We start from the raw sequence: 50635 nt of genomic DNA on the forward strand, positions 1-50635 counted from the left end.
ACCGCGACGACGACCTGCGCATCGGCATCAAGACCTCGGCCATCACGCTGGGCCGCGCCGACGTGCCGGTCGTGATGGCCTGCTACGCGGCGTTCCTCGCGATCTGGGTGGCTGCCCTCGTGGCGGAAGACCTTGGCTGGCCGTTCTACCTGGGCATCGCGGCCGCGGGTGCGCAGGCGCTGTGGCACTGGATGCTGATCCGCGATCGTTCGCGCGAAGGCTGCTTCCGTGCCTTTCGCCTGAACCACTGGGTCGGGTTCGCGGTGTTCGCCGGCATCGTGGCCGGCTACGCGCTGACCTAGCCGGCCCCGAACTCGTCGCCCAGTTCGGCGGCGCGCTTGCAGGCCGCGTGCATCGCCTGCACGAAGGCATCAGCCACGCCCGCCTCGCGCATCGAGGTGAGTGCGGCGTAGGTCGTTCCACCCTTGGACGTGACGCGTTCGCGCAGCACCTGCGGCGGTTCACCCGCCGTGCGGGCCAGCTCCGAGGCGCCCGTGAACGTGCCGATGGCCAGTTGCAGCGCCTTGTCCTGCGGCAATCCCATCTCGACGCCGGCCTGCGCCATCGCCTCGATGAAATAGAAGACATACGCCGGTCCGGAGCCGGAAAGTGCCGTCACGGCGTCGAGTTGCTGCTCCTGCTCGACCCAGAGCGTGGCGCCGGTCGGCGCCAGCACCTGCTCGACCAGCGCTCGATCGCCCGGCGACACCCCGGCGCGTGCGAACAGTGCCGTCATGCCGCGCCCGACCAGCGCCGGCGTGTTGGGCATGCTGCGCACGATGCGCTGCGCGCCGGTCCAGCGCGCGATGCTGTCGGAGCGGATGCCGGCGGCCACGCTCAGGTGCAACGCGCCGGCGGTGAATGGCGCCGCCGCAAGTGCCGCTTCCCTGAAGGTCTGCGGCTTGACCGCCCACACCACCAGGCCGGCCCGGCGCAGCGCCTCGCCGGCGGCCGGCTGCGCGACCACGCCGTGGTCCGCCGCCAGCTTCTCGCGCGCGGGCGCCCACGGCTCGACCACCTCGACCTGCGACGTGGGCAGGCCTTGGCGCAAGAGCCCACCGAGGATGGCCGTGGCCATGTTGCCGCCGCCGATGAAGGCGATCGGGTGCGGGAAGGAGCTGGCGGGGGTCGGCATGGTGTCGCGAGTCTATCGAGCGGCCCTGGCCCATCGGCGAAAATGCGGGGCAATGCAGCGCCAAGACTTGCTCGCCGCCCTGGGCCGTTCCCAGACCTACGACATCGCGATCATCGGCGGCGGTGCCACCGGGCTCGGTGTGGCGCTCGATGCGGCGGCACGCGGGTTCTCCGTGGTGCTGCTCGAATCGCACGACTTCGCCAGCGGCACGTCGTCGCGGGCGACGAAGCTGGTGCATGGGGGCGTGCGCTATCTGGCCCAGGGCAACGTGGCGCTGGTGCGCGAGGCGCTGCACGAGCGCAAGGTGCTGCTGCGCAATGCGCCGCACCTGGCGCAGCCGCTGGCCTTCGTCATGCCGTCGTACAAGATCTGGGAGACGCCGTTCTACGGCGCCGGCCTGAAGCTCTATGACGCGCTGGCGGGCGCGGCGGGCCTGGCGCCCACGCGCTTCCTCGGCCGCCAGGCGACGCTCGAGGCGTTGCCGACCGTGCAGCCGGCCGGCCTGAAGGGCGGCGTCGAATACTGGGACGGCCAGTTCGACGATGCGCGGCTGGCGGTGGCACTGGCCCGCACGGCCGCATCGCGCGGCGCCCTGCTGGTGAACCACTGCGCTGCGACCGGCCTCCTGCACGAGCAGGGGCGGGTCGTCGGCCTCGTGGGCCAGGACCGCGAGTCGGGGCAGTGCTTCGAGGTGCGGGCGCGTTGCGTGGTCAATGCGGCCGGCGTGTGGGTGGACCGGATCCGCCAGCAGGACGGACAGGCGGTGGGGCGAACGGATCGCCCGATCGTGGCGCCCAGCCAGGGCGTGCACGTGGTGGTCGATCGCGAGTTCCTGCCGGGACGCCACGCGCTGATGGTGCCCAAGACGGCCGATGGCCGCGTGCTGTTCGGCGTGCCCTGGCTGGGCAAGGTGATCCTGGGCACCACCGACACGCCGCGCACCGACCTGCCGCGCGAGCCGCGACCGTTCCGCGAGGAACTGGGGTTCATCCTGGGCGAGGCCGGGCGCTACCTGGTGCGGGCGCCGCAGGAGAAGGACATCCGCAGCATCTGGGTTGGCCTGCGTCCGCTGGTGAAGCCGCAGGACGAGGACGGCGCAGCCACCAAGTCGCTCAGTCGCGAGCACACGGTGCTGGTCAGCCGCTCGGGACTGGTCACCGTCACGGGCGGCAAGTGGACCACCTACCGGGCAATGGCAGAGGACGTGCTCGAGCGTTGCTTCCAGGACCGCTTGCTGCCGCGAGCGGCCGCAGGGGTCACCACGGACCTGCCGCTGGTAGGCGCAAAGCCGGCGGCTGGCGCAACGGTGCCGATCAGCGACGCCCCGGGCCTGCACCTGTATGGCAGCGAGGCCGCGGCCGTGCGGGCACTCCCGGGCGCGGACAGGGTGCTGGGCGGCGGCTTGACGGAAGCCATGGTCCGCTTCGCCGCCCGGCAGGAGTACGCCCGTACGGTCGAAGACGTCCTGGCCCGCCGGTCGCGGCTGCTGTTCCTGGACGCGCGGCTGGCAGGCCAGCTGGCGCCGGCCGTGGCCGCCGTGCTGCGCGAGGAGACCGGCACCGATCCGCACGCGGCCGAGTTCGCCGCCCTGGCGGCCAGCTACCTGCCCGGAACCTCGCCCGCCTGAACCCGCTTTGGACCGGGGTGGTTGACAGGACCTGTGGATAAGGTATGATCGCGGGCTCGCCTATTTTCAGGCGAGGTTCTGCCCATTCGAAGGCGCCTGCGAGCTGTTTGCGGGTGCCGACGGCGGGCCCAAGACTGCCCTGGTGCCATGCGCCGGGGACAAGTTGGGAAGACACACACAATGATCCAGACTGAATCCCGGCTCGAAGTCGCCGACAACACGGGCGCGAAGTCCGTACTTTGCATCAAGGTGCTCGGTGGCTCCAAGCGTCGCTACGCCAGCGTGGGCGACATCATCAAGGTGAGCATCAAGGAAGCCGCGCCGCGTGGCCGCGTCAAGAAGGGCGAGATCTACAGCGCCGTCGTGGTGCGTACCGCCAAGGGCATCCGCCGCGGCGACGGCTCGCTCGTGAAGTTCGACGGCAATGCCGCCGTGCTGCTGAACAACAAGCTGGAGCCGATCGGCACCCGCATCTTCGGGCCGGTGACGCGCGAGCTGCGCACCGAGCGCTTCATGAAGATCGTGTCGCTGGCGCCGGAAGTCCTGTAAGGAGACGACATGAACAAGATTCGCAAAGGCGACGAGGTCATCGTCCTCGCGGGGCGTGACAAGGGCAAGCGCGGCAAGGTGGTCCTGCGCAAGGACGACGAGCGCGTGGTGGTCGAGGGCATCAACCTGGTGAAGAAGCACACCAAGCCCAACCCGATGAAGGGCACCACCGGCGGCATCGTGGAGAAGGCCATGCCGATCCACCAGTCCAACGTGGCGATCTTCAATCCCGCCACCGGCAAGGCCGACCGCGTCGGCGTCAAGGTCCAGGGCGACAAGCGCGTGCGCGTCTTCAAGTCCAGCGGCGAAGAAATCAAGGTGGCATGAGCATGGCAACCGCACGACTGCAACAGCATTACCGCGAGAAGGTGGTCCCCGAGCTGACCACCAAGTTCGGCTACAAGTCGCCGATGGAGGTGCCGCGCCTCACCAAGATCACGCTGAACATGGGCGTGAGCGAGGCCGTGGCCGACAAGAAGGTCATGGACAACGCCGTGGGCGACCTGACCAAGATCGCCGGCCAGAAGCCGGTGGTCACCAAGGCCAAGAAGGCCATCGCCGGCTTCAAGATCCGCGAAGGCCAGGCCATCGGCTGCATGGTCACGCTGCGTGGCGTGAAGATGTACGAGTTCCTGGACCGCTTCGTCACCGTGGCCCTGCCCCGCGTGCGCGACTTCCGCGGCATCTCGGGCCGTGCGTTCGACGGCCGTGGCAACTACAACATCGGGGTCAAGGAACAGATCATCTTCCCCGAGATCGAGTACGACAAGGTGGACGCCCTGCGCGGCCTGAACATCAGCATCACCACCACGGCCAAGACCGACGACGAGTGCAAGGCACTGCTCGCCGGCTTCCGTTTCCCGTTCAAGAACTGAGAGAGCATCGTGGCCAAAACTGCTTTGATCCAACGCGAACTCAAGCGTGACAAGCTGGTTGCCCAGTACGCGAAGAAACACGCGGAACTGAAGGCGATCGCCGGCGATGCCAAGAAGAGCGATGAAGAGCGCGCCGCCGCTCGCCTGGCGCTGCAGAAGCTGCCGCGCAACGCGAACCCCACCCGCCAGCGCAACCGCTGCGAGATCACCGGCCGTCCGCGCGGAACGTTCCGCCAGTTCGGCCTGGTCCGCAACAAGATCCGCGAGATGGCCTTCACCGGCGACATCCCGGGCGTGATCAAGGCCAGCTGGTAAGCGGCGAGGAGAGACAGACATGAGCATGAGTGATCCCATCGCCGACCTGCTGACCCGCATCCGCAATGCGCAGATGGTGGCCAAGCCGTCGGTGACCGTGCCCGCTTCCAACCTCAAGGTCGCGATCGCCCAGGTCCTGAAGGACGAGGGCTACATCGACGGCTTCGAGGTCAAGAAGGACGGCAACAAGAGCGAGCTCGAGATCTCGCTGAAGTACTACGCCGGCCGCCCCGTGATCGAGCGCATCGAGCGCGTCAGCCGCCCCGGCCTGCGCGTCTACAAGGGTCGCGACGCGATCCCGCAGGTGCAGAACGGCCTCGGCGTTGCCATCGTCACCACCCCCAAGGGCGTGATGACCGACCGCAAGGCCCGCGCTACCGGCGTCGGCGGCGAAGTGCTGTGCTACGTGGCCTAAAGGGAAGGAACGAGAAATGTCCCGAGTAGGAAAGATGCCGGTCGCCGTCCCGCAGGGCGTCGACGTGCAGATCAAGGAAGACCAGATCAGCGTCAAGGGCGCGGGCGGCACGCTGTCGCTGGCCCAGAACGCCCTGGTGAAGGTCGCCAGCAAGGACGGCAAGCTGTCGTTCGTGCCGGCCGACGAGTCGCGCGAAGCCAATGCCATGAGCGGCACCATGCGCCAGCTGGTGAACAACATGGTGCAGGGCGTGACCAAGGGCTTCGAGAAGAAGCTGTCCCTGGTGGGCGTGGGCTTCAAGGCCACCGCGCAGGGTAACAAGCTGAACCTGGCGGTGGGCTTCTCGCACGCCGTCAACAAGGAGATGCCCGCCGGCATCACAGTCCAGACCCCCGGCCCGACGGAAATCGTCGTGAAGGGTGCCGACCGCCAGCGCGTCGGCCAGGTCGCCGCCGAGATTCGTGCCATCCGTCCGCCCGAGCCCTACAAGGGCAAGGGGATCCGCTACGCGGACGAGAAGATCACGATCAAGGAAACCAAGAAGAAGTAAGGAGCGAATGATGTTGAACAAGAAAGAGCAGCGTCTTCGCCGGGCCCGCCAGACCCGCATCCGCATCGCCACCCAGGGTGTCGCGCGCCTGATGGTCAACCGGACCAACCTGCACATCTACGCCTCCGTGGTCTCCGGCGACGGCAGCAAGGTGCTGGCCTCCGCTTCCACCGCGCAGGTCGACCTGCGCAAGGAACTCGGTGGCTCCGGCAAGGGCGGCAATGCCGCTGCCGCGCAGCGCGTCGGCAAGCTGATCGCCGAACGCGCCAAGGCCGCCGGCGTCGAGAAGGTCGCCTTCGACCGCTCGGGCTTCGCTTACCACGGCCGCGTCAAGGCGCTGGCCGATGCCGCCCGCGAAGCGGGCCTGCAGTTCTAACGGACACGGAAACCAAGATGGCAAGAATTCAAGCGAACCGCCAGGCGGACGGCCCGGAAGACGGTCTCAAGGAAAAGATGATCGCGGTCAACCGCGTCACCAAGGTGGTGAAGGGCGGCCGGATCCTCGGCTTCGCCGCACTGACCGTGGTTGGCGATGGCGACGGCCGCGTCGGCATGGGCAAGGGCAAGTCCAAGGAAGTGCCTGCTGCCGTGCAGAAGGCGATGGAAGAGGCCCGCCGCAACATGACCAAGGTGTCGCTGAAGAACGGCACCATCCACCACAACGTCGTCGGCCACCACGGCGCGGCCCGCGTGATGATGGCTCCGGCTCCCAAGGGCACCGGCATCATCGCCGGCGGCCCGATGCGTGCCGTGTTCGAAGTGATGGGCATCACCGACATCGTGGCCAAGAGCCACGGTTCGACCAACCCGTACAACATGGTCCGTGCAACTTTCGACGCGCTGAAGAACTCCACCACTCCTTCGGAAGTGGCGGCCAAGCGCGGCAAGTCGGTCGAAGACCTGTTCGCCGCCTGATCGGAGCAATCGACATGGCCACCCAACAAAACACGGTCAAGGTGCAGCTGGTGCGCAGCCCCATCGGCACCAAGGAATCGCACCGCGCCACCGTGCGCGGCCTCGGCCTGCGCAAGCTGAACTCGGTCTCCGAACTGCAGGACAGCCCGGCAGTGCGCGGCATGATCAACAAGATCGCCTACCTGGTGAAGGTGCTCTGAACATGGAACTCAATTCCCTCAAGTCGGCTCCCGGCGCCCGCAAGGCACGCCGCCGCGTCGGCCGTGGCATCGGCTCGGGCCTGGGCAAGACCGCGGGTCGCGGCCACAAGGGCCAGAAGTCCCGCTCGGGCGGCTACCACAAGGTCGGCTTCGAAGGCGGCCAGATGCCGCTGCAGCGTCGCCTGCCCAAGCGCGGCTTCAAGTCGCAGTCGCTGAAGTTCAACGGCGAGATCACCCTGACGCAGCTCGAGATGCTGGGCCAGGGCGAAGTGGACCTGCTGGCGCTGAAGACCGCCAAGCTGGTGCCGCAGATCGTCCAGAACGTGAAGGTCATCAAGTCGGGCGAGCTCAAGCGCGCGGTCAAGCTGACCGGCATCGGTGCCACCGCGGGTGCCAAGGCTGCCATCGAGGCGGCCGGCGGCAGCCTGGCCTGATCGCGCACGTGACGAAGGACTGAAGTGGCCACGAACGCAGCACAACTCGCGAAGACCGGCAAGTTCGGCGACCTGCGTCGCCGGCTGGTGTTCCTGCTGCTGGCGCTGGTGGTCTACCGCGTCGGCGCGCACATCCCGGTGCCCGGCATCGACCCCGGCCAGCTGCAGCAGCTGTTCAAGGGCCAGCAGGGCGGCATCCTGAGCCTGTTCAACATGTTCTCGGGCGGCGCGCTGTCGCGGTTCACCGTGTTCGCGCTGGGGATCATGCCGTACATCTCGGCCTCGATCATCATGCAGCTGCTGACCTACGTGGTGCCCACGTTCGAGCAGCTGAAGAAAGAGGGCGAGGCCGGCCGCCGCAAGATCACGCAGTACACCCGCTACGGCACGCTAGGCCTGGCGCTGTTCCAGTCGCTGGGCATTGCCATGGCGCTGGAGGCGTCGCCGGGACTGGTGCTCACTCCGGGCTTCGGCTTCCGCATGACCGCGGTGGTGAGCCTCACGGCCGGCACCATGTTCCTGATGTGGCTGGGCGAGCAGATCACCGAGCGCGGCCTGGGCAACGGCATCTCGATCCTGATCTTCGGTGGCATTGCCGCAGGCATGCCGGCGGCGATCGGTGGCCTGCTGGAGCTGGTGCGCACGGGTGCGATGAGCATCCTGGTGGCCCTGTTCATCGTCATCGTCGTCGCGGCCGTGACCTACCTGGTGGTGTTCATCGAACGCGGCCAGCGCAAGATCCTGGTGAACTACGCGCGCCGGCAGGTCGGCAACAAGGTCTACGGTGGCCAGTCGTCGCACCTGCCGCTGAAGCTGAACATGGCCGGCGTGATCCCGCCGATCTTCGCGTCGTCGATCATCCTGCTGCCCGCCACGGTGGTCAGCTGGTTCTCGACCGGCGATTCGATGCGGTGGCTGCGCGACGTGGCTTCGATGCTGCGCCCCGGCGAGCCGATCTACACGCTGCTTTATGCGGGCGCGATCGTGTTCTTCTGCTTCTTCTACACGGCGCTGGTGTTCAACAGCCGCGAGACCGCCGACAACCTGAAGAAGAGCGGTGCGTTCATCCCGGGCATCCGCCCTGGTGACCAGACGGCCCGCTACATCGACAAGATCCTGGTGCGGCTGACGCTCGCCGGCGCGGTGTACATCACCTTCGTCTGCCTGCTGCCCGAGATCCTGATCCTGAAATACAACGTCCCGTTCTACTTCGGCGGCACCTCGCTGCTGATCATCGTGGTCGTGACGATGGACTTCATGGCCCAGGTGCAGAACTACCTCATGAGCCAGCAGTACGAGTCGTTGTTGAAGAAGGCGAACTTCAAGACATCGCTCGGCGGCTGACCGGGGAGAGATGGCCAAGGACGATGCGATCCAGATGCAGGGCGAGGTGGTCGAAAACCTCTCCGATGCAACCTTCCGCGTGAAGCTGGAAAACGGGCACGTGGTGCTCGGAAGCATCGTCCAGACGATGCGGATGCAAGCGATCCGCATCCTGCCTGGTGACAGGGTCACCGTGGAATTGACGCCCAACGACTTGTCGCGGGCACGCATCGTCATCAGGGCCAGCTGAGCCCGGACAGGTTGAGAGAGATTTAGGAGAAAGACAAATGAGAGTTTCGGCTTCCGTCAAGAAGATCTGCCGCAACTGCAAGATCATCCGCCGCAAGGGCGTCGTCCGCGTGATCTGCACCGACCCGCGCCACAAGCAGCGCCAGGGTTGATCGAGATTTAGGAAAGTAGAACCATGGCACGTATCGCTGGCATCAACATTCCGCCGCACCAACACGCCGAGATCGGCCTCACGGCGATCTACGGCATCGGCCGCACCCGCGCCCGCCTGATCTGCGAGGCCTGCGGCATCGCCTATTCGAAGAAGGTCAAGGACCTCTCTGACGCCGACCTCGAGAAGATCCGCGACCAGATCGCCAAGATCACGATCGAAGGTGACCTGCGCCGCGAGACCACGATGAACATCAAGCGGCTGATGGACATCGGCTGCTACCGTGGCTTCCGCCATCGCCGTGGCCTGCCGATGCGCGGCCAGCGCACCCGCACCAACGCACGGACCCGCAAGGGTCCGCGCAAGGCTGCCCAGGCGCTCAAGAAATAACCGGGAAAGAGAACTGACATGGCCAAGGCTCCCGTCAACAACGCCGCGCAGCGTGTGCGCAAGAAGGTCCGCAAGAACGTGTCCGACGGCGTCGCGCACGTGCACGCGTCCTTCAACAACACGATCATCACGATCACCGACCGCCAGGGCAACGCCCTGAGCTGGGCGTCCTCGGGCGGCCAGGGCTTCAAGGGCTCGCGCAAGTCGACCCCGTTCGCCGCCCAGGTGGCGTCCGAAGTGGCCGGCCGCGCTGCCATCGAGCAGGGCATCAAGAACCTGGACGTCGAGATCAAGGGCCCCGGCCCGGGTCGTGAGTCGGCCGTCCGCGCGCTCGGCGCACTGGGCATCCGCATCAACTCGATCTCCGACGTGACGCCGGTGCCGCACAACGGCTGCCGTCCGCAGAAGCGTCGTCGTATTTAAACAGGCGATAACACGGCAGCCTTCGGCAGCCGTGTCCTCGTGAAGCCCACCGCTGGCAGCGCACTCGCCGCCAGCTCCCGCGGCATCAGGCCGCGGTAGTCATTTGAAGGAAAGAGAAAGTGGCACGTTATCTCGGCCCCAAGGCCAAACTCTCCCGCCGCGAAGGCACGGACCTGTTCCTGAAGAGCGCCCGCCGCTCGATCAGCGACAAGGCCAAGTTCGACTCCAAGCCCGGCCAGCATGGCCGCACCTCGGGCCAGCGCACCAGCGACTTCGGCCTGCAGCTGCGCGAGAAGCAGAAGGTCAAGCGCATGTACGGCGTGCTGGAAAAGCAGTTCCGCCGCTACTTCGAGGAAGCCAACCGCCGCAAGGGCAACTCAGGCGCCAACCTGCTGTTCCTGCTCGAGTCCCGCCTGGACAACGTGGTGTACCGCATGGGCTTCGGTTCCACCCGCGCCGAGGCGCGCCAGCTGGTGTCGCACAAGGCGATCACGGTCAATGGCCAGCCGGTGAACATCCCGTCGTACCTCGTCAAGACCGGCGACGTCATCGCCGTGCGCGAGAAGTCGAAGAAGCAGAACCGCGTGGTCGAGGCACTGCAGCTGGCCCAGCAGGTCGGCATCCCGGCCTGGGTCGAGGTCAATGCCGACAAGGCCGAGGGCACCTTCAAGAAGGTCCCGGATCGCGACGAGTTCGGTGCCGACATCAACGAATCGCTGATCGTCGAACTGTATTCGCGTTAAGCGCGGATACGGGAGGAGTGAACAAGGCTGCTGCGCAGCCTTGTCCTTCGAAGATTTTTGTTCCCCCACCGGGCACGGTGGAAGGGGCCCCAGCCTTACCGGTGTAACGAGCCGGGGGTATTGAGAGGAAGTCCTGCATGCAAACGAACCTGCTGAAACCCAAAGCCATCAACGTCGAGCAGCTCGGTCCCAACCGGGCCAAGGTGACGCTGGAGCCCTTCGAGCGCGGCTACGGCCACACGCTGGGCAACGCGCTGCGCCGCGTGCTGCTGTCGTCGATGGTCGGGTATGCGGCCACCGAAGTCACGATCGCCGGCGTCCTGCACGAGTACTCGTCCATCGACGGCGTGCAGGAAGACGTGGTCAGCATCCTGCTGAACCTCAAGGGCGTGGTGTTCAAGCTCCACAACCGCGACGAGGTCACCCTCTCGCTGCGCAAGGACGGCGAAGGCCTGGTCACGGCCGCCGACATCCAGACGCCGCACGACGTCGAGATCATCAATCCCGACCATGTCATCGCGCACCTGTCGCAGGGCGGCAAGATCGACATGCAGATCAAGGTCGAGAAGGGCCGTGGCTACGTGCCGGGCACGATGCGTCGCTACGCCGACGAGCCGACCAAGTCCATCGGCCGCATCGTCCTCGACGCATCGTTCTCGCCGGTCAAGCGCGTGAGCTACACGGTCGAGAGCGCCCGCGTCGAGCAGCGCACCGACCTGGACAAGCTGGTCGTCGAGATCGAAACCAACGGTGCGATCACCGCCGAGGACGCCGTGCGCGCCTCCGCCAAGATCCTGGTCGAGCAGCTTGCCGTGTTCGCGCAGCTGGAGGGCAGCGAACTGGCCGCCTTCGACCAGCCGGTGCAGCGCAGCTCGCAGCAGTTCGACCCGATTCTGCTGCGTCCGGTCGACGAGCTCGAACTGACGGTGCGCTCGGCCAACTGCCTGAAGGCCGAGAACATCTACTACATCGGCGACCTGATCCAGCGCACCGAGAACGAGCTGCTCAAGACCCCGAACCTGGGCCGCAAGTCGCTCAACGAGATCAAGGAAGTGCTGGCTTCGCGCGGGCTCACGCTCGGCATGAAGCTGGAGTCCTGGCCGCCCGCCGGCCTGGACAAGCGCTGAGGCGCAAAGAACGAAGAGAAGGCTTCGGCCTTCGCTTCGATGATGAACCGCCCAGTACCTGACACGGCTGGGTGACTAGAACGGAAAGGAAATCACCATGCGTCACGGCCACGGCCTCCGCAAACTCAATCGCACCAGCGAGCACCGCCTCGCGATGCTGCGCAACATGATGAATTCGCTGCTCCAGCACGAGGTGATCAAGACCACCGTGCCGAAGGCGAAGGAACTGCGCCGCGTCGTCGAGCCGATGATCACGCTGGGCAAGGAGCCCACGCTCGCCAACAAGCGCCTGGCCTTCGACCGCCTGCGCGACCGCGAGATGGTCACCAAGCTGTTCACCGAACTGGGCCCGCGCTACAAGGCGCGTCCGGGCGGCTACACCCGCATCCTGAAGATGGGATTCCGCGTCGGCGACAACGCGCCGATGGCGCTGGTCGAACTGGTCGACCGTCCGGAGCCCGTCGAAAGCGAAGCCGCTGAGTCGTCGAACAGCGCTTCTTAATCTATAATCAACATCTCTGACGCGCGGTGGAGCAGCCTGGTAGCTCGTTGGGCTCATAACCCAAAGGTCGCAAGTTCAAATCTTGCCCGCGCAACCAACTCGCAAAACGCTCACTTCGGTGAGCGTTTTTTTTGTCCGCACGGATCGCAAGGTGATGGCTGCGAGAGTGGAACGAGGCGCGCGCAGCATCGCGGCGCTGCATCCTTCGATGCATCGCTTCGCGCGGAAGGCGCGGATTTCAAGATGGGGGAAAGTGGCGCGGCTGGCGGGGATCGAACCCACGACCCTTGGCTTCGGAGGCCAATACTCTATCCACTGAGCTACAGCCGCTGCGAGAGAGGTCGCGCATTATCGCCCAAGCCGGCGGTCACGGTCGCGGCTCGTCCGGATGAAGAGTGACACAAAACCTCACAGCTATAATCGAAGGTTGTTTTGCAGCCCGCGCACGACTTGAGGACGCCATGAGCGACAACACGCAGGAAGAAGCCCACACCGGCCCGATCAAGACCCCCAAGCAACTGCTGTTGACGGTGTTCTTCGCATTCGTGGTGCCCGTTGCCATCATCATGGGCTTCGTGGCCTATGTGACGTCGGAGAACAAGCCCGCGGGCGCCACCCAGGCCGAGGCCTACAGCCTGGGCGGTGTCACCGCGCAGGACATGGAGCGCGGCGTCGCGCAGCGGATCCGCAAGGTCGGCACCGTGGAGATCCGCGATGCCAACCGCCCGCTGAAGACGGGCGAGGAAGTGTTCAAGGCCCAGTGCACCACCTGCCACTCGGCAGGCGTGGCGGGCGCGCCCAAGTTCGGCGATGCCGCGGCATGGGGCGCGCGCATCAAGACCGGCTTCGATTCCCTGGTGAACTCGGCGCTGCACGGCAAGGGTGCGATGCCGGCCCAAGGCGGCGGCGACTTCGAGGACACGGAAGTTGCGCGCGCGGTGGCCTACATGGCCAACGCCGCAGGCGCCAATTTCCCGGAGCCTAAGCAACCGGCTCCCGCGGCTGGCAAGCAGGCCGGCGCCACTGAGGCTGCCGCACCCGCTGCCGCGACGCCGACCCCCGCAGCAGCCCCCGCTGCCGCTGCGCCTGCGGCCCAGACGGTCGCCGCTGCTGCGCCTGCAGCAGCTGCCCCTGCCGCAGGGAACGGCGAAGGCCTGTACAAGCAGGTCTGCGTCGCCTGCCATGCGGCCGGCGTGGCGGGCGCACCCAAGTTCGGCGACAAGGCTGCATGGCAGCCGCGCATCGCCCAGGGCGTGGCCACGCTGTACAACTCGGCCCTCAAGGGCAAGGGCGCGATGCCGCCCAAGGGTGGCAGCTCGGCTCCCGACGCCGACGTCAAGGCCGCGGTCGACTACATGGTGGGCGCCGCGAAGTAAGCGCCTCGGCGCAGCAATGGAAGGCCGGTCGATGACCGGCTTTTCTGTTTGCGCAGCCAGCTCGGGTGCATGCCCGGGCGCCTCTCCTACATCTGGCAGCGCTGCTTGCCGGGATCACGCGGCGATCGCGTCGTGGAGAGTTCGACCATGTCAACGAACCGGACCGCAGCCCGCACCTCGGCCGTCTTGCTGGCATTCCTGCTGGCAGCGTGCGGCGGCGGCAACGACTCGGGATCGACCGGCCCCACGCCAGGTCCGGGTGGGTCCAGCCAAACCGGGATTTCAGGAGCCCAAGGATCAGGCGGTGGGCTGGCTACGGCTGCACCGACGCCGAACTATGCGCAAGGGTCCGAAGAACTCGCTGCATTCCAGTTCCTCAATGCAGAGCGTGGCCGCTGCGGCTTCGGCGTGCTGGCGCAGAACACGAAGCTCGACGCGGCAGCGCGGGCCCACGCCGACTACCAGTTGGTGAACGACCTCTTCACGCACACCGAGGACCGGGCCGTCTACCCCTCCGGGTTCACCGGCACCACGATGGTCGACCGCTTCGCGTTCCAGCAATACACGGACATGGGCGGCGCAGTCGACGAGATCACGGGCGAGACTGGACGCGATGACAAGACCGGCTTTGGCGTCGAGGGCATCCGCAACCTGTTGAATGCGCCCTACCACCTGCAGGGGCTCATGTCCGGCATGCGGGAGGCCGGCGTCGCGGTGCGCTCCTCCCGCGATACGGGGACGCTGACGCCGCGCGTGCTGCTGCAGTGGGATGGTGCGTACACGCTGCAGGCCGGGCCGCAGCTGCTGGCCTCAAATGACGTCCTCACCTATCCGTGCGAAGGCACGACGGGCGCCGACCGGCAACTGACCAACGAATCGCCAGACCCCGTCCCGGGGCGCGACCTGACGATGAACCCGCTGGGGACCAGCGTGTACATCGCCACGCGGCCCGGCAACACGTTGGCGGTGACAGCGGCGAGCATGACCAACACGCGCACGGGCGGCCGAGTCGCCTTGCGCGCGGCGATCACCGCCGCGAACGACCCGCAGCGGTCCTATGGCGCCAACGAGGCTTACGTGGCCGCCGATGCGCCGCTGGACGCGAACACCGCCTACGAGGTCACCGTCGCCGGCACCAACAACGGCGCCGCATTCACCCGCACCTTCAGGTTCACGACGGGGCCGTAGCGCGGCTCGCCTTGTGCGCTGCCGGGCTGAGCACGTGGCCGAAGCGCTGAGGCAGGTCGTCCGAGCGAACGGGCTCCGGCGTCCACAGGCCCTGCTCTACCAGGTCCGCGGCGGCGTGCATGTCGAGCGTGTGCACCAGGCCCAGCCCCCGGTCGGTGATGGCGAAGAGCCGGCCCTGCTCGTCGACCAAGGTCCCGCGCGCGGCGAGCGATTCACCGGTGTGCGTCGTCAGCTGTGGCCCCGAACCGATGCGCAGCACCAGCGGCGCCGCCTCGAGTTCCACGTACACGCGCTGCGGGCCGTTCTGGAAGAACCAGCAACCGCTGGCGTCGCGCTCGTAGTTGCGGTGGATGAACTCGATCAGCTTGTCGTGCCGCAGCAGGGATCCGCGCGACTGCGGGAAAGGACCTGCGGCCTGCGTGCGATCGTCCCGCATGAACCATTGGCCGCGCCCATCGAGCCCCAGCCATCCGTAGCAGTGCGGCACGTTCGGCCACTTGGCGATGGCCTGGCGAACGATGTCATCCATCGGCCCATTATCGAAGCGTTCCAAAAACAAAGGCGCCGGGATCGCCGGCGCCTTGGGAAGACATCGAACCGATGCCGTTGCAATCGTTGTCGTGTTCTACTTGTCTCCTCGGTCCCTCGCCCTTGCACGGACCAGGTCCGCTCGCGAGTGCCGCGACTCTAACGGATGCACCTGGCTAGTGCATTGGGGGATACCCGGCAGATCAGCCCGTGCGGCACGCCCACCACACACCCGCGTGCAGCGCCCGCCCGCTTGGACTGCTGCGCTACAGTGCCCGGCGGGCGCAGCGCCGTCCGTTCAACGAGGGAAGAGTTCCATGGCATCCAAGGTCCTGTCGATCGCTCAGCTGGAGACCCGGCCTTGATGCCCAGGACCGTGTTCGGAATTGCCACGCTCGCGGCCTGCGCGACCGTGCAGGCGCAAGGCACCGGCGTGTCTTTCGAGGCAAGCGCAGGGCTGGTGCATCGCAGGCTGGCGGAACACACCGCCGACGGCGGCACGCTGCTGACCGAACGCGGCTGGCTCGGGCAAGTCCGCGGCCAGGCCACGAGGGGTCTTCCCGGCGGAGGCGCCCTCACTGGCGCGGTGTCGCTGGCCGGCGCGCCGATCGACTACGACGGCCGCACCCAGGCCGGGGCGCCTCTTCCACCACGACGCGGCAGACCGAACTGGCCGCAGACCTGCTGTGGCGGCCCCTTGCGCCGCGCGCATGGGGCGAGGCCTGGTTGACGTCGCAGTGGCTGCTGAACCGACGCGAGATCGAGAGCACGTCCAGCGCCGGCGGCCTGGACGAAACGTCGAGCGCCGCGCTCGTTGGCCTGCGCTGGGCCAGTCCCACCTTCGCCCCGGCGAATAGTTGGCAGGCGCGGCTGGAGGCCGACGCGCGCGTGAGCGTGCGGCACCGGCTGCAGGTCGATTACCGGGGTTTGCTGGACGCGTCGTCGTTCACCGGCGCCCGCAAGCACCAGTGGGCACTGCGCCTGATCGGCCGCCGTGCGGAGTCGCCGTGGTCGTGGGAGATCGAAGCCGCGCGCCTGACGCAGGGTGCCAGCGATGCCGTGCCGGTGTACCGCGCGGGCTCGCTGTTCGGCACGGTGCGGCAGCCGGCGCTGACCATCGAGGACGTGGCGCTGCGCGTCAGCCGGCGCTTCTAGCGTCGCGCACGATCCACTCGGCCGCCTTCTCCGCCATCATCAGCGTCGGCGAGTTGGTGTTGCCGCTGGTGATGGTGGGCATCGCGCCAGCGTCCACCACCCGCAGGCCCTGCACGCCGCGCACGCGAAGCTGTGCATCCAGCACCGCCATCGGATCGTCCGCACGCCCCATCTTCGTCGTGCCCACGGGATGGAAGATGGTGGTCGCGATGTCCCCAGCCAGGCGCGCGAGCTCCTCGTCGGATTGGTACTGCAGGCCGGGTTTCCATTCCTGCGGCTGGTATTTCGCCAGCGCCGGCTGCGCCACGATTCGGCGCGTGAGGCGAAGCGAGTCGGCCGCCACCTGCCGGTCCTCGGGCGTGCTCAGGTAGCACGGCGCGATCGCCGGCGGCTCGTCGAAGCGTGGGCTGCGGATGCGCACGCTGCCGCGGCTGGTGGGATTGAGGTTGCACACGCTCGCCGTGAAGGCGTTGAACGGATGCAGCGGCTCCCCGAAGGCGTCCAGGCTCAGGGGTTGGACGTGGTACTCGACGTTGGGCCAGGGCTGGTCCGGCGTGCTGCGCGTGAACGCCCCGAGCTGCGAAGGCGCCATGCTCATCGGACCGCTGCGCGTCAGCGCGTACTGCAGGCCGATGCGCGCCTTGCCCAGCCAGCTGTTGGCCAGCGTGTTGAGCGTCTGCACGCCCTGCACCTTGAACACCGCGCGGATCTGAAGGTGGTCCTGCAGGTTGGCGCCGACCCCGGGCAGGTCCTGCACGACCGGGATGCCATGCCGCTGCAGCAGGTCGGCCGGGCCGATGCCCGAGAGCTGCAGCAATTGCGGCGAGCCGATGCTGCCAGCGCACAGCAGCACCTCGCATTCGGCATCGACTTCCACCATCTCCTTGCCGGTCCACACCTGCGCGCCGATGCACCGCCGCGTGCCATCGGCGAGCGTCTCGATGCGCAGCTGCTTGACGTGGGCATTGGTCCACATCTCGAAGTTCGGCCGGCCGTAGCAGATCGGGCGAAGGAAGGCCTTGGCGGTGTTCCAGCGCCAGCCGTTCTTCTGGTTGACCTGGAAGTAGCCGACGCCCTCGTTGCTGCCGCGATTGAAGTCCTCGGTGTGCGGGATGCCGGCCTGCTGCGCGGCCTGTGCGAAGGCGTCGAGGATGTCCCAGCGCAGCCGCTGGCGTTCCACGCGCCATTCGCCGCCAACGCCGTGCAGGTCGTCGGCGCCCTTGTAGAAGTCCTCGTGCTTCTTGAAGGACGGCAGGCAGTTGTCCCACCGCCAGCGGTCGTCGCCGGTCAGTTGCGCCCACTGGTCGTAGTCGCGCGCCTGGCCTCGCATGTAGATCATGCCGTTGATGCTGGAGCTGCCGCCCAGCGTCTTGCCGCGCGGATAACGCAGCTTGCGGCCGTTGAGGCCCTCGTCGGCCTCGGTGTGGAACAGCCAGTCGGTGCGCGGGTTGCCGATGCAGTACAGGTAGCCGACCGGGATGTGGATCCAGTGGTAGTCGTCCTTGGATCCTGCCTCGATCATCAGCACCCGCTTCGATGGGTCGGCCGAGAGGCGATTGGCGAGCAGGCACCCCGCGGTGCCCGCGCCGATGATCACGTAATCGAAGGTGGTGTCGCTCACCCCGCCAAGCTTACTTGGCCGTCGGCATCACGAACTCGGCACCTTTCCCGATGCTCTCGGGCCAGCGCTGCATGATCGACTTCTGCTTGGTGTAGAAGCGCACGCCCTCTTCGCCATAGGCGTGCATGTCGCCGAACAGACTCTTCTTCCAGCCGCCGAAGCCGTGCCACGCCATGGGCACCGGGATCGGCACGTTGATGCCCACCATGCCGACCTGCACGCGGCGCGAGAACTCGCGCGCCACGTTGCCGTCGCGCGTGAAGCACGAGACGCCGTTGCCGTAGTCGTGCGCGTTGATCAGGTCCACCGCCTCGGCCAGGTCCTTCACGCGCATGCAGCCCAGCACCGGGCCGAAGATCTCCTCCTTGTAGATCTTCATTTCGGGGGTCACGTTGTCGAACAGCGTGCCGCCGATCCAGAACCCGTTGTCGCAACCCGCGCCGGCCTTGGCGCCCTGGAACGAGCGGCCGTCCACGACCAGCTTCGCGCCCTCCTGCGCCCCCTGTCCGATGTAGCCCGTGATGCGCTGGTGTGCGACGCTGCTGACGATCGGGCCCATCTCGGCATCCAGCTCGGTACCGTTCTTGATCTTCAGCTCCTGCGTGCGCCTGGCCAGCATCGGCAGGATCTTGTCCGCCGCGCTGCCCACCAGCACGCCCACCGAGATCGCCATGCAGCGCTCGCCGGCCGAGCCGAACGCGGATCCGATCAATGCATCGACGGCCTGGTCCAGGTCGGCGTCGGGCATCACCACCATGTGGTTCTTCGCGCCGCCCAGGGCCTGTACGCGCTTGCCGTGGCGCGCGCCCGTCTCGTAGATCTTCTGCGCAATGGGCGTGGAGCCGACAAAGGACAAAGCCTTCACGTCCGGATGCTCCAGCAGCGCATCCACGGCGTCCTTGTCACCCTGCACGACGTTGAACACGCCATCGGGCAGCCCCGCCTCCTTCAGCAGGCGCGCCATCATCAGCGACGGCGTGGGGTCCAGCGGGCTGGGCTTGAGGATGAAGCTGTTGCCCGCCGCGATGGCCACCGGGTACATCCACATCGGCACCATCACCGGGAAGTTGAACGGCGTGATGCCCGCCACGACGCCCAGCGGCTGCCGCATCGTCCAGTTGTCGATGCCGGTGGACACCTGGTCGGTGTACTGGCCCTTGAGCAGCTGCGGGATGCCGCAGGCGAACTCGACGACATCGATGCCCCGCGTCACCTCGCCCTGTGCATCGGTGAACACCTTGCCGTGTTCAGCCGTGATCGCGCGAGCGAGTTCGTCGCGGTGGCGGTTCAGCAGCTCGAGGAACTTGAACATCACCCGCGCGCGCCGGATCGGCGGCGTGTCGGCCCATTTCGGGAACGCGGCCTGCGCCGACGCGACGGCCTTGGCCACTTCGGCGGCGCTGGCCAGCGCCACCTTGCCAGTGACGGAGCCGGTGGCGGGATTGAAGACGTCGGCACTGCGGCCACTCTGGCCGGGGACGATGCGGCCGTCGACCCAGTGGTCGATCGAGGCCAACGCTGCAGTACGGGTGGAGTCGGGGGCGTTCATCGAGGGGATCTTCTGGAGGAGGTGCACCAGTCTATGCCTTGCAGTTGCCACGCCAATCCGGTCGAGCCCCATGGCCCCACGGCTTGCACCTCTGCCTTTAGCATCGCAGCTTCCCCCGACCCCACATGCCCGAAACGACGACGCCCCGCCTCGAGCTGCAGACCGACGACGGCACCACGCGCGTCCGGCTGCTGGGGCACTGGACCGCAGCGCGTTTCGCGGAGCGCGGCCTGCTGGGCCAGCTGCAACGGGGCCTGGCCGGCGTGCAGCGCGATGCCGCATGGGACCTGCGCCAGGCCGACCAGCTCGACCACGTGGGCGCGCAATTGCTGTGGGACACGTGGCATCACACGGAGCCCTCCCGCCTCGAACTGCTGCCGCCACAGCGCGCGGTGCTGGACCGGGTCGCGGAGTTCACCTGCGAGCCGGCGCGGCCGCGGACGCGCCCCGGCCTGCGCACGCGCTATCTCGGGCTCGGCGAAGCGGTGCTCGACAAGCTGCATGCGCTGGGCGAGTTCGTGCGCCTCACGGGCCAGCTGGCGATCAACGCGCTGCGACTCGCGCGTGCGCCGCACGAAGGTCCGTGGCGCGACCTGTCCGGCCACCTGTACCACATCGGCGTCACGGCGCTGCCCATCACCGCCCTGGTCGGCTTCCTCATCGGCGTGGTGCTGGCCTACCTCACCGCGAAGCAGCTGCGGCAGTTCGGCGCCGACGCCTTCATCGTCAACATCCTGGGTGTCGCGCTGATCCGCGAGCTCGGGCCGATGCTGGCGGCGATCCTGGTCGCGGGCCGCTCGGGATCGTCGATCACCGCGCAGATCGGCGTGATGCGCGTGACGGACGAGCTCGATGCGATGAGCGTCATGGGCATCTCCCACAGCTTCCGCCTCGTGTTGCCGCGCGCGCTGGCGCTGGCGATCACCATGCCGCTGATCAGCATCTGGACCACCTTCAGCGCGCTGGCCGGTGGCATGCTCGCCTCCGACATCTCGCTGGGCATCACGCCCACCTTCTTCCTGCGCGCGTTGCCGCAGGCGGTGCAGATCGGCAACCTGGTGCTGGCCAGTGCCAAGTCCGTCGGGTTCGGGCTGCTGATCGCGCTGATCGGCTGCCACTACGGACTGCGCGTGCAGCCCAACACGCAGAGCCTGGGCGCGGGCACCACGTCCTCGGTGGTCACCTCGATCACGGTGGTGATCCTGGTCGACGCGCTGTTCGCCATCGCGTTCCAGAACGTGGGCTTCTGATGGATCGCGACGTCGCCCCCGTCCCCGCAGCCGGCACGCCGATGGTCGCCATCCGTGGGCTGCGCACCGTCTTCCAGTCGCCGGGCCGCGAGTTCGTCGTGCACGACAACCTGGATTTCACGGTCGAGCGGGGCGAGGTCATTTCGCTGGTCGGCGGCTCGGGGACGGGCAAGACCGTGTTGCTGCGGCAGATCCTGGGTCTGGAACGTCCGGCCGCGGGCGACATCCGCGTGCTCGGCCAGCCCGTGCACGAACTCACCGCGCGCGGCGCGTCGGCCCGCATCGGCATGCTGTTCCAGCACGGCGCGCTGTTCTCTGCCTTCAGCGTGCTGGAGAACATCGCATTCCCGCTGCGCGAACTGCGCACGCTGCCGGGGCCCCTGGTGCGCGAGGCCGCGATGGTCAAGCTGCAGATGGTGGGCCTGCGCCCCGAGGACGCGACCAAGATGCCGGCGGATCTCTCGGGCGGCATGATCAAGCGGGTGGCGCTGGCGCGCGCGCTGGTGATGGATCCGCCGCTGCTGCTGCTGGACGAGCCCACGGCCGGCCTCGACCCGGAGAGTTCCGATGGCTTCGTCACGCTGCTGCGATCGCTGCATCGCGACCTGGCGCTCACCGTGGTGATGGTCACGCACGACCTCGACACGCTCTTCGAGCTGTCCACGCGCGTGGCGGTGCTCGCCGACCGGCGCGTGATCGTCAATGCCGCACCCAAGGACGTGATCGCGTTCCAGCATCCGTTCGTGCACGACTTCTTCCTGGGCCAGCGCGGCCAGCGGGCGATGGAGCTGCTGCGCGAGTACCCGTTCGCCGTTTAGGAGGCACCCCGCATGGAAAACAAGGCCCACGCCCTCGCTGCCGGACTGTTCGTGGTGGCGCTCACCGCGCTGCTGCTGTTCCTGGGCGCTTGGCTGACGCGTGACTCCGGCGAGCGCGACCTGTTCGAGATCTCCACCCACGAGGCGGTGACGGGACTGCAGGAGCAGGCGCCCGTGCGCTACCGCGGCGTGGACGTGGGCAAGGTCACCAGCATCGGCTTCGACCCCAAGGCCCAGGGCAACGTGCTGGTGCGCCTCGAGATCGCGCACGGCGCACCGGTCAGCACCGAGACCTTCGCGACCCTGTCGTTCCAGGGCGTCACGGGCCTGGCCTTCGTGCAGCTCGACGACAGCGGCAAGCCCGCGCCGCTGCTGCAGCCCAACGATGCCGCCCCGCCGCGGATCCCGCTGCGTCCAGGCCTGCTCAGCAAGCTCACGGAGAAGGGCGAGAAGATCCTCGACCAGGTTGAGCAGATCAGCGCACGCGTGGACACGCTGCTGGACGAGAAGAACCAGAAGGGCCTCACGAGCGCCGTCGACAACGTTGCCCAGGCGGCAGCCAACATCAGCAAGCTGAGCACCAACATGGACGCCATCCTCACGGCGCAGCTGGGCCCGCACAACGTGGACATCCCGTCGCTGGTCAAGCGCATCGACGGCACCATGGCCTCGCTGCGCCACACGTCGGACGAGGCCGGCGCCGCGGTCCACCAGATCGGGCTGACGGCCCAGCGCCTGAACGAGAAGGGCGGGCCGGTCGACCGGCTCGCGGCCGGCACGCAGGCGCTGTCGCATGCGGCCGACTCCTTCAGCGCCGCCACGCTGCCGCGCATCAACCGCGCCACCGAGGACACCTCGCGCGCGGTGCGCCAGCTCAGTCGCACCGTCAACGGCATCAACGACAACCCGCAGTCGTTGATCTTCGGCACTGGCCGCATCGACCCCGGACCGGGCGAGACCGGCTTCGTCGCCCCCGCCGCAGGAGCTGCCCAATGACCCGCATGCGTCCGCTCGCCCTTGCCACCTTCGCCGCGCTGTCGCTGCTGGCCGGCTGCTCCGGTTTCATCGACAAGCCGCAGCGCCCCGTGCTGTTCGACATGGGGCCGACGCAGCGGGTCGCCGTGCAGGCGCCCCAGGCCGATCCGCGCGTGCCCCTGATCCTGCCCGACATCGAGGCTTCGGGTGCGCTCGACAGCTCCGCGGTGCTGTACCGCCTTGCCTATTCCGACGACCACGAGCTGCGTGCCTACTCGCAGTCGCGGTGGAGCGCGCCTCCGCCGCAACTGGTGCGCCAGCGCCTGCGCGAGCAGCTCGGGCGCGAGCGGCCGGTCCTCACGCTGGACGAGAGCGCCGCGCTGGACCGGCAGAACCTCGGCGCCCTGTACCTGCTGCGGCTGGAGCTGGAGGAGTTCGCCCAGGTCTTCGACAGCGCCTCCCGCAGCCGCGGCGTGGTGCGCCTGCGCGCGACGTTGCTGGCCACCACCGGCAGCGGCGAGCAGTTGCTGGGCCAGCGCAGCATCTCCGTCGAAGGCGTCGCGCCCACGGCCGATGCGTCGGGCGGCGTGCGTGCGCTCACCGCCGCGACCGATGCCGCTGCCGCGGACATCGGCCAGTGGTTGCGCCAGGTGCGGCAGCCGCGATGAGCAAACGCCCCGATACCGACGAAGCGGCACGGCTGGTCACGGCGGTGGCGCCGCGCCGCTCGGTCGAGGATGCAGTGCGTGCCTCCGGGCTGGAACTGCTCGGGCGCTGCGAGCATCTGTCGCAGGTGCCGGGGCTGCTTCGGGACTCGGCGCTGCTGCAGGACTTCGCCGCCGAGGAAGCCGACATCCTGGGTCGCGCGATGCTGCGCGTGCGCGCGCGGCAGGGGCAGGTGCTGATCGCCGAGAACGATCCCAGCGACTGGATGCTGCTGCTGCTGTCCGGCACCGTGGATGTCGGCAAGCACAAGCTCGATCCGGACACCCTGCGGCCGGTCGACGAGAACGCGCGCGTCGCGGTGCTGCGGCCGGGCGCGGTGCTCGGTGAGATGTCGATGCTCGATGGCGAGCCGCGCTATGCGAGTTGCTGGGCGCTGGGCGAAGTCGAGGCCGCGATCCTCACCCGCGCGGCCCTCGCGGGCCTGATCCGCGAGCAGCCGGCGGTGGGCGCCAAGCTGCTGGTGAAGATCACGCAGCTGCTCGCCCAGCGCCTTCGCAACACCAGCAACCAGCTGCTGCGCCGCCTGCCGCGCCCCGCCACCTAGTGGCCGGGCGCCGGGAACAGCTTCAGCAAGCCCAGCGCCATCACCTCCACGGCCAGCGCGGCCAGGATCAGCCCCATCAGACGCGTCATCACGTTGATGCCGGTGCGCCCCAGCACGCGCGCGATCAGGTCGGCGAGCGAGAAGCACGCCGCGGTGGCCAGCGCGACGACCACGCCGTAGCCCACCAGCAGCAACAGCTGCAGCGCGGTGTGGGCCTGCTCGGCGTAGATCACGACGGTGGAGATCGTGGCGGCCCCGGTCAGCAGCGGGATGGTGAGCGGCACCACCGCGATGCTGGCGCCCATCGCCGCCTTCTCCGCGCCTTCGGCCAGTTCGGCGCCATCGCGCTTGGCCTCGGCCGGTTGCGCGCTGAGCATGTTCAATGCGCTGGTCAGCAGCAGCATCCGCCGCCCACCTGGAAGCTCGCGAGCGAGATGCCGAAGAAGGCCAGGATCTGCAGCCCGAGCAGCGCGCTCGATGCGATCACCAGGAAGGCGGTGAACGAAGCCACCACCACCGTGTGGCGACGCTGCGCGCGCGAGAAGCCGTTGGTGTAGTGGATGAAGAAGGGGACGATCGCCAGCGGATTGACGATCGCAAGCAGCGTGACCAGCGGCTTGAGGTCCATGCAGGCGGTGTCGCTACGCCGGCTCGCGCCGGCGGAACATTCCGTAGCCTTCCATGTGCAGCACCTTGTCGCCGTGCTGGTTGAACATCTCCCAGCTCGCACGCACCAGGCCCAGTTCCGGCTTGCTGCGCAGCGGCCTCGACTCCAGGATGGTGTGGCGCAACGTGAGGGTGTCGCCAGGGAACACCGGGTTGAGCCAGCTGAGCTTCTCGAGGCCGGGCGAGCCCATGCTGGACGACTCGCGCAGGAAGTTGTCGACCGTCAGCCGCATCGCCATCGCGCAGGTGTGCCAGCCGCTCGCGCACAGGCCGCCGAACACCGACTGCCGCCCCGCGTCCTCGTCCAGGTGGAACGGCTGCGGGTCGAACTGCGTGGCGAACGCGCGGATCTCGTCCGCCGTCGGCGACACCGAACCAAGCTCTCGCACGCTCCCCGGCTGCAGGTCTTCCCAGTAATAGCGCACCATCAGCGACCTCCCGAGACGTCCACCAGGCTCATCGTCGTGTAGCTCGCTTCCGGCGACATGAGCCAGCAGATCGCGTGTGCCACTTCCTCGGCGCTGCCGCCACGCTGCATCGGCACCAGGTGCGCGAGCTGCTGCACGCGATCGGGAATGCCGCCGGACGCATGGATGTCGGTCTCGATCAATCCGGGCCGCACGGCGTTGACGCGGATGCCTTCGGCCGCGACCTCCTTGGCCAGGCCGAGCGTGAAGACGTCGATGGCGCCCTTGGCCGCCGCATAGTCGACGTACTGGCCCGGCGCGCCCAGGCGCGCTGCGGCACTGGAGACGTTGACGATGGCACCGCCCCCGCCGCCATGGCGCGTGCTCATGCGGCGGATGGCTTCGCGCGCGCAGACGATGCTGCCGATCACGTTGATGTCGAACATCCGCTTGAGCCGCGCGACCGACATGTCCTCCACGCGCGAGGTGAGGTCGACGACGCCGGCGTTGTTCACCAGCGCGGTGAGGCGCCCGAACCGCTCGTCCACTGCCTTGAACATCGCCAGCACCTGCGCCTCGTCGGCGACGTCGGCCTGCACCGCGAAGGCCTCGCCGCCCCGTTCACGGATCGTGCGGACCACCTCATCGGCCGCTGCGGCCTGCGCCGTGTAGTTGACCGCCACCTTCCAGCCTTGCGTCGCCGCCAGCAGCGCGGTCGCCGCGCCGATGCCGCGGCTGCCGCCCGTGATCAGGGCCACTCTGTCCATGTCGTCGTCCTTTCGGGTTCAGCGCATTACGATACCGCGCCGATCCGAATCACAAGCGCCAAGCCCATCCGGACCACGCATGCCACGCACCGTCGACTACTTCCTCGCCCCGCAAAGTCCCTGGACCTACCTCGGCCACGAGCGCTTCGTGCGCATGGCGCGCGAGGCCGGCGCCGCAGTGCGCGTGCGGCCCATCGACCTGGGCCGCATCTTCCCGATCAGCGGGGGCCTGCCACTGGCCAGGCGGGCACCGCAGCGACAGGCGTACCGGCTCGTCGAGCTGCGTCGCTTCTCGGAACACCTCGGCCTGCCGCTGAACCTGCATCCGAAGTTCTTCCCCGTCTCCGGCGATGCCGCGGCGCGGCTGATCGTCGCCGTCGACCAGCAGGATGGCAGCGACGCCGCACTGCGCATCGCGGGCGCGGTGCTCGCGGCCGTGTGGGTGCAGGAGCGCGACATTGCCAGCGACACCGTGCTGGCCGAATTGCTGCGCGAATGCGGGCTCGCCGCTGCGCGGCTGCCGCAGTCGAAGGAGCCCGGAGTCCAGCAGCAGTACGAGGCGCACACGCAGGCGGCGATCGACGCCAACGTGTTCGGCTCGCCGTCCTATGTGATCGATGGCGAACTGTTCTGGGGCCAGGACCGGCTCGACTTCGTGCAACGCAGGCTTTCTTCCGACCACTGACACAGGAGACCACCATGGGTGCATTCACCGACCTCAAGGCCGCCGACGGCTTCCCCTTCCCCGCGTACGTCGCCCAACCCACGGGCAAGGCCAAGGGCGCCGTCGTCGTGCTGCAGGAGATCTTCGGCGTCAACTCGCACATCCGCTCGGTCGCCGACGGCTATGCGGCGGAAGGCTTCCTCGCTGTCGCGCCGTCGACGTTCCACCGGGTGAAGCCAGGCGTCGAGCTGGGCTACGGCGAGAACGACATGTCGGCCGGCTTCGCGCTGAAGACCGCGGTCGAAGCGCTGCCCGCGCCGGGCGTGCTGCAGGACATCCAGGCTGCCATCCGCCATGCCGCGCAGGGTGGCAAGGTGGGCATCGTCGGCTACTGCTGGGGCGGCCTGCTGTCCTGGCGATCGGCGTGCCTGCTCGACGGCCTGTCGGCCGCCGTCACCTACTACGGAGGCGGCATGACGACGCCCGACGAGGCGGCCCGCACGCCGAAGGTGCCGGTGCTCTCGCATTTCGGCAAGCAGGACCACTGGATTCCGCTGGACTCGGTCGAGGCGTTCCGCAAGGCCCACCCCGAGGTCGAGGTGTACGTCTATCCGGCCAACCACGGCTTCAACTGCGACCAGCGCGGCTCGTACGACGCGCCTTCCGCGAAGCTGGCCCGCGAGCGCTCGCTGGCGTTCTTCACCAAGCACCTGGCCGCCTGAGGCCCGCATGCGCCACTGGCCCGGCAGGCCAGTGGCGGCCCGCTCCGACGACCCACCGCATGATCCAGCTGCATCACGCCCCCAGCACCGCCGCGATGGTGCCGCACATCCTGCTCGAGGAACTCGGTCTTGCCTACGAGCGCGTGCCCGTCGATCGGGCCGCGAATGCGCACAAGGCCGCCGCCTACCTGCGCCTGAATCCGAACGGGTTGATCCCGGTGCTGGTGGACCGTGACCTGGTCCTGTACGAGACGGCGGCGATCGCCTTGCACCTGTGCGACCAGCACCCGCAAGCCGGCTTCGCGCCCGCTGTCGGCACGCGCGACCGCAGTCACTTCTACAAGTGGCTCGCGTGGCTGACCAATACGCTGCAGGCCACGCTGATCGTCTACTTCTATCCGCACCGATGGGTGGACGAAGGCAACGCCGAAGGCGTGGCGCAGGTGCGCCGCCATGCGCATGCGAAGGTGGTCGGCCTGCTCGGGCAGCTGGAGGAGCAGCTCGGCTCGCATGCGGGGCCGTGGTTCTTCGGCGAGCAGTACACGGCGCTGGACCCGTACGTCTTCACGCTGTGCCGCTGGACGCGCAACTTCGAGAGCGGGCGCGCGCGCGACCTGCCGCGCGTGGGCGCGTACCTGCGCCGCATGCTCGATCGGCCCGCGGTGCAGCGCGTGCTGGCGCAGGACGGGCTTCAGCCGCCGTTCGTCTGAGCCACCAGCCGCTGCAGCGTCAGCGCATTGCCGGCGGCTGCCTGGCCGGCCGTGTTGTCGAAGATGCACCAGACTTCCGCACCGGATGCGGCTGCTTCGCGCAACCGCGGGGCAAGTGCTTCCAGCACCTCGGGGGCATACGACGAGTAGTAGACGCGCGGCGAGCCGTGCAGCCGCAGGTACACCAACCCCGGCCAGCCGCCGGGCGCCGCACCGGCGGCATGGCGCACCGGATCGGCGAGCACGCGGCCGATGCGCCGTTGAACAAGCCATGCATCCACCTCGGGCGTGAACCAGCTCGCATGGCGCGGCTCCAGGGCGACCGGCCCGGCGTAGCGCTCGCGCAGGGCCGCTGCGAAGGGATCGGCCACGGCGGCGTCGAAGGCGAGGCTCGGGGGCAGTTGCACCAGCAGGCACTGCAGGTGCGGCCCGAGGCCGCTGGCCTCGGCGAAGAACGCATCCAGCGCCGCATCGGGATCAACGAGCCGGGCCTCGTGCGTGATCTGCTTGGGCAGCTTGGCCGAGAAGGCGAAACCCTCGCCGACACTGCGCGCCCAGCGCTCGTACGTGGTGGGGCGGTGCGGCTTGTGGAACGAGGAGTTGATCTCGCTGGCATTGAACACCTGCGCATAGCGCTGCAGGTGCGACTCGCCCGCGGGAAAGGAGGACTGCAAGTCCGCCGGCAGGGTCCAGCCGGCGCAGCCGATGCGGATGTCGCCGGCCGACATCGGCGTCACCGCGAGCTGCGCTCCAGGTAATGCTTGCGCCAGAACACCAGGCCCAGGATCACCGCGATCGCGACCATGCTGCCGATGGCCATCCAGAATCCGACCGGGTCCCGCAGCAGCGGCATGCTGGCGAAGTTCATGCCGAACACGCCGGTGATCAGGTTCAGCGGCAGGAAGATAGCCGTCAGCGCCGTCAGCGTCCGCATGATGTTGTTGGTGCGGTTGCTCTGGGCCGAGAAGTGGATCTGCACCACGCTCTCGGCGCCCTGCTCCATGCGGCGCACTTGGTGCACCACCCGCTGGATGTGCTCGATGACGTCGCGGCCGCGCGCGATCAGGCCGTCGCGCTCGGCCTGCGACAGGCCCGGCGGCGGCTGCTCGCGCGCGGTGTCCAGCCATTCCTGCATGGCGTCGTTCTGGTCCTCGCACAGCTCCTCGAGCACATGCAGCTCGCGGCGCGCCACCATCAGCGCGCTCCAGCCGCGGAAGTCGGAGCCTGGGCGCAGCAGGTCCTGTTGCCATTGATCGAGCTCGGTGCCCAGTTGCTTGCGCAACTCGAGGTAGCCGTCGACCATTACGTTCACCATCCGCAGCATCAGGTCAGACGGGCTGGCGGGCAGCCGGCTGCGATTGGCCGCCAGGCCGTCGCTGTGCATCGCGTCCGAGAGGAAGCGGCTGATGAACGATCGCGCGGTGAAGCAGCCGCGCGGATGCACGCTGAGCAGCAGGCGGTCATAGACGACGAAGGCGACCGGCCGCGTGCGGATGCGGCTGAAGCTGGCGAGCGCGGTGGACGCGGATGCCGGCGCAGGGTGGCTGGCCAGTTCGTGGTCGACCTCCTCCCCCGAGGCAAGCCGGCGGAAGATGACGAGGTCGTACACCGACGTGAAGTCGTAGTGCGAAGGATGCGAGGGGTTGTTCAGGTCCTTGACGTGCAGGTCCAGCAGCGCCGAGCCGCCCAGCCGTTGCGCGGCCGCCTGCACCGTGGGCAGCAGGTCGTGCAGGTCCTCGCGGTCGAGGAAGATCCAGATGAAGCCGTCGCCGGGCGGATGGCCCGGGATGCTGTCGAGGAATCGAAGGGTGCCGGGCGTGAATTCGACGATCTGCATCGCCGGCTTCAGGCGCGCAGCTTGCGCGCGGCCTCGAGCGCGAAGTACGTCAGCACGCCATCGGCGCCGGCGCGCTTGAAGGCGAGCAGGCTCTCCATCATCACGGCGTCGCCATCGAGCCAGCCGTTGGCCGCGGCCGCCTGCAGCATCGCGTACTCGCCGGAGACCTGGTAGGCGAAGGTCGGTACGCGGAATTCGTCCTTCACGCGTCGCACGATGTCCAGGTACGGCATGCCCGGCTTGACCATCACCATGTCGGCGCCTTCCGCGATGTCCATCGCGACCTCGCGCAGCGCCTCGTCGGTGTTGCCCGGGTCCATCTGGTAGACTTTCTTGTTGCCCTTGCCCAGGTTGGCCGCGGAGCCCACCGCGTCGCGGAAGGGGCCGTAGAACGCGCTGGCGTACTTGGCGCTGTACGCCATGATGCGCGTGTGGATCGCGCCGCTCTCCTCGAGCGCCTTGCGGATCGCGCCGATGCGGCCGTCCATCATGTCGCTGGGCGCCACGATGTCCACGCCGGCCTGCGACTGCACCAGCGCCTGCTTGACCAGCACTTCCACGGTCTCGTCGTTGAGGATGTAGCCGCTGGCATCCAGCAGGCCGTCCTGGCCATGGCTGGTGAACGGGTCGAGCGCGACGTCGGTCATCACGCCGAGTTCGGGAAAGCGCCGCTTCAGGGCGCTGACCACCCGCGGGACCAGGCCATCGGGATTCCAGGCCTCGCGACCGTCTTCGGTCTTCAGCTTCGGATCGAGGACCGGAAAGAGCGCGAGCGCGGGGATTCCCAGGGCCAGGCACTGCTCGGCGACGGGCAGCAGCAGGTCGAGGCTGACGCGCTCGACGCCGGGCATCGAGGCGACGGGCTCGCGCTTGCGTTCGCCATCGAGGACGAACACGGGGTAGATGAGGTCATGCGCGGTAAGGGCATGCTCGCGCACCAGGTTGCGCGTGAACGTGTCGCGGCGCAGGCGGCGCGGGCGACCGTGGGGGTAGGAGGCATGCAGGACCATGGCGAAAATTGTGCCCCATTGCGCTGGTCGCGTTGCCGGCCCACTAACCGGACCGTAGTCGCCGCGCGGCCGACCTCGGCTTGTAAGGACCGGGGCAGACTGCTAAATTACGCCCGGGCGGCTCGCCGCTCCCCGCTTTCCTCCCTGAGCGGGTGCCTTAATGTGTGACAGCAAAAAGGCTTGCCACCCCGGCTGATTGCCGGGGTTTTTTTTGCCCTTCCGTACACTCGGCCCATGCTCTGGGTCAAGGCGTTCCACATCGTGTTCGTGGCCAGCTGGTTCGCCGGCCTGTTCTACCTGCCGCGCATCTTCGTCAACCTGGCCATGGTCGACGCGGGTTCGATCGCCGAACGGGAGCGGCTGCTGCTGATGGCGCGCAAGCTCCTGCGCTTCACCACCATGCTCGCGGTGCCGGCCCTGGGCCTCGGCCTGTGGCTGTGGTTGGGATTCGGCATCGGGCGCGGCAGCGGATGGCTGCACGCCAAGCTGGTCGTGGTGCTGCTGGCCGTGGGCTATCACCATGCCTGCGCGCGCCTGCTGCGCAAGTTCGAGCGCGATGCGAACCGGCGCGGCCACCGTTGGTACCGCTGGTTCAACGAGGTGCCCGTGCTGCTGCTGGTCGCGGCCGTGGTGCTGGTCGTGGTCAAGCCTCTCTAGCGCGATGGAGGCGCGCAAGTCCTCCGCCGGCCCGCTGGCGCAGGCCTATGCGGCGCTGATCGTCTACGCCAGCCTCTATCCCTTCGCCGGCTGGCACGACCAGGGCGTGGGTCCGCTGGAGTTCCTGGCCAGCCCCTGGCCCAAATACTGGACTGCGTTCGATCTCGTTTCCAACGCGGCCGGCTACGCGCCGCTTGGCTTCCTGCTCGCGCTGGCGCACCTGCGCAAGGGCGTCGCCGCGGGTGGCGTGTCCATCCCGCGCGCCATCGCCTCGGCCACTGCGGTGGCCGTGCTGCTGTCGCTGGCGATGGAGGCGCTGCAAAGCTACCTGCCGGCCCGGGTGGCCTCCAACCTCGACTTCGGCCTGAATGCGGCGGGCGCCTTTCTCGGGGCGGCGATCGCCGGCGGCCTCGAACGCGCCGGAGCGGTGGACCGCTGGAGCCGGTTTCGCGTGCGCTGGTTCGTCGACGATGCGCGCGGCGCCCTCGTGCTGCTCGCGCTGTGGCCGTTCGCATTGCTGTTCCCCGCGGCGGTGCCACTCGGTCTGGGGCAGGTGATGGAGCGCCTCGAGGCCGGCATGGCCGACTGGCTGTCGGACACGCCGTTCCTCGAGTGGCTGCCCGTGCGTGATGTCGAACTGCAGCCGCTGGTGCCCGGCGCCGAGCTGCTCTGCGTGACGCTCGGCGCACTTGCGCCCTGCCTGCTCGCCTACTCCGTGATGCGCTCGAAGCCGCAGCGCGCGGCCATGGCCCTGATGCTGGTCGCGCTGGGGGTCGGCGTGACAGCGCTGTCGGCGGCACTCAGCTGGGGACCGGCGCACGCATGGGCGTGGCTCAGCCTTCCGGTCGGCGTCGGGCTGGTCGTCGGCCTGGCTCTGGCTCTCCTGCTCGTCGCCCTGCCTCGGCGTGGCTGTGCGGCCCTGGTGCTGGCGGGTCTCGTCCTGCATCTCAGCCTGCTGAACCAGGCGCCCGCGAGCCCGTACTTCGCCCACCTGCTGCAGGCCTGGGAGCAGGGCCGCTTCATCCGCTTCCATGGCCTTGCGCAGTGGCTTGGCTGGCTGTGGCCTTACGCGGCGCTGGCGTACGTCCTGGTGCGGGTCTCGCGTGGCGAGGCGGCACCTAGAATCGCCCAATGAGCGATCCCTCCGGGCCCTCGTACTTCGAGCGCCACATCTTCTTCTGCCTCAACAAGCGCGAGAACGGCGAGAACTGCTGCGCCGACCACGGGACCAGGCCGGCTTCGAACGCTGCAAGGCCCAGGTCAAGGCGCAGGGCCTTGCAGGGCCCGGCAAGGTCCGCGTCAACAAGTCGGGGTGCCTCGATCGCTGCTCCGCGGGGCCGGTCGCCGTGGTTTATCCCGAGGCGGTCTGGTACACGTACGTGGACGCGAACGACATCGACGAGATCGTCGAATCGCACCTGAAGAACGGCCGCGTGGTCGAGCGGCTGCTCACGCCGCCCCGCATGGGGCGCTGAGGTTGCGATGAATTCGTTCACCCGGCGCCTTCAACTGCAAGGCGCAGCCGGCGCGATCGAGGTCCTGCGCGACGACCCTGAAGCAGCAACGCAGGGCATTGCCTTCATCGCGCATCCGCATCCGCTGTTCGGCGGCACCATGGACAACAAGGTGGTGCAGACGCTGGCGCGCGCGTTCGTCCAGGCGGGGTGGACGGCGGTGCGGTTCAATTTCCGCGGGGTGGGCGCCAGTGCCGGCGAGCATGACGAAGGACGGGGCGAGACCGACGACATGCTCTCGCTGGTGTCGCAGATCGCCCCGGAGGGGCCGGTCGCACTCGCGGGGTTCTCCTTCGGTGCCTTCGTCGCCAGCGGCGCCCTGCACGCGCTCTGGCCGGTGCGCGAAATCCGCAAGGTCGTGCTGGTGGGGACTGCTGCTTCACGCTTTGCCGTCCCGGTCATCCCGCCCGACGCGCACGATCGAACCCTGGTGCTGCACGGAGAGCAGGACGACACCGTGGCCCTCACGGCGGTGATGGACTGGGCGCGCCCGCAGGCGCTTCCGGTGACCGTGGTTCCCGGAGGCGGGCACTTCTTCCACGGACAATTGCCGCTCCTGAAATCCCTGGTGGCCCGCCACCTGCGTTCGTGATCCGCTCCTCGCGATGAATCGATTTGCCAAGGCGCTCATGGCGCCGTTGCTGGCGCTCCTGTCCCTGTGTGCATCCGCGCAGGTCCCGCAACCGCCCGAGGTGGCCGCGCGCAGCTATCTGGTCCTGGACGTCAGTGCCAACCAGATGCTCGCCGGTCGCGACATCGACAGCCCCGTCGAACCGGCGTCGCTCACCAAGCTGATGACGCAATACCTGGTGTTCGACGCGCTGCGCGCCAGGAAGATCACCCTGCAGCAGGCGCTGCCCGTGAGCGAGCGCGCCTGGAAGATGCCGGGCCCGCGCATGTTCATCGATCCCAAGATGCGGGTGCCCGTCGATGACCTGATCAAGGGCATGATCGTGCAGTCGGGCAACGATGCGACCGTCGCCCTGGCCGAGGGCGTCGGCGGCTCGGTCGAGCACTTCGTCGATCTCATGAACCAGCAGGCCACGGCGCTGGGCATGAAGAACACCTCGTACAAGAACCCCGAGGGCCTGACCACCCCGGGCCAGACGACCACCGCGCGCGACCTGGGCGTCCTCGCGGCGCGGATCATGCAGGACTTCCCCGAGTACCTGCACTACTACGCGATCAGGAAGTACCGCTACCAGGGCACGCCGACGGCCAACGACACGAACCGCAACCTGCTGCTGTTCCGGGATCCCACGGTGGACGGCCTCAAGACCGGCCACACCGACGCGGCCGGCTACTGCCTGATCGCCACCGCCAGGCGTGACTTCCCCAACCTGCAGGGCCGCCGCCTGCTGTCCGTCGTGCTCGGCGCCAGCAGCGAGGAGGCGCGCGCCACCGAGTCGCAGAAGCTGCTGAACTGGGGCTACACGGCCTGGGAGGGCATCAAGCTGTTCGACGCCAACCAGCCCGTGGCGACCCCCGAGGTCTGGAAGGGCAACGCCAGCACCGTGAAGCTCGGCCGGCCGCAGGCGCTCGTCGTCGCGGTGCCTGTCGGCACTGCCACCCAGCTGAAGACCGCCATTGCGCGGCCTGATCCGCTGGTCGCTCCGTTCACCAAGGGCCAGCATGTAGGCACGCTCAAGGTGCTGGCGGGCGACAAGCCGCTGGCGGAGGTGCCGCTGCTCGCCCTGGAAACGGTCGAGCAGGCGGGCGTGCTGGGCCGCGCCTGGGACGCCGTGCGGCTCTGGATCAAGTGACGGCGAGGGCGCGGTCTCAGGCCCAGGGAGGCGCCGTCCATTGCAGGGCATCCAGCAGCAAGGTATACTGAAAGGCTTTCCCGCATTTGGGGCGGGCAAGGCTTTGCGCGTCACGGTTCTCGTGGACCGCGCTTTACCAGACGTTTAGGGACGTTTTTTTCAATGCCAACCATCAACCAACTCGTGCGTCAGGGGCGGGAGGTCGAAAAGACCAAATCCAAGTCCCCCGCGATGCAGAACAGCCCCCAGCGCCGGGGCGTGTGCACCCGCGTGTACACCACGACGCCGAAGAAGCCGAACTCGGCGCTGCGCAAGGTCGCCAAGGTGCGCCTGACCAACGGCTTCGAGGTCATCTCGTACATCGGCGGCGAAGGCCACAACCTGCAGGAGCACTCGGTGGTGCTCGTGCGCGGCGACCGCGTGAAGGACCTGCCGGGCGTGCGCTACCACATCGTTCGCGGTTCTCTGGACCTGCAGGGCGTCAAGGATCGCAAGCAGGCGCGTTCCAAGTACGGCGCGAAGCGCCCGAAGAAGGCCTAAGCAGCCAGGTAGTTTGTCGGTGCTCATTCAGCCCTGGCAGGCTGAGTCAGCGTAGTGACCCACTTCCGGGTCGAGTAAGCGGGAAGCCGATTGGCGCCCTGGGTCCTTCGAGGGCCAGCTGAAGCAAATTGAGAGGTTAGAAATGCCACGTCGTCGCGAAGTCCCTAAGCGTGAAATCCTGCCGGACCCCAAGTACGGCAATGTCGAGCTCGCCAAGTTCATGAACGTCATCATGCAAGGCGGCAAGAAGGCGGTCGCCGAGCGCATCGTCTACGGCGCGCTCGAGCAGATCGAGAAGAAGAACCCCGGCCGTGACCCGGTCGAGGCGTTCACGATGGCCATCAACAACGTCAAGCCGATGGTCGAGGTGAAGTCCCGCCGCGTCGGCGGCGCCAACTACCAGGTGCCGGTGGAAGTGCGTCCGGTGCGCCGCCTGGCGCTGTCGATGCGCTGGCTCAAGGAAGCCGCCAAGAAGCGCGGCGAGAAGTCCATGGCCCTGCGCCTGGCGAACGAACTCATGGAAGCCACGGAAGGCCGCGGCGGCGCCATGAAGAAGCGCGATGAAGTGCACCGCATGGCCGAGGCGAACAAGGCCTTCTCGCACTTCCGCTTCTAAGAACCGTCCCCATCTGAAGTAATCAAGGAAATGGGGCCCGCCAAAAGCGGGCCCTTTCCCCTTTCAACGAAAGATCATCATGGCCCGCAAAACGCCCATCGAGCGCTATCGCAACATCGGGATCTCGGCGCACATCGACGCCGGCAAGACCACGACCACCGAGCGCATCCTGTTCTACACCGGTGTGAACCACAAGATCGGTGAAGTGCACGATGGCGCCGCCACCATGGACTGGATGGAGCAGGAGCAGGAGCGCGGCATCACCATCACGTCGGCGGCCACCACCTGCTTCTGGAAGGGCATGGACATGTCCTTCCCCGAGCACCGCATCAACATCATCGACACCCCCGGACACGTGGACTTCACCATCGAGGTGGAGCGTTCCATGCGCGTCCTGGACGGCGCCTGCATGGTGTACTGCGCCGTGGGCGGCGTGCAGCCGCAGTCCGAGACCGTCTGGCGCCAGGCCAACAAGTACCGCGTGCCGCGCCTCGCGTTCGTCAACAAGATGGACCGCACCGGCGCGAACTTCTTCAAGGTCTACGACCAGATGAAGCTGCGCCTGAAGGCCAACCCCGTGCCCATCGTCATCCCGATCGGCGCCGAGGAAGGCTTCAAGGGCGTGGTCGACCTGCGCAAGATGAAGGCGATCATCTGGGACGAGGCGTCCCAGGGCATGAAGTTCACCTTCGAGGACATCCCGGCCGACCTGGTGGAGTCCGCCAAGGAGTGGCGCGAGAAGATGGTGGAGGCCGCGGCCGAAGCCAACGAAACGCTGATGAACAAGTACCTGGAAGAGGGTGATCTGAACGAGGAAGAGATCACGCTCGGCCTGCGCACGCGCACCATCGCCGGCGAGATCCAGCCGATGCTATGCGGCACCGCCTTCAAGAACAAGGGCGTGCAGCGGATGCTCGACGCGGTCATCGAACTGATGCCCTCGCCGATCGACATCCCGCCGGTCAAGGGCCTGGACGAGGACGAGAAGGAAACCAGCCGCAAGGCCGACGACAGCGAGAAGTTCTCGGCCCTGGCGTTCAAGCTGATGACCGACCCGTTCGTGGGCCAGCTCACGTTCGTGCGCGTCTATTCGGGCGTGCTGACCAAGGGCGACAGCGTCTACAACCCGATCCGCGGCAAGAAGGAGCGCATCGGCCGTATCGTGCAGATGCACGCCAACAACCGCCAGGAAGTCGAAGAGATCCGCGCCGGCGACATCGCCGCCTGCGTGGGCCTGAAGGACGTCACGACCGGTGAAACCCTGTGCGATCCGTCGTCCATCGTGACGCTGGAGCGCATGGTGTTCCCCGAGCCGGTGATCCGCCAGGCCGTGGAACCCAAGACGAAGGCCGACCAGGAGAAGATGGGCGTCGCGCTGCAACGCCTGGCTGCCGAGGATCCGTCGTTCCGCGTGAACACCGACGAAGAGTCCGGCCAGACCATCATCGGCGGCATGGGCGAGCTCCACCTGGAGATCATCGTCGACCGCATGAAGCGCGAATTCGGCGTGGAAGCCAACGTGGGCAAGCCGCAGGTCGCCTACCGCGAGACGGTGCGCAAGAAGGTCACCGACGTCGAAGGCAAGTTCGTGCGCCAGTCGGGCGGCAAGGGCCAGTACGGTCACGTCGTCTTCACCCTGGAGCCGCAGGAAGCGGGCAAGGGCTTCGAGTTCGTCGACGCCATCAAGGGCGGCGTGGTGCCGCGCGAGTTCATCCCGGCCGTGGAGAAGGGCGTCGTCGAGGCGCTGAACTCCGGCGTGCTGGCCGGCTACCCGGTCGTGGACGTGAAGGTCACCCTGACCTTCGGTTCGTACCACGACGTGGACTCGTCCGAGCAGGCGTTCAAGATGGCTGCCATCTTCGGCTTCAAGGAAGCCGCGAAGAAGGCCAGCCCGGTCATCCTCGAGCCGATGATGGCCGTGGAAGTCGAGACGCCCGAGGACTACGCCGGCAACGTGATGGGCGACCTGTCGTCCCGTCGCGGCATGGTGCAGGGCATGGACGACATGCCCGGCGGCGGCAAGGCCATCAAGGCCGAGGTGCCGCTGTCGGAGATGTTCGGCTACTCGACCACGCTGCGTTCGATGTCGCAGGGCCGTGCCACGTACACGATGGAGTTCAAGCACTACAGCGAGGCTCCGCGCAACGTGTCCGAGGCGATCGTCGCCGCCCGCGCGAAGTAACGAAGGCGGGAACGGACTACCGGACGCAGAAGGCGCAGAGGTTCCGCAGAAGACGCAGAAGAGCCTCCCAGGTGCTTTGCCTCTTTTGCGACTTCTGCGCAACCTTCGCGTCCTCTGCGTCCTGCTGTTTGAATTTGTCTGCGATCACACACCCCGCGCTGCCCGTGGCGAGGGACCCCGTGATGGGATGCAGACGTAAAACCAATCACACGGGCATTGCTCTTTGTTGAGGAATTGAAATGGCAAAAGGTAAGTTCGAGCGCACCAAGCCGCACGTCAACGTGGGCACCATCGGCCACGTGGACCACGGCAAGACCACGCTGACGGCGGCCATCACCACGGTGCTGTCCACCAAGTTCGGCGGCGAAGCCAAGGCCTACGACCAGATCGATGCGGCGCCGGAAGAAAAGGCGCGCGGCATCACGATCAACACCGCGCACGTGGAATACGAGACGGCCAACCGCCACTACGCGCACGTGGACTGCCCGGGCCACGCCGACTACGTCAAGAACATGATCACCGGCGCTGCCCAGATGGACGGCGCCATCCTGGTGTGCTCGGCCGCCGACGGCCCGATGCCCCAGACGCGCGAGCACATCCTGCTGGCCCGCCAGGTGGGCGTGCCGCACATCATCGTGTTCCTGAACAAGTGCGACATGGTCGACGACGCTGAACTTCTCGAGCTGGTCGAGATGGAAGTGCGCGAGCTGCTGACCAAGTACGACTTCCCCGGCGACGACACCCCGATCATCCACGGCTCGGCCAAGCTGGCCCTGGAAGGCGACAAGGGCGACCTGGGCGAGAAGGCCATCATGAAGCTGGCCGACGCGATGGACAGCTACTTCCCGACCCCGCAACGTGCCGTGGACGGCGCGTTCCTGATGCCGGTGGAAGACGTGTTCTCCATCTCCGGCCGCGGCACCGTGGTGACCGGTCGCGTCGAGCGCGGCGTGATCAAGGTCGGCGAGGAAATCGAGATCGTGGGCATCAAGCCCACCCAGAAGACCACCTGCACGGGCGTGGAGATGTTCCGCAAACTGCTGGACCAGGGCCAGGCTGGCGACAACGTGGGCATCCTGCTGCGCGGCACCAAGCGCGAGGAAGTCGAGCGCGGCCAGGTGCTGTGCAAGCCGGGTTCCGTGAAGCCGCACACGCACTTCACGGCCGAGATCTACGTGCTGAGCAAGGACGAAGGCGGCCGCCACACGCCGTTCTTCAACAACTACCGTCCCCAGTTCTACTTCCGCACCACGGACGTGACGGGCGCCATCGAGCTGCCCAAGGACAAGGAGATGGTCATGCCCGGCGACAACGTGTCGATCACCGTCAAGCTGATCGCCCCGATCGCCATGGAAGAAGGCCTGCGCTTCGCCATCCGCGAAGGCGGCAAGACCGTCGGTTCCGGCGTCGTTGCCAAGATCATGGAATAAGGCGAGGAAGCAGAACCATGGCAACCCAGCAGAAGATCCGCATCCGCCTCAAGGCGTTCGATTACAAGCTGATCGACCAGTCCGCCGCCGAGATCGTCGACACCGCCAAGCGCACCGGCGCCATCGTCAAGGGTCCCGTGCCCCTGCCGACGCGCATGAAGCGCTTCGACATCCTGCGCTCGCCGCACGTGAACAAGAGCTCGCGTGACCAGTTCGAGATCCGCACGCACCAGCGCCTGATGGACATCGTCGACCCGACCGACAAGACCGTCGACGCGCTGATGAAGCTGGACCTGCCGGCCGGCGTGGACGTCGAGATCAAGCTGCAGTAAGCGCTGCCGCACCCTGAGCAACGCCGCGCCCCGCGCGGCGTTGTTCTTTGCGGCGCGCTGGCAGAGGCAGTGCCTGGCCCCGGTGCCTTGCACGCCAGTCGCCGGCACGCTACAATCACAGGCTTCGCCCAAATCGGGGCGGGGTGTGGGCGTTTCCCGCCAGTCGGGAGGCGCAACGGATCAACCTTCTTTCGCCGTCCTCTTTCGGAGGGCGTCAAACGCAGAAGCCAATTGCAGCGGCTGCGGCGGAAGCAACGGAGCAACAACATGAGTCAGAGCAACTCCCTCGGGTTGCTGGGCCGCAAGGTGGGCATGATGCGCCTGTTCACCGATGACGGGGACGCAGTTCCTGTCACGGTGGTGGACGTGTCGGGCAACCGAGTCACCCAGGTCAAGACCCAGGACAACGACGGCTACGTGGCCCTGCAGGTCACGTTCGGTGCGCGCAAGGCCTCGCGCGTGACGAAGCCGCAAGCTGGCCACCTCGCCAAGGCGGGTGTCGAAGCCGGTGAGATCATCCAGGAATTCCGCGTCACCGCCGAAGCCGCCGGCAAGTACGCTGCCGGTGCCACCGTGCCGGTGACTGACGTGTTCGCCGTGGGCCAGATGGTCGACGTGCAGGGCACCTCGATCGGCAAGGGCTACGCGGGCACCATCAAGCGCCACAACTTCAGCTCGCAGCGCGCGTCGCACGGCAACAGCCGTTCGCACAACGTGCCTGGCTCGATCTCGATGGCGCAGGACCCGGGCCGCGTGTTCCCGGGCAAGAAGATGACCGGCCACATGGGCGACGAGACCACGACGACCCAGAACCTGGACGTCATCCGCATCGACGAGGCCCGCCAGCTGCTGCTGATCAAGGGCGCCGTCCCCGGCTCCAAGGGTGGCTTCGTCACCGTGCGTCCGGCCGTCAAGGCCCGCACGAAGACCGCCGCAGCCGCGCCCGCCGCCAAGAAGGGAGCGAAGTAATGCAGCTCGAACTCCTGAACGAGCAGGGCCAGGCCGCGTCCAAGTACGACGCGCCCGAGACCGTTTTCGGTCGTGAATACAACGAAGACCTGGTGCACCAGATCGTCGTCGCCTTCCAGGCCAATGCCCGCCAGGGCACTCGCGCCCAGAAGGACCGCGAGATGGTCAAGCACTCGACCAAGAAGCCGTTCAAGCAGAAGGGCACGGGCCGCGCCCGCGCCGGCATGACCTCGTCGCCGTTGTGGCGCGGGGGCGGTCGCATCTTCCCGAACAGCCCGGACGAGAACTTCACCCAGAAGATCAACAAGAAGATGTACCGCGCCGGCATGGCGTCCATCTTCTCCCAGCTCGCCCGCGAGGGCCGCCTGGCCGTGGTCGACTCCATCAAGGTGGACTCGCCCAAGACCAAGCAGCTGGCCGCCAAGTTCAAGGCCATGAACCTTGACTCGGTGCTGGTGATCGCCGACGAAGTCGACGAGAACCTGTATCTTGCCTCGCGCAACCTGGCCAACGTGCTCGTCGTCGAGCCGCGTTACGCCGATCCGCTGTCGCTGGTGCACTACAAGAAGGTGCTGGTCACCAAGGCCGCCATCGACAAGCTCAAGGAGATGTTCGCATGAGCCGTGTGAACCCCACCCCCGCCGAACGCAAGTTCGACGAAGGCCGCCTGATGTCGGTGCTCGTTGCGCCGATCGTCTCCGAGAAGGCGACGCACGTGGCCGACAAGACCAACGCGGTCACCTTCAAGGTGCTGCAGGACGCCACCAAGCCCGAGATCAAGGCCGCCGTCGAACTGATGTTCAAGGTGGAAGTCAAGGGCGTGTCGGTGGTCAACACCAAGGGCAAGACCAAGCGCTTCGGCCGCTCGGTGGGCCGCCGCGACAACGTGCGCAAGGCCTACGTGACGCTCAAGCCTGGCCAGGAGCTCAATCTCTCCGGGGAGGCTGCGTAAAGCCATGGCCGTCATCAAGATGAAACCGACCTCGCCCGGCCAGCGCGCCGTGGTGAAGGTCACGCGTGACCACCTGCACAAGGGTGAGCCGTACGCGCCGCTGCTGGAGCCCAAGTTCCAGAAGGCCGGCCGCAACAACAACGGCCACATCACCACCCGCCACAAGGGCGGTGGCCACAAGCACCACTACCGCGTGGTCGACTTCCGCCGCAACAAGGACGGGATCCCGGCCAAGGTGGAGCGCATCGAGTACGACCCGAACCGCACGGCCCACATCGCCCTGGTGGTGTATGCCGACGGCGAGCGCCGCTACATCATCGCCCCGCGTGGCCTGGAAGTCGGCGCGCAGCTGCTGTCCGGATCGGAAGCCCCGATCCGCGCCGGCAACACGCTGCCGATCCGCAACATCCCGGTGGGTTCGACCATCCACTGCATCGAGCTGCAGGCCGGCAAGGGCGCGCAGATCGCCCGCTCGGCCGGGACCTCCGCGACGCTGCTGGCGCGCGAAGGCACCTACGCGCAGGTCCGCATGCGCTCCGGTGAAGTGCGCCGCGTGCACGTCGAGTGCCGCGCCACCATCGGCGAAGTGGCCAACGAGGAACACAGCCTGCGCCAGCTGGGCAAGGCCGGCGTCAAGCGCCACATGGGCATCCGCCCGACGGTGCGCGGCGTCGCGATGAACCCGATCGACCACCCGCACGGCGGCGGCGAAGGCCGCACCGGCACGGGCATGCCGCCGGTGGATCCGTGGGGCAACCTGACCAAGGGTTACCGCACTCGCAACAACAAGCGCACGCAGACGTTCATCGTCTCGCGCCGCAAGAAGTAAGGGGTCGCACAAATGACGCGTTCTCTCAAGAAGGGTCCGTTTGTGGACCACCACCTGGTGGCCAAGGTCGACAAGGCCGTCTCCGCCAAGGACAAGAAGCCGATCAAGACCTGGTCGCGCCGCTCGATGATCCTGCCCGACTTCATCGGGCTGACCATCGCCGTTCACAACGGCAAGCAGCACGTGCCGGTCTACATCACCGACCAGATGGTGGGCCACAAGCTGGGCGAATTCGCCCTGACGCGCACCTTCAAGGGTCACCCCGCGGACAAGAAAGTCCAGAAGAAGTAAGGAGCAGACATGGAAACCCGTGCAGTCCTCCGTGGCGTCCGCCTGTCCGTCGACAAGGGCCGGCTCGTGGCCGACCTGATCCGCGGCAAGAAGGTGGACCAGGCGCTGAACATCCTGGAATTCACCCAGAAGAAGGCCGCTGTCATCGTCAAAAAGGTGCTGGAGTCCGCGATCGCGAACGCCGAGCACAACGACGGCGCCGACATCGACGAGCTGAAGGTCAAGACCATCTACGTGGAGCAGGGCGCGACGCTCAAGCGCTTCACGGCGCGCGCCAAGGGCCGCGGCAACCGCATCAGCAAGCCCACGTGCCACGTGTACGTGACGGTCGGCAACTGAGGCAAGGCGAGAAGATATGGGACAGAAAATCCATCCGACCGGCTTCCGTCTTTCGGTCAGCCGCAACTGGGCCAGCCGCTGGTACGCGAACAACCGTGACTTCGCCGGCATGCTGGCCGAGGACATCAAGGTCCGCGACTACCTCAAGAGCAAGCTGAAGAACGCGGCCGTCTCGCGCGTGCTGATCGAGCGTCCTGCCAAGAACGCCCGCATCACGATCTACTCCGCCCGCCCGGGCGTGGTGATCGGCAAGAAGGGCGAGGACATCGAGAACCTGAAGAAGGAACTCGCCAACCGCCTGGGCGTGCCGGTCGCAGTGAACATCGAGGAAGTGCGCAAGCCCGAAGTCGATGCACAGCTGATCGCCGACTCGATCACCCAGCAGCTCGAGAAGCGCATCATGTTCCGCCGCGCGATGAAGCGCGCGATGCAGAACGCCATGCGCCTCGGCGCCCAAGGCATCAAGATCATGTCGTCGGGCCGCCTGAACGGCATCGAGATCGCGCGCACCGAGTGGTACCGCGAAGGCCGCGTGCCGCTTCACACGCTGCGCGCCGACATCGACTACGGCTTCAGCGAAGCCAAGACCACCTACGGCGTCATCGGCGTCAAGGTGTGGGTCTACAAGGGCGACACGCTGGGACGCAACGACGCCCCGTCGCTGGACAGCACGCCGCGCCCCGAGGGCGAGGAGCGTCGCGGTCCGCGCGGCCCGCGCCGTGACGGCGACCGCCGTGGCGGCCCTGGCGGCGATCGCCGTCCCCCGTCGCGCGGTCCGCGTGGCGGCGGTGCCGGTGCAGGCGCAGGCACCAATGCCGCGCCTGCCGACGGCAGCGACAAGCCCCAAGAGGCCACTGGAGGTGCGGACGCACCGAAAACCGCCGTTAAGCGCGTCGCTCGCAAGGTGGCCGCGCCGACCGCACCCGCGGCCGACGGCAAAGGAGAGTAAGCATGCTGCAACCCGCTCGCCGCAAATACCGCAAAGAGCAGAAGGGCCGCAACACCGGCATCGCCACCCGGGGCAACTCGGTGGCTTTCGGTGACTTCGGCCTGAAGTCCACCGATCGCGGCCGCCTCACGGCGCGCCAGATCGAAGCCGCGCGTCGCGCGATCTCCCGCCACGTCAAGCGTGGTGGCCGCATCTGGATCCGCGTGTTTCCGGACAAGCCGATCAGCCAGAAGCCGGCCGAGGTCCGCATGGGCAACGGCAAGGGCAACCCCGAGTACTACGTCGCCGAGATCCAGCCGGGCAAGGTGCTGTACGAGATCGTGGGCGTGCCCGAGGAACTGGCGCGCGAGGCATTCAAGCTGGCCGCGGCCAAGCTGCCCCTTCGCACCACTTTCGTCACCCGCATGATCGGCGCCTGAGGAGTTTGAGATGACCAAAGCCGCCGACCTGCGCAACAAGGATGTTGCCGGCCTCGAATCCGAGGTCAAGGACCTGCAGCGCGCCCACTTCGGGCTGCGCATGCAGAAGGCCACGCAACAATTGACCAACACCGGTTCGCTGCGCGTGACGCGCCGCGACATCGCGCGCGCCAAGACCATCTTGGCCCAGAAGCGCGCGCAATCCGCCAAGTAATCAGGAGTGACCATGACGGAAGCCAAGACCTCCCTCAAGCGCACCCTGATCGGCAAGGTGGTGAGCGACAAGCGCGCCAAGACCGTGACGGTCCTGGTGGAGCGCCGCGTGAAGCATGAGCTCTACGGCAAGATCGTTGCCAAGTCGAGCAAGTACCACGCGCACGACGAGAACGGTGAATACCACCTGGGCGACGTGATCGAGATCACCGAGAGCCGGCCGATCTCCAAGACCAAGAACTGGGTCGCGACCCGCCTGGTCGAGAAGGCCGCGGTGGTCTAAACCCCGCCCCGGCGTCCAGCCCCCGAAACGGCCCACAATGTGGGCCGTTTCTTTCCACCCACGAGGAGCACGCCATGATCAAGGTCGGAGACAGCCTGCCGGATGTCACCCTGCAGGAGTATTCGGAAGTCGAAGGCAACGGCTGCAGCATCGGCCCGAACCCGGTGAAGGTGAAGGACGCCGCCAAGGGCAAGACCATCGCGCTGTTCGCGCTGCCGGGCGCCTTCACGCCCACCTGCTCGGCCAAGCACGTGCCGGGCTACGTGCAGAAGTTCGACGACCTGAAGAAGGCCGGCGTCGACGAGATCTGGTGCGTGAGCGTCAACGACGCATTCGTGATGGGCGCCTGGGCGCGCGACCAGAAGACCAATGGCAAGGTGCGCATGCTGGGCGACGGCAGCGCCGACTTCGCCAAGGCCACCGGCCTCACGCTCGACCTGACGGGCCGGGGCATGGGCCTGCGCAGCAATCGCTATTCGATGCTGGTGAAGGACGGCAAGGTGGTGAGCCTGAACGTCGAGGCACCGGGCAAGTTCGAAGTGAGCGACGCCGACACCTTGCTGGCCCAGGCCGGCAAGCGCTGAGCGTTCAGTGCCAAGCGCGGGGCGCGGCCTCCGCGCTCAACGCAGGGCGCCCCACGCGGAATTCCTCAGGTCGGCCTTGAGGTAGTGCGCCCCGGGGATGGGGTTGTGGTAATACGGCTCCACGGCCTCGAACCCCAGGTCCTCGTACAGCGCGCGGGCCGACTCCATGTCGTCCAGGGTGTCCAGCAGCACGGTGGCATAGCCACCCTGCCGCGCCGCATCCAGGGCCGCCTCGGCCAGCTGCCGGCCCAGGCCCAGTCCGCGGAACGCGGGTCGCACATACAGCCGCTTCATCTCGGCCGCATCCGGGTAGTCGCTGGAATCCAGGGGGCGCAACGCCACGCAACCGGCAACGACGCCGTCCGCCCTGGACAGGAACAGCGCGCCGCGTGGTGGTGCGTAGTCGCCGGGCAAGGAGGCGAGCTCCTCGTCAAAACCCTGGAACGAGAGGTCCACGCCGAGGCCGCGGGCGTACTCCTGGAAGATCTCTCGGGTGGCTTGCAGGTCCTCGGGAGTGCTGGGCGTGACCAGATCGAGGACAGGGTACTCAGCCGTGGGCAAGGCGGGTGGCGGTCAGTGGCGGGAGGGGCAGTTTAGCGGCGTGGCGCGACGATTCAACCTCAGCCATTCCCTAGCGCACCACCCACCAGACAGCGCCGGCGCAGGCGCCGAACAGCAGCAGGCCCAACGCGCGGCGCGCGCCCTGGTCGGCCGACGACACGGTCGCATGCGCCACTTCCTTGTCGCCGCGCAGCATGGGGCGGACCAGGTTCTCGCGCTTGCGAACGGCATAGAACACGATCGCGCCCACGTGCAGGACGACCAGCGCCAGCACCAGCCACTGGCCCACGGCCTCGTGGTACCAGGTGGCTGCCAGGGCCTTTGCACTGGAGACGTAACGGTTCAGCGGCCCGGTGAATGCGATCTCGTCGTCGCTCACGAGGCCGGTGCCCACTTGCGCGGCCAGCGCCAGGAGCATGGCGAAGACCGAGAGCGCGCCCAGCGGGTTGTGGCCCACCAGATGGTCGGGGTGGTGCTGCCCGCGCAGGTAGGCCAGGGTGCTGCCGGGCGAGTACAAGAAGCTCGCGAACCGCGACCAGTGACCACCCACGAGGCCCCACACCAGCCGGAACGCCAGCAGGGCGAGGATCGCGTATCCCAGCTTCGCATGCCATTCGATCGGCGCGCCAGGGATCCACGCCGTGGCGAGCGAGCCCAGCACGCAGGTGGCGAGTGCCCAGTGGAAGATCCGCGTGGGCAGGTCCCAGACGCGCACGGTGGTTGGCATGGCTCGTGATGCAAGGAGTGGCGGGAGGACCGATTGTTGCCGGTGACTGGCCATGCGCCGAAGTGCGGATTTGTCCCGAGGAATGAAAGGGCGGCCGCCAACGTTTGCTCCAGGGCAAGACCCGACAATTCGCATCCAACCTGGAGACCCCCTGATGAAACTCATCGCGCCCATCGCCACCGCCATTGCTGCAGCGGCATTCACCCTGCCGGCCGCCGCGCAGTTCGCCAAGCCGGAAGACGCCGTCAAGTACCGCCAGAGCGCGCTGTTCGTGATGTCGCAGCACTTCGCCCGGATCGGCGCGATGGCGAACGACAAGGTGCCCTACGACGCCAAGGCCGCCGTCGAGAACGCCGAAGTCGTGGCCGAAATGGCGAAGCTGCCCTGGACCGGCTTCGTGCCCGGCACCGACAAGATCGGCAACACGAAGGCCAAGCCGGAGATCTGGACCGAGCAGGCCAAATTCAGGGAGCACAACGAGAAGCTGGTGGGCGAGACCCAGAAGCTGCTGGCTGCCGCCAAGACCAACAACCTGGACAACCTGAAGGCTGCCTTCAAGCCCACCGCGGCGGCCTGCAAGGCCTGCCACGACGACTTCCGCAACAAGTAAGGCGCCCAGCAAAAAGCCCCGCGATGCGGGGCTTCTTCGTTGCGGACTGGAGCGCGAACTCAGGCCGTCTCGGCGAGCAGCTTCTCGATCAGCTGGTGCAGCTCGGCGAAGTTCGGCTCGCCGACATAGCGCTTGACGATCTCGCCCTTCTTGTTGACCACGTAGGTGGTCGGCGTGAGCTCCACGTCGCCCCAGGCCTTGGCCACGGCACCCGTGTTGTCGATGGCCACCTTGAACGGCAGCTTGCGCGTCTCGCTGTAGTTCACCACGTACGCCGGCGGGTCGTAGCTCATCGCGACGGCGAGCGTGTCGAAGCCGCGGCCCTTGTACTTGTCGTAGGTCGCGACGATCTTGGGCATCTCGCCGACGCAGGTGGTGCAACTTGTCGCCCAGAAGTTGACCAGCGTCACCTGGCCCTTCAGGTCGGTGGTGGTCTTCTTCGAGCCATCGAGCAGCACGAACGTCGACGCCGGTGCGGCGGTGGGGCCGGTGGTCAGGTAGACGGCCGCACCCGCGGCCACCAGCACCGCCACGCCGAATCCGATCAGGGCCTTTTTCATGGCTGTGATTTTAGGTCGCCGCACCGCGGGCTGCCTGACCACTGGCACAAGCCCCTTTGCTTCACGTCAAGCACAGCGCAACAGGAGCTGGGCCAGCTCAGCAGGAAGGGTGACCATGGGGTCATGCCCAGTGGCCAGCTCGACCACCTGCGCCCCAGCACCGCCGCGCCACGCGCCGCCCCAGAACTGCGGGTCGGCCATGCGCGGGCGGATCGCGTCGATGGTCGGCAGGGCCGGTCGAACGCAGTTGACGAAGGTGCGCGGCACCGAAGCCACCCGCTGCGGATCGAAGTCGAGAGTCGCCTCGTAGGTGTGCCCCGGATGCGCGGTGAGGCGCCGCTTGACCCACGCGTAGTCCTCCCCTTCCAGGCCATAGTTGTTTGGATCCGGTGCGGCGAGGCTGTAGTCGTCGGTGCCTTCAGCGCCGGCGAGCCGGGCCTCGCGAACCGCGCGCGAGTGCGTGCTGCTCCAGCTCTCGCCGGGCCGTGGCACCACCGCGTCCACGTAGACCAGGTGCCGCAGGCGCCCACCCATGCGATCGGCAATGGCGGTGCCGATCATGCCGGCGTACGAATGCACGGCCAGCACCACGTCGTGCAATTCCTCGGCCTCGATCACGCCGGCGACGTCGGCGATGTGCGTCTCCAGCGTGATGGCCGACGAGAGCAGGTGCGCGCGCTCGCCGACGCCGGTGAGGGTGACCGCATGCACGCGGTGTCCTTCACGGGCCAGCGGCCGCTGCACGCGCTGCCAGCACCAGCCGCCATGCCAGGCGCCGTGCACGAGGACGAAGTTGGCCATCACAGCACTCCTTGCTGCCGCAACGCGGCGATGCGCCCGTCGCTCCAGCCGAGCAGCTCGTGCAGCACTGCGTCCGTGTGCTGGCCCAGCAGCGGCGGTGGCAACTCGGTGCGCACGGGCGTTCCACTCAGCTTCATCGGGCTGGACACCAGGTGCAGCGCGCCAGCGAGCGGATGGTCCCACTCGGTGACCATCCCCCGCTCGCGCACGTGCGGATCCGCGAACACCTCGGCGATGTTGTTGATCGCGCCACATGGCACCTTGGCCGCCTCGAGCGCCGCCAGCCATTGCGCCTTCGGCCGCGTGCGCATCACCTCCTCGAGGATCGGCACCAGCACCGCCCGGTTGCGCACCCGGTCCTGGTTGCGGGCGAAGCGCGGGTCCGATGCCAGATCGGGACGACCGGCGACTTCGCAGAACTTCGCGAACTGGCCATCGTTGCCCACCGCGATGATCACGTGGTCCTTGGTGCCATCAGCGGCCGGCGCCACCTCGAACACCTGGTACGGCACGATGTTCTGGTGCGCATTGCCGGCGCGGCCCGGCACCTTGCCGCTCACGAGGTAGTTGGCACCCAGGTTGGCCAGCATGGAGACCTGCGTGTCCAGCAGTGCCATGTCGATGGCCTGGCCTTCGCCGGTGCGCTCGGCATGCCGCAGGGCGGCCACGATGGCCAGCGCGGAATACATCCCGGTGAACAGGTCGGCGACCGCGACGCCGACCTTCTGCGGCCCGCCGCCCAGGTCGTCGCGCTCACCGGTGATGCTCATGAGGCCGCCAATGCCCTGCACCGCATAGTCGTAGCCCGCGCGCTCGCGGTACGGGCCGGTCTGGCCGAAGCCCGTCACGCTGCAATACACGAGACGCGGATTCAGCGCCTTCAGCGATGCGTAGTCCAGGCCGTAGCGCGCCATGTCGCCGACCTTGAAGTTCTCGATGAAGACGTCGCAGTGCGGCACCAGCTCGCGGATCAGCGCCTGCCCCTCGGGCCGTGCGATGTCGCAGGTGAGCGAGCGCTTGTTGCGGTTGGTGCCCAGGTAATACGCGGCCTCGTGCGTGTCGCGTCCCTGCGCATCCTTCAGGAACGGAGGGCCCCAGCTGCGCGTGTCGTCGCCGCTGCCGGGCCGCTCGACCTTGATCACGTCGGCGCCCAGGTCCGCCAGGGCCTGCGTGCACCAGGGGCCGGCGAGCACGCGCGAGAGGTCGAGGATGCGGATGCCGTCGAGCGCTGTCATGGGGTGCGATTGTGGCCCCGTATCATCGGCCGATGCTTCGCTTCCCGGCGGTGCTGCTGCTCGCGCTGGCAGCGGTCGCCTGCAGTCCCACCTTCAACTGGCGCGAGGTCCGCGTCGAGTCCACCTCCCTCAAGGCCATGCTGCCGTGCAAGCCGGACAGGGGCATGCGTCGCGTCGCCATGGGCACTGCCCAGGTCGAGCTGTCGGGGATCGGCTGCGACACCGGGGGCGCCACCTTCGCCGTGCTGCATGCCGAGCTGGACGATCCCGCCCGTGCCGACGAGGTGCTGGTGCAATGGAACCGCGCCACGCTGGCCAACCTGCATGGCTCGGCGACGGGCACGCGGCCGTTCGCCTTGCCGGGCGCGACTCCTCTGGCCGCCGCACAGCGCGTCTCGATGGCGGGCCAGCGGCCCGACGGCACGCGGGTGCGCGGCGAAGCGGCCTACTTCGCCCACGGCAACCAGGTGTTCCAGGCCGTCGTGTATGCGGCCGACCCCAGGCCCGACTGGTTGCAGCCGTTCTTCGACGGCCTGAAATTCGAATGAACCGGCTCTCCCCACGCACGGCGACCATCGTCTTCCTCGCGTTCGCGTTCGCCTACTTCTTCTCCGCGGTGCTGCGTGCAGTGACCGCCACGCTGGCCCCGACGCTCACGCAGGAGTTCGCGCTCAAAGCGCAGGACCTCGGCCTGCTGGCGGGCGGCTTCTTCTTCGGCTTCGCAGCCACCCAACTCCCCCTGGGGACGTGGCTCGATCGGCACGGGCCCAAGAAGGTGATCCTCAGCTTCGTGCTGGTGGCCGTCGCCGGCTGCCTGGCCTTCGCACTCGCGCACAGCTTCTG

Annotated in this window: 70 protein-coding genes, 2 tRNA genes and 2 pseudogenes (2 of these 74 cut by a window edge); 57 read left to right on the forward strand and 17 right to left on the reverse strand. The window is 67.6% G+C overall.

Annotation, left to right across the window (positions count from 1 at the left end; genetic code table 11):
• A protein-coding gene (ubiA, locus tag ACPWT1_RS05165; RefSeq protein WP_427914333.1) for a 4-hydroxybenzoate octaprenyltransferase crosses the window boundary here: on the forward strand, positions 1-302 show its final stretch. Its footprint begins 598 nt before the window's first position; 302 of the gene's 900 nt are visible here — the last part of the coding sequence; its start codon lies off the left edge, out of view; its stop codon occupies positions 300-302.
• Here the strand turns inward: ubiA and proC are convergent.
• Complete coding sequence (gene proC, locus ACPWT1_RS05170) at positions 299-1135, reverse strand: pyrroline-5-carboxylate reductase (protein WP_427914334.1); 837 nt, start codon at positions 1133-1135, stop codon at positions 299-301. The genes ubiA and proC overlap by 4 nt on opposite strands.
• 52 nt (positions 1136-1187) lie before the next feature.
• On the opposite strand from proC, the gene ACPWT1_RS05175 reads away from it, so the two are divergent.
• The 20 genes from ACPWT1_RS05175 to ACPWT1_RS05270 all read left to right on the forward strand — a co-directional run bounded on the left by ACPWT1_RS05175 (position 1188) and on the right by ACPWT1_RS05270 (position 12020).
• A complete protein-coding gene (locus tag ACPWT1_RS05175) occupies positions 1188-2762 on the forward strand; it encodes an FAD-dependent oxidoreductase (protein ID WP_427914335.1) in 1575 nt (524 codons plus the stop codon).
• Positions 2763-2942: 180 nt separating this feature from the next.
• A complete protein-coding gene (gene rplN / locus ACPWT1_RS05180) occupies positions 2943-3311 on the forward strand; it encodes a 50S ribosomal protein L14 (protein WP_427914336.1) in 369 nt (122 codons plus the stop codon).
• Between the two features lie 9 nt (positions 3312-3320).
• Positions 3321-3638, forward strand: coding sequence for a 50S ribosomal protein L24 (rplX, locus tag ACPWT1_RS05185; protein ID WP_427914337.1), 318 nt, complete (start codon positions 3321-3323; stop codon positions 3636-3638).
• Positions 3639-3640: 2 nt separating this feature from the next.
• Entirely contained in the window at positions 3641-4186 is a 546-nt protein-coding gene (rplE, locus tag ACPWT1_RS05190; RefSeq protein WP_427914338.1) for a 50S ribosomal protein L5, read from the forward strand.
• A gap of 9 nt (positions 4187-4195) precedes the next feature.
• Positions 4196-4501: a 30S ribosomal protein S14 gene (gene rpsN / locus ACPWT1_RS05195; protein ID WP_427914339.1), complete on the forward strand. Its 306-nt coding sequence runs from the start codon at positions 4196-4198 to the stop codon at positions 4499-4501.
• A 19-nt stretch (positions 4502-4520) separates the two neighbouring features.
• Positions 4521-4916, forward strand: a complete 396-nt coding sequence (gene rpsH / locus ACPWT1_RS05200) for a 30S ribosomal protein S8 (protein WP_427914340.1) — start codon at positions 4521-4523, stop codon at positions 4914-4916.
• A gap of 16 nt (positions 4917-4932) precedes the next feature.
• On the forward strand, positions 4933-5466 hold the full coding sequence (gene rplF / locus ACPWT1_RS05205; protein WP_427914341.1) for a 50S ribosomal protein L6: 534 nt from the start codon (positions 4933-4935) through the stop codon (positions 5464-5466).
• A 10-nt stretch (positions 5467-5476) separates the two neighbouring features.
• The gene (rplR, locus tag ACPWT1_RS05210) at positions 5477-5842 is read left to right on the forward strand and encodes a 50S ribosomal protein L18 (protein WP_427914342.1); all 366 of its coding nucleotides are present in this window, start codon (positions 5477-5479) and stop codon (positions 5840-5842) included.
• Between the two features lie 17 nt (positions 5843-5859).
• Positions 5860-6381 (forward strand): 30S ribosomal protein S5, encoded by a 522-nt coding sequence (gene rpsE / locus ACPWT1_RS05215; RefSeq protein WP_427914343.1) that lies wholly within the window; start codon positions 5860-5862, stop codon positions 6379-6381.
• A gap of 14 nt (positions 6382-6395) precedes the next feature.
• Positions 6396-6581 carry a 50S ribosomal protein L30 gene (gene rpmD / locus ACPWT1_RS05220; RefSeq protein WP_427914344.1) on the forward strand — a complete coding sequence of 62 codons (186 nt, stop codon included), beginning with the start codon at positions 6396-6398 and terminating at the stop codon, positions 6579-6581.
• A gap of 2 nt (positions 6582-6583) precedes the next feature.
• On the forward strand, positions 6584-7015 hold the full coding sequence (gene rplO, locus ACPWT1_RS05225) for a 50S ribosomal protein L15 (protein ID WP_427914345.1): 432 nt from the start codon (positions 6584-6586) through the stop codon (positions 7013-7015).
• Positions 7016-7039: 24 nt separating this feature from the next.
• A complete protein-coding gene (gene secY / locus ACPWT1_RS05230; RefSeq protein ID WP_427914346.1) occupies positions 7040-8359 on the forward strand; it encodes a preprotein translocase subunit SecY in 1320 nt (439 codons plus the stop codon).
• Between the two features lie 10 nt (positions 8360-8369).
• Complete coding sequence (gene infA / locus ACPWT1_RS05235; protein ID WP_427914347.1) at positions 8370-8588, forward strand: translation initiation factor IF-1; 219 nt, start codon at positions 8370-8372, stop codon at positions 8586-8588.
• 37 nt (positions 8589-8625) lie between these two features.
• Positions 8626-8739: a 50S ribosomal protein L36 gene (gene rpmJ, locus ACPWT1_RS05240; protein ID WP_011481465.1), complete on the forward strand. Its 114-nt coding sequence runs from the start codon at positions 8626-8628 to the stop codon at positions 8737-8739.
• Positions 8740-8762: 23 nt separating this feature from the next.
• Positions 8763-9128, forward strand: a complete 366-nt coding sequence (gene rpsM / locus ACPWT1_RS05245) for a 30S ribosomal protein S13 (protein WP_427914348.1) — start codon at positions 8763-8765, stop codon at positions 9126-9128.
• A gap of 18 nt (positions 9129-9146) precedes the next feature.
• The gene (gene rpsK / locus ACPWT1_RS05250; protein WP_427914349.1) at positions 9147-9551 is read left to right on the forward strand and encodes a 30S ribosomal protein S11; all 405 of its coding nucleotides are present in this window, start codon (positions 9147-9149) and stop codon (positions 9549-9551) included.
• A 119-nt stretch (positions 9552-9670) separates the two neighbouring features.
• Positions 9671-10294, forward strand: a complete 624-nt coding sequence (rpsD, locus tag ACPWT1_RS05255; protein ID WP_427914350.1) for a 30S ribosomal protein S4 — start codon at positions 9671-9673, stop codon at positions 10292-10294.
• Between the two features lie 137 nt (positions 10295-10431).
• Positions 10432-11421, forward strand: coding sequence for a DNA-directed RNA polymerase subunit alpha (locus ACPWT1_RS05260; RefSeq protein ID WP_427914351.1), 990 nt, complete (start codon positions 10432-10434; stop codon positions 11419-11421).
• A gap of 97 nt (positions 11422-11518) precedes the next feature.
• Entirely contained in the window at positions 11519-11923 is a 405-nt protein-coding gene (rplQ, locus tag ACPWT1_RS05265) for a 50S ribosomal protein L17 (protein ID WP_427914352.1), read from the forward strand.
• Between the two features lie 20 nt (positions 11924-11943).
• Positions 11944-12020, forward strand: a tRNA-Met gene (locus tag ACPWT1_RS05270).
• On the opposite strand, the gene ACPWT1_RS05275 is transcribed toward ACPWT1_RS05270, so the two are convergent.
• Both ACPWT1_RS05275 and ACPWT1_RS05280 read right to left on the reverse strand, forming a co-directional pair.
• Positions 11999-12205: a hypothetical protein gene (locus ACPWT1_RS05275; RefSeq protein WP_427914353.1), complete on the reverse strand. Its 207-nt coding sequence runs from the start codon at positions 12203-12205 to the stop codon at positions 11999-12001. The two genes, ACPWT1_RS05270 and ACPWT1_RS05275, sit on opposite strands and share 22 nt — an antisense overlap.
• A tRNA-Arg gene (locus tag ACPWT1_RS05280) sits at positions 12178-12253 on the reverse strand. The genes ACPWT1_RS05275 and ACPWT1_RS05280 overlap by 28 nt, the downstream gene beginning before the upstream one ends.
• Positions 12254-12384: 131 nt before the next feature.
• Between ACPWT1_RS05280 and ACPWT1_RS05285 the strand changes: the two genes are divergently transcribed.
• A complete protein-coding gene (locus tag ACPWT1_RS05285; protein ID WP_427914354.1) occupies positions 12385-13299 on the forward strand; it encodes a c-type cytochrome in 915 nt (304 codons plus the stop codon).
• Positions 13300-13446: 147 nt separating this feature from the next.
• On the forward strand, positions 13447-14487 hold the full coding sequence (locus ACPWT1_RS05290; protein ID WP_427914355.1) for a CAP domain-containing protein: 1041 nt from the start codon (positions 13447-13449) through the stop codon (positions 14485-14487).
• Here ACPWT1_RS05290 and ACPWT1_RS05295 read toward each other — a convergent pair.
• A complete protein-coding gene (locus tag ACPWT1_RS05295; RefSeq protein ID WP_427914356.1) occupies positions 14471-15016 on the reverse strand; it encodes a DUF2946 family protein in 546 nt (181 codons plus the stop codon). The two genes, ACPWT1_RS05290 and ACPWT1_RS05295, sit on opposite strands and share 17 nt — an antisense overlap.
• Before the next feature lie 360 nt (positions 15017-15376).
• Here ACPWT1_RS05295 and ACPWT1_RS05300 point away from each other — a divergent pair, with 360 nt between their 5' ends.
• Positions 15377-15745 carry a hypothetical protein gene (locus ACPWT1_RS05300; RefSeq protein ID WP_427914357.1) on the forward strand — a complete coding sequence of 123 codons (369 nt, stop codon included), beginning with the start codon at positions 15377-15379 and terminating at the stop codon, positions 15743-15745.
• Positions 15742-16170 carry a hypothetical protein gene (locus ACPWT1_RS05305; protein ID WP_427914358.1) on the forward strand — a complete coding sequence of 143 codons (429 nt, stop codon included), beginning with the start codon at positions 15742-15744 and terminating at the stop codon, positions 16168-16170. The genes ACPWT1_RS05300 and ACPWT1_RS05305 overlap by 4 nt, the downstream gene beginning before the upstream one ends.
• Here ACPWT1_RS05305 and ACPWT1_RS05310 read toward each other — a convergent pair.
• Complete coding sequence (locus tag ACPWT1_RS05310; protein ID WP_427914359.1) at positions 16154-17791, reverse strand: GMC family oxidoreductase; 1638 nt, start codon at positions 17789-17791, stop codon at positions 16154-16156. The two genes, ACPWT1_RS05305 and ACPWT1_RS05310, sit on opposite strands and share 17 nt — an antisense overlap.
• 10 nt (positions 17792-17801) lie before the next feature.
• Positions 17802-19340, reverse strand: coding sequence for a CoA-acylating methylmalonate-semialdehyde dehydrogenase (locus ACPWT1_RS05315; RefSeq protein ID WP_427914360.1), 1539 nt, complete (start codon positions 19338-19340; stop codon positions 17802-17804).
• A gap of 125 nt (positions 19341-19465) precedes the next feature.
• Here ACPWT1_RS05315 and ACPWT1_RS05320 point away from each other — a divergent pair, with 125 nt between their 5' ends.
• The 5 genes from ACPWT1_RS05320 to ACPWT1_RS05340 are packed head-to-tail and all read left to right on the forward strand — an operon-like array spanning position 19466 to position 23653.
• A complete protein-coding gene (locus ACPWT1_RS05320; protein ID WP_427914361.1) occupies positions 19466-20590 on the forward strand; it encodes an MlaE family ABC transporter permease in 1125 nt (374 codons plus the stop codon).
• Entirely contained in the window at positions 20590-21408 is an 819-nt protein-coding gene (locus tag ACPWT1_RS05325; protein ID WP_427914362.1) for an ABC transporter ATP-binding protein, read from the forward strand. The genes ACPWT1_RS05320 and ACPWT1_RS05325 overlap by 1 nt, the downstream gene beginning before the upstream one ends.
• Before the next feature lie 12 nt (positions 21409-21420).
• Positions 21421-22404, forward strand: a complete 984-nt coding sequence (locus ACPWT1_RS05330) for an MlaD family protein (RefSeq protein WP_427914363.1) — start codon at positions 21421-21423, stop codon at positions 22402-22404.
• Complete coding sequence (locus tag ACPWT1_RS05335) at positions 22401-23051, forward strand: ABC-type transport auxiliary lipoprotein family protein (RefSeq protein ID WP_427914364.1); 651 nt, start codon at positions 22401-22403, stop codon at positions 23049-23051. The genes ACPWT1_RS05330 and ACPWT1_RS05335 overlap by 4 nt, the downstream gene beginning before the upstream one ends.
• Entirely contained in the window at positions 23048-23653 is a 606-nt protein-coding gene (locus tag ACPWT1_RS05340; RefSeq protein WP_427914365.1) for a cyclic nucleotide-binding domain-containing protein, read from the forward strand. Before ACPWT1_RS05335 ends, ACPWT1_RS05340 begins: the two co-directional genes overlap by 4 nt.
• On the opposite strand, the pseudogene ACPWT1_RS05345 reads toward ACPWT1_RS05340, so the two are convergent.
• The 3 genes and pseudogenes from ACPWT1_RS05345 to ACPWT1_RS05355 all read right to left on the reverse strand — a co-directional run bounded on the left by ACPWT1_RS05345 (position 23650) and on the right by ACPWT1_RS05355 (position 25493).
• Positions 23650-24281, reverse strand: a pseudogene (locus tag ACPWT1_RS05345) (MarC family protein). The gene ACPWT1_RS05340 and the pseudogene ACPWT1_RS05345 sit on opposite strands and share 4 nt — an antisense overlap.
• Before the next feature lie 13 nt (positions 24282-24294).
• Positions 24295-24747 carry a MaoC family dehydratase gene (locus ACPWT1_RS05350; RefSeq protein ID WP_427914366.1) on the reverse strand — a complete coding sequence of 151 codons (453 nt, stop codon included), beginning with the start codon at positions 24745-24747 and terminating at the stop codon, positions 24295-24297.
• On the reverse strand, positions 24747-25493 hold the full coding sequence (locus tag ACPWT1_RS05355; protein WP_427914367.1) for an SDR family oxidoreductase: 747 nt from the start codon (positions 25491-25493) through the stop codon (positions 24747-24749). The genes ACPWT1_RS05350 and ACPWT1_RS05355 overlap by 1 nt, the downstream gene beginning before the upstream one ends.
• Before the next feature lie 79 nt (positions 25494-25572).
• On the opposite strand from ACPWT1_RS05355, the gene ACPWT1_RS05360 reads away from it, so the two are divergent.
• The 3 genes from ACPWT1_RS05360 to ACPWT1_RS05370 are packed head-to-tail and all read left to right on the forward strand — an operon-like array spanning position 25573 to position 27589.
• Positions 25573-26178, forward strand: a complete 606-nt coding sequence (locus ACPWT1_RS05360; protein WP_427914368.1) for a 2-hydroxychromene-2-carboxylate isomerase — start codon at positions 25573-25575, stop codon at positions 26176-26178.
• Positions 26179-26192: 14 nt separating this feature from the next.
• Positions 26193-26879, forward strand: coding sequence for a dienelactone hydrolase family protein (locus tag ACPWT1_RS05365; RefSeq protein ID WP_427914369.1), 687 nt, complete (start codon positions 26193-26195; stop codon positions 26877-26879).
• A 59-nt stretch (positions 26880-26938) separates the two neighbouring features.
• A complete protein-coding gene (locus ACPWT1_RS05370; protein ID WP_427914370.1) occupies positions 26939-27589 on the forward strand; it encodes a glutathione S-transferase family protein in 651 nt (216 codons plus the stop codon).
• Here ACPWT1_RS05370 and ACPWT1_RS05375 read toward each other — a convergent pair.
• The 3 genes from ACPWT1_RS05375 to hemB are packed head-to-tail and all read right to left on the reverse strand — an operon-like array spanning position 27571 to position 30436.
• Positions 27571-28317, reverse strand: coding sequence for a DUF72 domain-containing protein (locus ACPWT1_RS05375; protein ID WP_427915513.1), 747 nt, complete (start codon positions 28315-28317; stop codon positions 27571-27573). The two genes, ACPWT1_RS05370 and ACPWT1_RS05375, sit on opposite strands and share 19 nt — an antisense overlap.
• A 5-nt stretch (positions 28318-28322) precedes the next feature.
• The gene (locus tag ACPWT1_RS05380; protein WP_427914371.1) at positions 28323-29426 is read right to left on the reverse strand and encodes a magnesium transporter CorA family protein; all 1104 of its coding nucleotides are present in this window, start codon (positions 29424-29426) and stop codon (positions 28323-28325) included.
• Between the two features lie 8 nt (positions 29427-29434).
• Complete coding sequence (hemB, locus tag ACPWT1_RS05385; RefSeq protein WP_427914372.1) at positions 29435-30436, reverse strand: porphobilinogen synthase; 1002 nt, start codon at positions 30434-30436, stop codon at positions 29435-29437.
• A gap of 234 nt (positions 30437-30670) precedes the next feature.
• Here hemB and ACPWT1_RS05390 point away from each other — a divergent pair, with 234 nt between their 5' ends.
• From ACPWT1_RS05390 to ACPWT1_RS05490, 21 genes and pseudogenes are all read left to right on the forward strand, one after another.
• Entirely contained in the window at positions 30671-31093 is a 423-nt protein-coding gene (locus ACPWT1_RS05390; protein ID WP_427914373.1) for a CopD family protein, read from the forward strand.
• A gap of 4 nt (positions 31094-31097) precedes the next feature.
• Positions 31098-32228 (forward strand): VanZ family protein, encoded by a 1131-nt coding sequence (locus tag ACPWT1_RS05395; RefSeq protein WP_427914374.1) that lies wholly within the window; start codon positions 31098-31100, stop codon positions 32226-32228.
• Positions 32225-32568, forward strand: a pseudogene (locus ACPWT1_RS05400) ((2Fe-2S) ferredoxin domain-containing protein). Before ACPWT1_RS05395 ends, ACPWT1_RS05400 begins: the two are co-directional and overlap by 4 nt.
• Positions 32569-32575: 7 nt before the next feature.
• The gene (locus tag ACPWT1_RS05405; protein ID WP_427914375.1) at positions 32576-33199 is read left to right on the forward strand and encodes an alpha/beta hydrolase; all 624 of its coding nucleotides are present in this window, start codon (positions 32576-32578) and stop codon (positions 33197-33199) included.
• Positions 33200-33212: 13 nt separating this feature from the next.
• The gene (locus ACPWT1_RS05410) at positions 33213-34370 is read left to right on the forward strand and encodes a D-alanyl-D-alanine carboxypeptidase family protein (protein WP_427914376.1); all 1158 of its coding nucleotides are present in this window, start codon (positions 33213-33215) and stop codon (positions 34368-34370) included.
• Between the two features lie 162 nt (positions 34371-34532).
• Positions 34533-34910, forward strand: a complete 378-nt coding sequence (rpsL, locus tag ACPWT1_RS05415; RefSeq protein WP_427914377.1) for a 30S ribosomal protein S12 — start codon at positions 34533-34535, stop codon at positions 34908-34910.
• A gap of 142 nt (positions 34911-35052) precedes the next feature.
• The gene (gene rpsG / locus ACPWT1_RS05420; protein WP_055894768.1) at positions 35053-35526 is read left to right on the forward strand and encodes a 30S ribosomal protein S7; all 474 of its coding nucleotides are present in this window, start codon (positions 35053-35055) and stop codon (positions 35524-35526) included.
• A 79-nt stretch (positions 35527-35605) separates the two neighbouring features.
• On the forward strand, positions 35606-37708 hold the full coding sequence (gene fusA, locus ACPWT1_RS05425; RefSeq protein WP_427914378.1) for an elongation factor G: 2103 nt from the start codon (positions 35606-35608) through the stop codon (positions 37706-37708).
• Between the two features lie 239 nt (positions 37709-37947).
• A complete protein-coding gene (tuf, locus tag ACPWT1_RS05430) occupies positions 37948-39138 on the forward strand; it encodes an elongation factor Tu (RefSeq protein WP_427913976.1) in 1191 nt (396 codons plus the stop codon).
• 17 nt (positions 39139-39155) lie between these two features.
• Complete coding sequence (rpsJ, locus tag ACPWT1_RS05435) at positions 39156-39470, forward strand: 30S ribosomal protein S10 (protein ID WP_027102403.1); 315 nt, start codon at positions 39156-39158, stop codon at positions 39468-39470.
• Positions 39471-39737: 267 nt separating this feature from the next.
• Positions 39738-40439 carry a 50S ribosomal protein L3 gene (gene rplC, locus ACPWT1_RS05440; protein ID WP_427914379.1) on the forward strand — a complete coding sequence of 234 codons (702 nt, stop codon included), beginning with the start codon at positions 39738-39740 and terminating at the stop codon, positions 40437-40439.
• A complete protein-coding gene (gene rplD / locus ACPWT1_RS05445; protein ID WP_427914380.1) occupies positions 40439-41059 on the forward strand; it encodes a 50S ribosomal protein L4 in 621 nt (206 codons plus the stop codon). Before rplC ends, rplD begins: the two co-directional genes overlap by 1 nt.
• Positions 41056-41391 (forward strand): 50S ribosomal protein L23, encoded by a 336-nt coding sequence (gene rplW, locus ACPWT1_RS05450; protein WP_427914381.1) that lies wholly within the window; start codon positions 41056-41058, stop codon positions 41389-41391. Before rplD ends, rplW begins: the two co-directional genes overlap by 4 nt.
• Before the next feature lie 4 nt (positions 41392-41395).
• Positions 41396-42220, forward strand: coding sequence for a 50S ribosomal protein L2 (gene rplB / locus ACPWT1_RS05455; RefSeq protein ID WP_427914382.1), 825 nt, complete (start codon positions 41396-41398; stop codon positions 42218-42220).
• A gap of 12 nt (positions 42221-42232) precedes the next feature.
• Entirely contained in the window at positions 42233-42511 is a 279-nt protein-coding gene (gene rpsS / locus ACPWT1_RS05460) for a 30S ribosomal protein S19 (RefSeq protein WP_027102398.1), read from the forward strand.
• Positions 42512-42520: 9 nt separating this feature from the next.
• The gene (gene rplV / locus ACPWT1_RS05465; RefSeq protein ID WP_157398701.1) at positions 42521-42850 is read left to right on the forward strand and encodes a 50S ribosomal protein L22; all 330 of its coding nucleotides are present in this window, start codon (positions 42521-42523) and stop codon (positions 42848-42850) included.
• Between the two features lie 16 nt (positions 42851-42866).
• Positions 42867-43799 carry a 30S ribosomal protein S3 gene (gene rpsC, locus ACPWT1_RS05470; protein WP_427914383.1) on the forward strand — a complete coding sequence of 311 codons (933 nt, stop codon included), beginning with the start codon at positions 42867-42869 and terminating at the stop codon, positions 43797-43799.
• Between the two features lie 2 nt (positions 43800-43801).
• Positions 43802-44218, forward strand: coding sequence for a 50S ribosomal protein L16 (rplP, locus tag ACPWT1_RS05475; RefSeq protein WP_157398699.1), 417 nt, complete (start codon positions 43802-43804; stop codon positions 44216-44218).
• 10 nt (positions 44219-44228) lie between these two features.
• On the forward strand, positions 44229-44432 hold the full coding sequence (gene rpmC, locus ACPWT1_RS05480) for a 50S ribosomal protein L29 (RefSeq protein WP_427914384.1): 204 nt from the start codon (positions 44229-44231) through the stop codon (positions 44430-44432).
• Positions 44433-44444: 12 nt separating this feature from the next.
• Positions 44445-44714 (forward strand): 30S ribosomal protein S17, encoded by a 270-nt coding sequence (rpsQ, locus tag ACPWT1_RS05485; RefSeq protein WP_427914385.1) that lies wholly within the window; start codon positions 44445-44447, stop codon positions 44712-44714.
• 74 nt (positions 44715-44788) lie between these two features.
• Positions 44789-45298, forward strand: a complete 510-nt coding sequence (locus ACPWT1_RS05490) for a peroxiredoxin (protein WP_427914386.1) — start codon at positions 44789-44791, stop codon at positions 45296-45298.
• A gap of 36 nt (positions 45299-45334) precedes the next feature.
• Here ACPWT1_RS05490 and ACPWT1_RS05495 read toward each other — a convergent pair whose 3' ends face one another.
• A complete protein-coding gene (locus ACPWT1_RS05495; RefSeq protein WP_427914387.1) occupies positions 45335-45859 on the reverse strand; it encodes a GNAT family N-acetyltransferase in 525 nt (174 codons plus the stop codon).
• Positions 45860-45929: 70 nt separating this feature from the next.
• Positions 45930-46586 (reverse strand): cytochrome b/b6 domain-containing protein, encoded by a 657-nt coding sequence (locus ACPWT1_RS05500; RefSeq protein WP_427914388.1) that lies wholly within the window; start codon positions 46584-46586, stop codon positions 45930-45932.
• Positions 46587-46740: 154 nt separating this feature from the next.
• Between ACPWT1_RS05500 and ACPWT1_RS05505 the strand changes: the two genes are divergently transcribed.
• Positions 46741-47196, forward strand: a complete 456-nt coding sequence (locus ACPWT1_RS05505; protein ID WP_427914389.1) for a c-type cytochrome — start codon at positions 46741-46743, stop codon at positions 47194-47196.
• Between the two features lie 59 nt (positions 47197-47255).
• Here ACPWT1_RS05505 and ACPWT1_RS05510 read toward each other — a convergent pair whose 3' ends face one another.
• From ACPWT1_RS05510 to ACPWT1_RS05520, 3 genes are all read right to left on the reverse strand, one after another.
• Positions 47256-47756, reverse strand: coding sequence for a TlpA family protein disulfide reductase (locus tag ACPWT1_RS05510; protein WP_427914390.1), 501 nt, complete (start codon positions 47754-47756; stop codon positions 47256-47258).
• Positions 47757-47822: 66 nt separating this feature from the next.
• Entirely contained in the window at positions 47823-48557 is a 735-nt protein-coding gene (locus ACPWT1_RS05515; RefSeq protein WP_427914391.1) for an alpha/beta fold hydrolase, read from the reverse strand.
• Complete coding sequence (locus ACPWT1_RS05520; RefSeq protein ID WP_427914392.1) at positions 48557-49792, reverse strand: CaiB/BaiF CoA transferase family protein; 1236 nt, start codon at positions 49790-49792, stop codon at positions 48557-48559. The genes ACPWT1_RS05515 and ACPWT1_RS05520 overlap by 1 nt, the downstream gene beginning before the upstream one ends.
• A 32-nt stretch (positions 49793-49824) precedes the next feature.
• Here ACPWT1_RS05520 and ACPWT1_RS05525 point away from each other — a divergent pair, with 32 nt between their 5' ends.
• Both ACPWT1_RS05525 and ACPWT1_RS05530 read left to right on the forward strand, forming a co-directional pair.
• Positions 49825-50340 (forward strand): hypothetical protein, encoded by a 516-nt coding sequence (locus ACPWT1_RS05525; protein WP_427914393.1) that lies wholly within the window; start codon positions 49825-49827, stop codon positions 50338-50340.
• Positions 50337-50635: the 5' portion of an MFS transporter gene (locus ACPWT1_RS05530; RefSeq protein WP_427914394.1), read on the forward strand. Its footprint extends 934 nt past the window's final position; only the first 299 of its 1233 coding nucleotides appear in the window; the start codon lies at positions 50337-50339; the stop codon falls past the right edge of the window. The genes ACPWT1_RS05525 and ACPWT1_RS05530 overlap by 4 nt, the downstream gene beginning before the upstream one ends.

Origin of the sequence: Ramlibacter sp. MMS24-I3-19, from assembly GCF_050320135.1 — a bacterium.
Classification (GTDB): Bacteria; Pseudomonadota; Gammaproteobacteria; order Burkholderiales; family Burkholderiaceae_C; genus Ramlibacter.

What these genes read in the sequence shown, in the direction of transcription:
- proC (WP_427914334.1), bottom strand. Translation starts at nt 1,135, where the DNA reads ATGCCGACCCCCGCCAGCTCCTTCCCGCACCCGATCGCCTTCATCGGC.
- ACPWT1_RS05175 (WP_427914335.1), top strand. Translation starts at nt 1,188, where the DNA reads ATGCAGCGCCAAGACTTGCTCGCCGCCCTGGGCCGTTCCCAGACCTAC.
- rplN (WP_427914336.1), top strand. Translation starts at nt 2,943, where the DNA reads ATGATCCAGACTGAATCCCGGCTCGAAGTCGCCGACAACACGGGCGCG.
- rplX (WP_427914337.1), top strand. Translation starts at nt 3,321, where the DNA reads ATGAACAAGATTCGCAAAGGCGACGAGGTCATCGTCCTCGCGGGGCGT.
- rplE (WP_427914338.1), top strand. Translation starts at nt 3,641, where the DNA reads ATGGCAACCGCACGACTGCAACAGCATTACCGCGAGAAGGTGGTCCCC.
- rpsH (WP_427914340.1), top strand. Translation starts at nt 4,521, where the DNA reads ATGAGCATGAGTGATCCCATCGCCGACCTGCTGACCCGCATCCGCAAT.
- rplF (WP_427914341.1), top strand. Translation starts at nt 4,933, where the DNA reads ATGTCCCGAGTAGGAAAGATGCCGGTCGCCGTCCCGCAGGGCGTCGAC.
- rplR (WP_427914342.1), top strand. Translation starts at nt 5,477, where the DNA reads ATGTTGAACAAGAAAGAGCAGCGTCTTCGCCGGGCCCGCCAGACCCGC.
- rpsE (WP_427914343.1), top strand. Translation starts at nt 5,860, where the DNA reads ATGGCAAGAATTCAAGCGAACCGCCAGGCGGACGGCCCGGAAGACGGT.
- rpmD (WP_427914344.1), top strand. Translation starts at nt 6,396, where the DNA reads ATGGCCACCCAACAAAACACGGTCAAGGTGCAGCTGGTGCGCAGCCCC.
- rplO (WP_427914345.1), top strand. Translation starts at nt 6,584, where the DNA reads ATGGAACTCAATTCCCTCAAGTCGGCTCCCGGCGCCCGCAAGGCACGC.
- infA (WP_427914347.1), top strand. Translation starts at nt 8,370, where the DNA reads ATGGCCAAGGACGATGCGATCCAGATGCAGGGCGAGGTGGTCGAAAAC.
- rpmJ (WP_011481465.1), top strand. Translation starts at nt 8,626, where the DNA reads ATGAGAGTTTCGGCTTCCGTCAAGAAGATCTGCCGCAACTGCAAGATC.
- rpsM (WP_427914348.1), top strand. Translation starts at nt 8,763, where the DNA reads ATGGCACGTATCGCTGGCATCAACATTCCGCCGCACCAACACGCCGAG.
- rpsK (WP_427914349.1), top strand. Translation starts at nt 9,147, where the DNA reads ATGGCCAAGGCTCCCGTCAACAACGCCGCGCAGCGTGTGCGCAAGAAG.
- ACPWT1_RS05260 (WP_427914351.1), top strand. Translation starts at nt 10,432, where the DNA reads ATGCAAACGAACCTGCTGAAACCCAAAGCCATCAACGTCGAGCAGCTC.
- rplQ (WP_427914352.1), top strand. Translation starts at nt 11,519, where the DNA reads ATGCGTCACGGCCACGGCCTCCGCAAACTCAATCGCACCAGCGAGCAC.
- ACPWT1_RS05285 (WP_427914354.1), top strand. Translation starts at nt 12,385, where the DNA reads ATGAGCGACAACACGCAGGAAGAAGCCCACACCGGCCCGATCAAGACC.
- ACPWT1_RS05290 (WP_427914355.1), top strand. Translation starts at nt 13,447, where the DNA reads ATGTCAACGAACCGGACCGCAGCCCGCACCTCGGCCGTCTTGCTGGCA.
- ACPWT1_RS05295 (WP_427914356.1), bottom strand. Translation starts at nt 15,016, where the DNA reads ATGGATGACATCGTTCGCCAGGCCATCGCCAAGTGGCCGAACGTGCCG.
- ACPWT1_RS05315 (WP_427914360.1), bottom strand. Translation starts at nt 19,340, where the DNA reads ATGAACGCCCCCGACTCCACCCGTACTGCAGCGTTGGCCTCGATCGAC.
- ACPWT1_RS05320 (WP_427914361.1), top strand. Translation starts at nt 19,466, where the DNA reads ATGCCCGAAACGACGACGCCCCGCCTCGAGCTGCAGACCGACGACGGC.
- ACPWT1_RS05325 (WP_427914362.1), top strand. Translation starts at nt 20,590, where the DNA reads ATGGATCGCGACGTCGCCCCCGTCCCCGCAGCCGGCACGCCGATGGTC.
- ACPWT1_RS05330 (WP_427914363.1), top strand. Translation starts at nt 21,421, where the DNA reads ATGGAAAACAAGGCCCACGCCCTCGCTGCCGGACTGTTCGTGGTGGCG.
- ACPWT1_RS05335 (WP_427914364.1), top strand. Translation starts at nt 22,401, where the DNA reads ATGACCCGCATGCGTCCGCTCGCCCTTGCCACCTTCGCCGCGCTGTCG.
- ACPWT1_RS05340 (WP_427914365.1), top strand. Translation starts at nt 23,048, where the DNA reads ATGAGCAAACGCCCCGATACCGACGAAGCGGCACGGCTGGTCACGGCG.
- ACPWT1_RS05350 (WP_427914366.1), bottom strand. Translation starts at nt 24,747, where the DNA reads ATGGTGCGCTATTACTGGGAAGACCTGCAGCCGGGGAGCGTGCGAGAG.
- ACPWT1_RS05355 (WP_427914367.1), bottom strand. Translation starts at nt 25,493, where the DNA reads ATGGACAGAGTGGCCCTGATCACGGGCGGCAGCCGCGGCATCGGCGCG.
- ACPWT1_RS05360 (WP_427914368.1), top strand. Translation starts at nt 25,573, where the DNA reads ATGCCACGCACCGTCGACTACTTCCTCGCCCCGCAAAGTCCCTGGACC.
- ACPWT1_RS05365 (WP_427914369.1), top strand. Translation starts at nt 26,193, where the DNA reads ATGGGTGCATTCACCGACCTCAAGGCCGCCGACGGCTTCCCCTTCCCC.
- ACPWT1_RS05370 (WP_427914370.1), top strand. Translation starts at nt 26,939, where the DNA reads ATGATCCAGCTGCATCACGCCCCCAGCACCGCCGCGATGGTGCCGCAC.
- ACPWT1_RS05375 (WP_427915513.1), bottom strand. Translation starts at nt 28,317, where the DNA reads ATGTCGGCCGGCGACATCCGCATCGGCTGCGCCGGCTGGACCCTGCCG.
- ACPWT1_RS05380 (WP_427914371.1), bottom strand. Translation starts at nt 29,426, where the DNA reads ATGCAGATCGTCGAATTCACGCCCGGCACCCTTCGATTCCTCGACAGC.
- hemB (WP_427914372.1), bottom strand. Translation starts at nt 30,436, where the DNA reads ATGGTCCTGCATGCCTCCTACCCCCACGGTCGCCCGCGCCGCCTGCGC.
- ACPWT1_RS05390 (WP_427914373.1), top strand. Translation starts at nt 30,671, where the DNA reads ATGCTCTGGGTCAAGGCGTTCCACATCGTGTTCGTGGCCAGCTGGTTC.
- ACPWT1_RS05395 (WP_427914374.1), top strand. Translation starts at nt 31,098, where the DNA reads ATGGAGGCGCGCAAGTCCTCCGCCGGCCCGCTGGCGCAGGCCTATGCG.
- ACPWT1_RS05405 (WP_427914375.1), top strand. Translation starts at nt 32,576, where the DNA reads ATGAATTCGTTCACCCGGCGCCTTCAACTGCAAGGCGCAGCCGGCGCG.
- ACPWT1_RS05410 (WP_427914376.1), top strand. Translation starts at nt 33,213, where the DNA reads ATGAATCGATTTGCCAAGGCGCTCATGGCGCCGTTGCTGGCGCTCCTG.
- rpsL (WP_427914377.1), top strand. Translation starts at nt 34,533, where the DNA reads ATGCCAACCATCAACCAACTCGTGCGTCAGGGGCGGGAGGTCGAAAAG.
- rpsG (WP_055894768.1), top strand. Translation starts at nt 35,053, where the DNA reads ATGCCACGTCGTCGCGAAGTCCCTAAGCGTGAAATCCTGCCGGACCCC.
- fusA (WP_427914378.1), top strand. Translation starts at nt 35,606, where the DNA reads ATGGCCCGCAAAACGCCCATCGAGCGCTATCGCAACATCGGGATCTCG.
- tuf (WP_427913976.1), top strand. Translation starts at nt 37,948, where the DNA reads ATGGCAAAAGGTAAGTTCGAGCGCACCAAGCCGCACGTCAACGTGGGC.
- rpsJ (WP_027102403.1), top strand. Translation starts at nt 39,156, where the DNA reads ATGGCAACCCAGCAGAAGATCCGCATCCGCCTCAAGGCGTTCGATTAC.
- rplC (WP_427914379.1), top strand. Translation starts at nt 39,738, where the DNA reads ATGAGTCAGAGCAACTCCCTCGGGTTGCTGGGCCGCAAGGTGGGCATG.
- rplD (WP_427914380.1), top strand. Translation starts at nt 40,439, where the DNA reads ATGCAGCTCGAACTCCTGAACGAGCAGGGCCAGGCCGCGTCCAAGTAC.
- rplW (WP_427914381.1), top strand. Translation starts at nt 41,056, where the DNA reads ATGAGCCGTGTGAACCCCACCCCCGCCGAACGCAAGTTCGACGAAGGC.
- rplB (WP_427914382.1), top strand. Translation starts at nt 41,396, where the DNA reads ATGGCCGTCATCAAGATGAAACCGACCTCGCCCGGCCAGCGCGCCGTG.
- rpsS (WP_027102398.1), top strand. Translation starts at nt 42,233, where the DNA reads ATGACGCGTTCTCTCAAGAAGGGTCCGTTTGTGGACCACCACCTGGTG.
- rplV (WP_157398701.1), top strand. Translation starts at nt 42,521, where the DNA reads ATGGAAACCCGTGCAGTCCTCCGTGGCGTCCGCCTGTCCGTCGACAAG.
- rpsC (WP_427914383.1), top strand. Translation starts at nt 42,867, where the DNA reads ATGGGACAGAAAATCCATCCGACCGGCTTCCGTCTTTCGGTCAGCCGC.
- rplP (WP_157398699.1), top strand. Translation starts at nt 43,802, where the DNA reads ATGCTGCAACCCGCTCGCCGCAAATACCGCAAAGAGCAGAAGGGCCGC.
- rpmC (WP_427914384.1), top strand. Translation starts at nt 44,229, where the DNA reads ATGACCAAAGCCGCCGACCTGCGCAACAAGGATGTTGCCGGCCTCGAA.
- rpsQ (WP_427914385.1), top strand. Translation starts at nt 44,445, where the DNA reads ATGACGGAAGCCAAGACCTCCCTCAAGCGCACCCTGATCGGCAAGGTG.
- ACPWT1_RS05490 (WP_427914386.1), top strand. Translation starts at nt 44,789, where the DNA reads ATGATCAAGGTCGGAGACAGCCTGCCGGATGTCACCCTGCAGGAGTAT.
- ACPWT1_RS05500 (WP_427914388.1), bottom strand. Translation starts at nt 46,586, where the DNA reads ATGCCAACCACCGTGCGCGTCTGGGACCTGCCCACGCGGATCTTCCAC.
- ACPWT1_RS05505 (WP_427914389.1), top strand. Translation starts at nt 46,741, where the DNA reads ATGAAACTCATCGCGCCCATCGCCACCGCCATTGCTGCAGCGGCATTC.
- ACPWT1_RS05510 (WP_427914390.1), bottom strand. Translation starts at nt 47,756, where the DNA reads ATGAAAAAGGCCCTGATCGGATTCGGCGTGGCGGTGCTGGTGGCCGCG.
- ACPWT1_RS05515 (WP_427914391.1), bottom strand. Translation starts at nt 48,557, where the DNA reads ATGGCCAACTTCGTCCTCGTGCACGGCGCCTGGCATGGCGGCTGGTGC.
- ACPWT1_RS05520 (WP_427914392.1), bottom strand. Translation starts at nt 49,792, where the DNA reads ATGACAGCGCTCGACGGCATCCGCATCCTCGACCTCTCGCGCGTGCTC.
- ACPWT1_RS05525 (WP_427914393.1), top strand. Translation starts at nt 49,825, where the DNA reads ATGCTTCGCTTCCCGGCGGTGCTGCTGCTCGCGCTGGCAGCGGTCGCC.